This window comes from Chloroflexus islandicus, assembly GCF_001650695.1.
GTDB lineage: Bacteria > Chloroflexota > Chloroflexia > Chloroflexales > Chloroflexaceae > Chloroflexus > Chloroflexus islandicus.
Map to the genome: position 1 here is coordinate 1 of NZ_LWQS01000044.1, position 57,671 is coordinate 57,671.

Annotated in this window: 45 protein-coding genes, 3 tRNA genes and 1 pseudogene (1 of these 49 running past the window's edge); 26 read left to right on the forward strand and 23 right to left on the reverse strand. The window is 61.3% G+C overall.

The annotated features are described in order from the left end of the window. From A6A03_RS20605 to A6A03_RS07340, 3 genes and pseudogenes are all read left to right on the forward strand, one after another. Positions 1–1,596 (forward strand): annotated as a pseudogene (locus A6A03_RS20605) (hypothetical protein); the annotation flags it as partial. After that, positions 1,596–2,243: a hypothetical protein gene (locus tag A6A03_RS07335; RefSeq protein ID WP_066785676.1), complete on the forward strand. Its 648-nt coding sequence runs from the start codon at positions 1,596–1,598 to the stop codon at positions 2,241–2,243. The pseudogene A6A03_RS20605 and the gene A6A03_RS07335, both read left to right, overlap by 1 nt. 19 nt (positions 2,244–2,262) lie before the next feature. After that, positions 2,263–4,356: a glutamate mutase L gene (locus A6A03_RS07340; RefSeq protein WP_082908938.1), complete on the forward strand. Its 2,094-nt coding sequence runs from the start codon at positions 2,263–2,265 to the stop codon at positions 4,354–4,356. A gap of 338 nt (positions 4,357–4,694) precedes the next feature. Here the strand turns inward: A6A03_RS07340 and A6A03_RS07345 are convergent, their stop codons facing one another. From A6A03_RS07345 to A6A03_RS07375, 7 genes are all read right to left on the reverse strand, one after another. Next, positions 4,695–5,726, reverse strand: coding sequence for a 2-oxoacid:ferredoxin oxidoreductase subunit beta (locus A6A03_RS07345; protein ID WP_066785678.1), 1,032 nt, complete (start codon positions 5,724–5,726; stop codon positions 4,695–4,697). A gap of 13 nt (positions 5,727–5,739) precedes the next feature. After that, complete coding sequence (locus A6A03_RS07350) at positions 5,740–7,563, reverse strand: 2-oxoacid:acceptor oxidoreductase subunit alpha (RefSeq protein ID WP_066785679.1); 1,824 nt, start codon at positions 7,561–7,563, stop codon at positions 5,740–5,742. A 130-nt stretch (positions 7,564–7,693) separates the two neighbouring features. Further along, a complete protein-coding gene (locus A6A03_RS07355) occupies positions 7,694–8,437 on the reverse strand; it encodes a peptidylprolyl isomerase (protein WP_066785681.1) in 744 nt (247 codons plus the stop codon). Positions 8,438–9,434: 997 nt separating this feature from the next. Then, the gene (locus tag A6A03_RS07360) at positions 9,435–10,334 is read right to left on the reverse strand and encodes an apurinic/apyrimidinic endonuclease family protein (RefSeq protein WP_066785690.1); all 900 of its coding nucleotides are present in this window, start codon (positions 10,332–10,334) and stop codon (positions 9,435–9,437) included. Positions 10,335–11,047: 713 nt separating this feature from the next. Further along, positions 11,048–12,271: a tetratricopeptide repeat protein gene (locus A6A03_RS07365; RefSeq protein ID WP_066785693.1), complete on the reverse strand. Its 1,224-nt coding sequence runs from the start codon at positions 12,269–12,271 to the stop codon at positions 11,048–11,050. A gap of 66 nt (positions 12,272–12,337) precedes the next feature. After that, entirely contained in the window at positions 12,338–13,090 is a 753-nt protein-coding gene (gene rph / locus A6A03_RS07370) for a ribonuclease PH (RefSeq protein ID WP_066785696.1), read from the reverse strand. 70 nt (positions 13,091–13,160) lie between these two features. Further along, positions 13,161–13,760 (reverse strand): DNA-3-methyladenine glycosylase family protein, encoded by a 600-nt coding sequence (locus A6A03_RS07375; RefSeq protein ID WP_066785699.1) that lies wholly within the window; start codon positions 13,758–13,760, stop codon positions 13,161–13,163. A gap of 503 nt (positions 13,761–14,263) precedes the next feature. Here A6A03_RS07375 and selB point away from each other — a divergent pair. Both selB and A6A03_RS07385 read left to right on the forward strand, forming a co-directional pair. After that, on the forward strand, positions 14,264–16,111 hold the full coding sequence (selB, locus tag A6A03_RS07380; RefSeq protein WP_066785702.1) for a selenocysteine-specific translation elongation factor: 1,848 nt from the start codon (positions 14,264–14,266) through the stop codon (positions 16,109–16,111). 107 nt (positions 16,112–16,218) lie between these two features. Next, entirely contained in the window at positions 16,219–17,403 is a 1,185-nt protein-coding gene (locus tag A6A03_RS07385; protein ID WP_066785705.1) for a zinc-dependent metalloprotease, read from the forward strand. Positions 17,404–17,459: 56 nt separating this feature from the next. Here the strand turns inward: A6A03_RS07385 and ligA are convergent, their stop codons facing one another. Beyond that, a complete protein-coding gene (gene ligA / locus A6A03_RS07390) occupies positions 17,460–19,505 on the reverse strand; it encodes an NAD-dependent DNA ligase LigA (protein ID WP_066785708.1) in 2,046 nt (681 codons plus the stop codon). Positions 19,506–20,008: 503 nt separating this feature from the next. Between ligA and A6A03_RS07395 the strand changes: the two genes are divergently transcribed. From A6A03_RS07395 to erpA, 3 genes are all read left to right on the forward strand, one after another. Continuing rightward, entirely contained in the window at positions 20,009–20,221 is a 213-nt protein-coding gene (locus A6A03_RS07395; protein WP_066785712.1) for a cytochrome c oxidase subunit II, read from the forward strand. A gap of 72 nt (positions 20,222–20,293) precedes the next feature. Next, positions 20,294–22,057 carry a heme o synthase gene (locus A6A03_RS07400; protein ID WP_066785715.1) on the forward strand — a complete coding sequence of 588 codons (1,764 nt, stop codon included), beginning with the start codon at positions 20,294–20,296 and terminating at the stop codon, positions 22,055–22,057. Positions 22,058–22,171: 114 nt separating this feature from the next. After that, entirely contained in the window at positions 22,172–22,618 is a 447-nt protein-coding gene (erpA, locus tag A6A03_RS07405; RefSeq protein ID WP_066785717.1) for an iron-sulfur cluster insertion protein ErpA, read from the forward strand. Between the two features lie 185 nt (positions 22,619–22,803). On the opposite strand, the gene A6A03_RS07410 is transcribed toward erpA, so the two are convergent. Continuing rightward, positions 22,804–23,436 (reverse strand): FmdE family protein, encoded by a 633-nt coding sequence (locus A6A03_RS07410; RefSeq protein WP_066785720.1) that lies wholly within the window; start codon positions 23,434–23,436, stop codon positions 22,804–22,806. A 152-nt stretch (positions 23,437–23,588) separates the two neighbouring features. Here A6A03_RS07410 and A6A03_RS07415 point away from each other — a divergent pair, with 152 nt between their 5' ends. Beyond that, positions 23,589–24,545, forward strand: a complete 957-nt coding sequence (locus A6A03_RS07415) for a bile acid:sodium symporter (RefSeq protein WP_066785722.1) — start codon at positions 23,589–23,591, stop codon at positions 24,543–24,545. Positions 24,546–24,682: 137 nt separating this feature from the next. Here the strand turns inward: A6A03_RS07415 and A6A03_RS07420 are convergent, their stop codons facing one another. From A6A03_RS07420 to A6A03_RS07440, 5 genes are all read right to left on the reverse strand, one after another. Next, a complete protein-coding gene (locus A6A03_RS07420) occupies positions 24,683–25,333 on the reverse strand; it encodes a DUF4276 family protein (RefSeq protein ID WP_066785725.1) in 651 nt (216 codons plus the stop codon). Then, positions 25,330–26,802 (reverse strand): AAA family ATPase, encoded by a 1,473-nt coding sequence (locus A6A03_RS07425; protein WP_066785727.1) that lies wholly within the window; start codon positions 26,800–26,802, stop codon positions 25,330–25,332. The genes A6A03_RS07420 and A6A03_RS07425 overlap by 4 nt, the downstream gene beginning before the upstream one ends. 659 nt (positions 26,803–27,461) lie before the next feature. Beyond that, on the reverse strand, positions 27,462–28,763 hold the full coding sequence (gene arsJ, locus A6A03_RS07430) for an organoarsenical effux MFS transporter ArsJ (RefSeq protein ID WP_066785733.1): 1,302 nt from the start codon (positions 28,761–28,763) through the stop codon (positions 27,462–27,464). Next, positions 28,760–29,767 (reverse strand): ArsJ-associated glyceraldehyde-3-phosphate dehydrogenase, encoded by a 1,008-nt coding sequence (locus A6A03_RS07435; RefSeq protein WP_066785735.1) that lies wholly within the window; start codon positions 29,765–29,767, stop codon positions 28,760–28,762. The genes arsJ and A6A03_RS07435 overlap by 4 nt, the downstream gene beginning before the upstream one ends. A gap of 240 nt (positions 29,768–30,007) precedes the next feature. Continuing rightward, positions 30,008–30,307: a nucleotidyltransferase family protein gene (locus tag A6A03_RS07440; protein ID WP_066785738.1), complete on the reverse strand. Its 300-nt coding sequence runs from the start codon at positions 30,305–30,307 to the stop codon at positions 30,008–30,010. Between the two features lie 166 nt (positions 30,308–30,473). On the opposite strand from A6A03_RS07440, the gene minC reads away from it, so the two are divergent. From minC to A6A03_RS07470, 6 genes are all read left to right on the forward strand, one after another. After that, positions 30,474–31,136 (forward strand): septum site-determining protein MinC, encoded by a 663-nt coding sequence (gene minC, locus A6A03_RS07445; protein ID WP_245668885.1) that lies wholly within the window; start codon positions 30,474–30,476, stop codon positions 31,134–31,136. 9 nt (positions 31,137–31,145) lie between these two features. Then, on the forward strand, positions 31,146–31,946 hold the full coding sequence (gene minD, locus A6A03_RS07450; RefSeq protein ID WP_066785744.1) for a septum site-determining protein MinD: 801 nt from the start codon (positions 31,146–31,148) through the stop codon (positions 31,944–31,946). A gap of 15 nt (positions 31,947–31,961) precedes the next feature. After that, positions 31,962–32,237 carry a cell division topological specificity factor MinE gene (gene minE, locus A6A03_RS07455; protein WP_066785746.1) on the forward strand — a complete coding sequence of 92 codons (276 nt, stop codon included), beginning with the start codon at positions 31,962–31,964 and terminating at the stop codon, positions 32,235–32,237. Between the two features lie 127 nt (positions 32,238–32,364). Then, a complete protein-coding gene (locus A6A03_RS07460; RefSeq protein ID WP_066785747.1) occupies positions 32,365–33,525 on the forward strand; it encodes an AI-2E family transporter in 1,161 nt (386 codons plus the stop codon). Positions 33,526–33,529: 4 nt separating this feature from the next. After that, entirely contained in the window at positions 33,530–34,936 is a 1,407-nt protein-coding gene (era, locus tag A6A03_RS07465) for a GTPase Era (RefSeq protein WP_066785750.1), read from the forward strand. Positions 34,937–35,421: 485 nt separating this feature from the next. Next, a complete protein-coding gene (locus tag A6A03_RS07470; RefSeq protein ID WP_066785829.1) occupies positions 35,422–36,915 on the forward strand; it encodes a serine/threonine-protein kinase in 1,494 nt (497 codons plus the stop codon). A 63-nt stretch (positions 36,916–36,978) separates the two neighbouring features. On the opposite strand, the gene acs is transcribed toward A6A03_RS07470, so the two are convergent. The 4 genes from acs to A6A03_RS07490 all read right to left on the reverse strand — a co-directional run bounded on the left by acs (position 36,979) and on the right by A6A03_RS07490 (position 43,309). Beyond that, entirely contained in the window at positions 36,979–38,913 is a 1,935-nt protein-coding gene (gene acs / locus A6A03_RS07475) for an acetate--CoA ligase (RefSeq protein WP_066785755.1), read from the reverse strand. Positions 38,914–39,131: 218 nt separating this feature from the next. Further along, positions 39,132–41,030, reverse strand: a complete 1,899-nt coding sequence (prpE, locus tag A6A03_RS07480) for a propionate--CoA ligase (RefSeq protein ID WP_066785758.1) — start codon at positions 41,028–41,030, stop codon at positions 39,132–39,134. Between the two features lie 258 nt (positions 41,031–41,288). Continuing rightward, complete coding sequence (locus A6A03_RS07485; protein WP_066785762.1) at positions 41,289–42,092, reverse strand: universal stress protein; 804 nt, start codon at positions 42,090–42,092, stop codon at positions 41,289–41,291. 56 nt (positions 42,093–42,148) lie between these two features. Next, positions 42,149–43,309, reverse strand: coding sequence for a hypothetical protein (locus A6A03_RS07490; RefSeq protein ID WP_172812289.1), 1,161 nt, complete (start codon positions 43,307–43,309; stop codon positions 42,149–42,151). A 97-nt stretch (positions 43,310–43,406) separates the two neighbouring features. Here A6A03_RS07490 and A6A03_RS07495 point away from each other — a divergent pair, with 97 nt between their 5' ends. Beyond that, entirely contained in the window at positions 43,407–43,895 is a 489-nt protein-coding gene (locus A6A03_RS07495; protein ID WP_066785764.1) for an MOSC domain-containing protein, read from the forward strand. Positions 43,896–43,957: 62 nt separating this feature from the next. On the opposite strand, the gene A6A03_RS07500 is transcribed toward A6A03_RS07495, so the two are convergent. Beyond that, on the reverse strand, positions 43,958–44,830 hold the full coding sequence (locus tag A6A03_RS07500) for a universal stress protein (protein ID WP_066785768.1): 873 nt from the start codon (positions 44,828–44,830) through the stop codon (positions 43,958–43,960). A gap of 25 nt (positions 44,831–44,855) precedes the next feature. Next, positions 44,856–45,332, reverse strand: a complete 477-nt coding sequence (locus A6A03_RS07505) for a Cif family virulence factor (protein ID WP_066785774.1) — start codon at positions 45,330–45,332, stop codon at positions 44,856–44,858. Positions 45,333–45,523: 191 nt separating this feature from the next. On the opposite strand from A6A03_RS07505, the gene A6A03_RS07510 reads away from it, so the two are divergent. The 7 genes from A6A03_RS07510 to A6A03_RS07540 all read left to right on the forward strand — a co-directional run bounded on the left by A6A03_RS07510 (position 45,524) and on the right by A6A03_RS07540 (position 53,745). After that, positions 45,524–46,777 carry a glucose-1-phosphate adenylyltransferase gene (locus tag A6A03_RS07510; protein WP_066785778.1) on the forward strand — a complete coding sequence of 418 codons (1,254 nt, stop codon included), beginning with the start codon at positions 45,524–45,526 and terminating at the stop codon, positions 46,775–46,777. Between the two features lie 41 nt (positions 46,778–46,818). Next, a complete protein-coding gene (locus tag A6A03_RS07515; protein WP_066785781.1) occupies positions 46,819–48,060 on the forward strand; it encodes a glucose-1-phosphate adenylyltransferase family protein in 1,242 nt (413 codons plus the stop codon). A 531-nt stretch (positions 48,061–48,591) separates the two neighbouring features. Beyond that, positions 48,592–49,779, forward strand: a complete 1,188-nt coding sequence (locus tag A6A03_RS07520) for a class I SAM-dependent rRNA methyltransferase (RefSeq protein ID WP_066785784.1) — start codon at positions 48,592–48,594, stop codon at positions 49,777–49,779. A 41-nt stretch (positions 49,780–49,820) separates the two neighbouring features. Continuing rightward, the gene (locus A6A03_RS07525) at positions 49,821–51,029 is read left to right on the forward strand and encodes a glycosyltransferase family 4 protein (protein WP_066785787.1); all 1,209 of its coding nucleotides are present in this window, start codon (positions 49,821–49,823) and stop codon (positions 51,027–51,029) included. A gap of 42 nt (positions 51,030–51,071) precedes the next feature. After that, a complete protein-coding gene (aroC, locus tag A6A03_RS07530; RefSeq protein WP_066785789.1) occupies positions 51,072–52,166 on the forward strand; it encodes a chorismate synthase in 1,095 nt (364 codons plus the stop codon). Then, positions 52,159–52,761 (forward strand): hypothetical protein, encoded by a 603-nt coding sequence (locus tag A6A03_RS07535; protein ID WP_066785792.1) that lies wholly within the window; start codon positions 52,159–52,161, stop codon positions 52,759–52,761. The genes aroC and A6A03_RS07535 overlap by 8 nt, the downstream gene beginning before the upstream one ends. Positions 52,762–52,776: 15 nt before the next feature. Beyond that, the gene (locus A6A03_RS07540) at positions 52,777–53,745 is read left to right on the forward strand and encodes a prephenate dehydrogenase (RefSeq protein WP_066785795.1); all 969 of its coding nucleotides are present in this window, start codon (positions 52,777–52,779) and stop codon (positions 53,743–53,745) included. A gap of 198 nt (positions 53,746–53,943) precedes the next feature. Here the strand turns inward: A6A03_RS07540 and A6A03_RS07545 are convergent, their stop codons facing one another. Both A6A03_RS07545 and A6A03_RS07550 read right to left on the reverse strand, forming a co-directional pair. After that, a complete protein-coding gene (locus tag A6A03_RS07545; RefSeq protein WP_066785799.1) occupies positions 53,944–54,207 on the reverse strand; it encodes a hypothetical protein in 264 nt (87 codons plus the stop codon). Further along, positions 54,204–55,826, reverse strand: a complete 1,623-nt coding sequence (locus tag A6A03_RS07550) for a hypothetical protein (RefSeq protein ID WP_066785802.1) — start codon at positions 55,824–55,826, stop codon at positions 54,204–54,206. The genes A6A03_RS07545 and A6A03_RS07550 overlap by 4 nt, the downstream gene beginning before the upstream one ends. 297 nt (positions 55,827–56,123) lie before the next feature. Between A6A03_RS07550 and A6A03_RS07555 the strand changes: the two genes are divergently transcribed. The 3 genes from A6A03_RS07555 to A6A03_RS07565 all read left to right on the forward strand — a co-directional run bounded on the left by A6A03_RS07555 (position 56,124) and on the right by A6A03_RS07565 (position 56,388). Continuing rightward, positions 56,124–56,213: transfer RNA gene (locus A6A03_RS07555), tRNA-Leu, on the forward strand. 8 nt (positions 56,214–56,221) lie between these two features. Then, positions 56,222–56,296 (forward strand) — tRNA-Val (locus A6A03_RS07560). Between the two features lie 16 nt (positions 56,297–56,312). After that, positions 56,313–56,388, forward strand: a tRNA-Phe gene (locus A6A03_RS07565). A gap of 685 nt (positions 56,389–57,073) precedes the next feature. Here the strand turns inward: A6A03_RS07565 and A6A03_RS07570 are convergent. Next, on the reverse strand, positions 57,074–57,671 hold the 3' portion of the coding sequence (locus tag A6A03_RS07570; RefSeq protein WP_066785804.1) for a CPBP family intramembrane glutamic endopeptidase. 98 nt of this gene lie beyond the right edge of the window; only the last 598 of its 696 coding nucleotides appear in the window; its start codon lies off the right edge, out of view — the gene reads right to left on this strand; the stop codon is at positions 57,074–57,076.

The window sequence follows — 57,671 nt, forward strand, 5'->3', positions numbered from 1 at the left end:
GACGTGCCGGGATGGTTACGAGCGGAGGAGCCAGCGGCGGCGAGCGACGTGCCGGCGTGGTTGCAAGCCGAGGAGCCCGCCGCAGCGAGCGACGTGCCAGCGTGGTTGCAAGCCGAGGAGCCCGCCGCAGCGAGCGACGTGCCGGCGTGGTTGCAAGCCGAGGAGCCCGCCGCAGCGAGCGACGTGCCGGCGTGGTTGCAGGCGGAAGAGCCAGCGGCGGCGAGCGAGGTGCCGGGATGGTTGCGGGCGGACGAGCCCGCCGGGCCAAGCGACGTGCCGGCGTGGTTGCAAGACGCCTCAGCAGGTCACATTGAAACCCCTGACTGGTTGACCGTAGAAGCGTCATCAGATGCGATGCCGTGGCTGCAAGCCGAATTAGCGGGCTTGCCGGCAGCCGCTGAACCTCCGCCGACGACAAGCTCAACGAGTGACGAATTCTTTAGCGGTGCAGAACTACCGCCATGGTTGCGCGCCTCTCCTGAACGAGTGGTTGAAACGTCCGCCTCTCCTTCCATCACGTGGTTGGAGCGTTTGCGCAATCGTGAAGCGGACGTTGAAGAGGAGACAGTTGCAGCTCCAGAGATTGCGGTCATTAAGCCACCCTTGCCGGCTCCTGCGTCACGCACGGCTGATCAGGTTGCAGCGATGGCCTTACTCGAACGGCTGATCCAGTCGCCATTGCCAATGCCGGCGCCGGTGGAACAACCGGCTGTTGTACGCCGCCGGTTGCCGTCGATAGAGCAGGTGCTCGCATTGGCACTGCTGATCGTCGTTCTGGCGGGCACGTTATTGCCGAATCTGATGGGGCCGTTGGTGCAACAGGCGCAACCCTCGCCAGCAGCGATTGCGCTCAGTGAACGGTTAGCTGCTTTGGGCAGCGATGATGTTGTATTAGTCGCGTATGAATGGGGTGCGCAGCGGGTGGCTGAATTACGCCCGCTTGAGCAGGCGTTGCTCGATCAATTAATCGTTGATCGCACCAAGTTGATCATCGTCAGTACCGATCTGCAAGGGTCGTTGCTCTCGTTCGATCTGATCGGCCCGCTCCGCGCGGCTGGGTATAACAACGAAAATGGCGTCACCTTCGGCGGGCGCGATTACGTGTTACTGGGATACCGTCCGGGTGGCGAGTTGGCGTTGCGTAGCATGGCGATCGATCTGCGCGCGCAGTTGCGCCGTGATTATACCGGTCAAGATGCGACTGCTGGGTTGCTGGCAACCCGACCTGATGGTTCGCCGCGCGTGCAAACGCTGGCCGATCTGGCGTTGATCGTCGTGATGGCCGATCAGGTGCAAGATGTGCAAGCTTGGATGGAGCAGATCCATAGCGCAGCGCCAGAAGTGCCGATTGCCTTCTTGTTGCCGCAAGAGGTTTACCCGCAAGTCTTGCCATATCTGCGCTTGCCAAACGTCTATGCGGTGGCCGGCCAGCGTGGTGCGAGTGATCTGCTAGCTGCTGGCGTCGCCGATGAAGCGGCAACCACGATGCTCGCAGTGCAGACATGGGCGACGATTGCGTTTGTCGTCGTGCTAGCGTTGGGCGGTCTCGTTGTGGTTATTGGCCGGTTACGGCCCGCAGCGCGAGGGAAAGCTTGATGGATGTTGCGATGACGCTGATTCCGGTGTTGCTGACCCTCTTGGTCTTTAGCCGTTTAGTGGGTGATACACCGGCGTTTCGTTTTGTCCAGTATCTCTTTGTTGGCGTGGCGCTAGGCTATGCGGTAGTGGTTATCTACCATCAGGTGCTGCGTCCGGCGGTGATCGATGTGCTGGCAGTGAGCGGCCAGCCGGTATTGGCGACGTTGCGTTTGATCCCGTTTGTGTTGGCGGCGTTGTTGCTCACCCGCGTCAGCGGCCAACAGACCGCTTCGTGGCTGGCAAATATCCCGCTGGCGCTGGTGTTTGGCGTTGGCGCCGCGTTGGTGGTCGGCGGCGCGTTGATCGGGACGATTCTGCCGCAAGTGCTCGATGCCACCCGCCAAGATATGTCCTCTCCGGCTGCTGTGCTGGGTAGCGTGGTGTTATTGATCGGATCGATCGTAACGCTGCTCTCGTTTACGCTGACCCGTTCGCCTGATCCCAACCGCCAGCGCTGGATTGAGAGCGCGGCGCGGGTGGGGCGATGGGTGCTGTTGCTGGCCTTTGGCTTCTTTTTAGCCGGCAGTGTCAGTTCGTACCTCGCCGCGTTGAACGAACGGTTGCTGTTTATTGTGGAATGGGTGCGGGCCGTGTTGGGTGCATAGGCCGTAAAGGATAACGAGCATGGTTGAGGTTGTGCGCGCGGTGCTGGTGGTGGAAATTGGCAGCGTCACCACGCGCGTGTCGCTGATCGATCTCGTTGATGGCGAGAGCCGGTTGATTGGTCAGGCCGAGACGCTTACCAGCCGCGAGTTGCCGTATCACAATATCTTTTTTGCTGTGCAAGAAGCGACGGCGCAGTTGGCTGATCTTACCAGCCGCCAGTTGCTGCGCGATGGCCGCTTGCTGATTCCGCAAACCAGCGCCGGCGATGGGATCGATGCGGTGGTGGTGATGGCATCAGCATTAGAACCGTTGCGGGTGGTCGTGACGGCAGTTGCCTCTGATGTCTCGGCCCGCAGCGCCTTGCACGCCGTGCGTGGCGTGCCAAGCGTCACGTTAGCCGTCTTGACGCTCGATGATACGCTGGGCCGTCCGCCAGTGTCTGATGACCAATCGTGGATCGAACGCCAACTCGAAACGCTACTGCCACTCGTGCCCGATGTGATTGTCGTGACCGGCGGGGTTGAGGGTGGCGCTGTTGAAGCGATGAGCCGGCTAGCCCATCTGGTCAACCTCAAACTCTTGTTTAACGAAACCGTTCGCGAACCGTTGCCTACTGTCATCTATGCCGGTAATACCGCGGCGCAAGCGCAGGTGCAGATGGCGTTGCGTGAACGCAATGCCGATGTATTGGCCGTGGCCAATGTGCGCCCGGCGCTTGACCGCGAAGCGCTATCGCCGTTGCGGCAGGCGTTGCTGGCCCGGTATGCGCGCCAATTAGCCGATTTGCCCGGCCTCAACCAGTTCGATCGTGACCATCTCACGCTCTGCACGGTAGTTGAGGCGCAGTATGCAATGACCCGGTTTCTGGCCGAGCGGCGGCAACAACCGGTCTTGGCCGTTGACGTGGGGGCAACGGTGACTACTTTGATGGCGGCCGCACCCGGTGAGATCTATGCAGCGATCCACGGCGTTCGTGGTACGGCCTATGGTGTTGCCAATCTGCTGAACGAAGTCGGGCCAGCCGCAATAAGCCGCTGGTTGCCGTTTGCAATTGATGAATCAGAGCTGGTGGAACGGCTGCTCAACCGGGTGTTGCGCCCGCAGACAATGCCAGCGACGCGCGAGGAATGTTATCTCGATCTGGCGCTTACCCGTGAGGCGTTGGCGCTGGGGATGGCTGACCTGCGCGATGAAGCGCCTGACCTTGAGTATAGCCGGTTATTTGCCAGCGGTGGGCCGTTTGTTCATGCTCCGCATCCCGGTATGGCGTTGCTGGCTTTGCTCGATGGCTTGCAACCCGGCAACGATCTACCCGGCTTGCTGTTGCATGTGCATCTTGATACGCTCAGCCTGTTGGCAGTGTGCGGCGCATTGGCTGCCATCAGCGCCGAGGCTGCCCTGTCGGTGTGTGACCATGATCTGCTGGCGAATACGCCGCTGGCCACGTGTATTGTGTTGCAAGGCGGCAGCCGGCTCGGTGAGCCGGTGGCTGAGGTGGAGCTGATTACGGTTGGCGGCGGTAGCGAGACGGTACAGGTACGTTACGGTGAGATAGTGCGCCTGCCGCTATCACCGGGCCGCTACGCGCAGGTGAAGGTGAAGCCGGTGGCCGGAGTGCGGGTTGGCCGCGATGCTCCCGGTGAGCCGGTCGAGAGTGATCCGGCTGAGGTGCCGGGCAGCCTGCTCGGACTGATCATCGATGCGCGCGGGCGTCCGCTCGTGTTGCCTGACAATGGCGCCGAGCGGCGCCGGTTGCTGTGGTCGTGGCTGCGCGTGCTTGGCGCCGAACGCAGCGATAGCCCCTATCCTGAACCGGAAGCGGTGTTGCCGCCGGCGCCTGCGGTGCCTGAGGCGACCCCGCCGCCGGCAGCGGCGAAGCCGCGACAAGGGTGGTTTGGGCGCAAGAAGGCTGCTGGGCCGGAGACCGAAGCGACCCCACCGCCGGCAGCGGCGAAGCCGCGGCAAGGGTGGTTTGGGCGCAAGAAGGCTGCTGGGCCGGAGGCAGAAGCAGCGCCGCCGGCAGCGGCGAAGCCGCGGCAAGGGTGGTTTGGGCGCAAGAAAACGTCTGGCTCAGAGGTTGAAGAATCGCCGCCAGCGTTGCCAAAGCCGTAAGGGCGGGTTGGAAACCCGCCCTCACCGCATCTTCAAGGGCGGACAGAACATCTGATCCAGAACCCGGCCCTGAAGGGCCGGGCTATCCTTACGAAGCCCGCTGCGCGGGCTGATAGCCCTCACTCTTGCCCCCGCTCCAGCAACGCGGGAGAGGGACGTGCAGAGCTGCACACTAAGATATCGCACAGCGGTCAACGGTTGTGCTCGGCCAAATGTTCTGTCCGTCCCTCAACACCGCATGACGGGCAGGTTTCCGATCTGCTCCCGTCGCATCATGAGCGGGTTGCTAAACCGCTCCCACCGCATCATAGGCGAGTTAGCAATCCGCTCCTGCCCTCCTACTCGCCCGCCAGCTCGGCCATCACCGCCGCAAACGCTGCCCGGCTGGGGCGCAAACGTTCCTCTGGCAATGCCGCGATAGGTGTCCGCCCAATACCGAGCGTCTCGGCCAGCGTGGGCCGGCGCTCGTTCAGGTAGATCAATCCAGTCACAAACTCGTTGGCCGCGCGCGCCTCTTCGAGCAGCGCCAGCGCCGCCATCCGGTCGGTAGGATCGTGATCGCGGTGCAGCTTGCGCAGCCGGATCACCGGCCCATCGTGCAGTTGCACATCGCGCGCTTCACCCGGTTCGTAATCGATCGTTACCTCTTCGTAGTGCGGAATGAAGCTAATGTCGTGGATCGGCGATTCGTGAGTTTTGCCGTAGGTGTAGCTCTTGGTCGAGCGGTCGTGGTTGTTGAAGGTGACACATGGGCTAATCACATCGATCACCGCCGCGCCGTGGAAGTTGAAGGCGGCTTTAATCAGCTCGCGCACCTGCTTGGCATCGCCGGCAAACGAGCGGGCCACGAAGCCGCAGCCGGCCAAGATCGCTTCGGCGCATACGTCAATCGGCGGCAAGTGATTGACGCCAGCATGCTTCAGCTCTTGCCCCTCGTCGGCGGTGGCCGAAAATTGGCCTTTGGTCAGGCCATACACCCCGTTGTTTTCGACAATATAGACTATTGGCACATTCCGCCGCAGCAAGTGAATAAACTGGCCGAGACCGATGCTGGCGGTGTCACCGTCGCCGCTGACCGCCAGCGGGCGCAGAGTATGGTTGGCAAGATGCGCGCCGGTTGTAACCGAGGGCATCCGTCCGTGCAGCGAATTGAAGCCGTGCGAGCGGCCAAGGAAGTACGCCGCCGACTTGCTCGAACAGCCGATGCCGCTCATACGGATGACGGTATGGGGTTGTAACGAGAGTTCAAACGCGGCGGCGATGATCTGGCTGGCGACCGAGTCATGGCCGCAACCGGCGCAGAGGGTCGAAGGCGCGCCGCGGTAGTCGTTTTTGGTCAAGCCAATCGCATTCACAGGTGCTTGGGTCATCGTTGTCCCTCGTTTACTTGCTCGTCACCAGCGCCAGCTCACGCATCTGTTCCAACACCGCTAGCACCTGATCGCGCACAAACGGCGCAGTGAGCGGCAAGCCATCGCACCACGCCACCGAACCGAGCCGGGTGGCGTAGGCTGGGCAATGGAGCTGGAGCAACTGGCGCAATTGGCCATCGTGATTCTGCTCGATCACCACGCAGTATTGGTGGCGGGCGATAAAATCGGTCACTTCCGGGCCAAGCGGCAACGCGCGCACCCGCATGCTGCTGGTGGCAATCCCGGCGGCGGCCAGCAGGTCGCGCGCTTCAGCAATTGCCGGCGCGGTCGAGCCAAACCCGATCAAGCCCACGGTCGCCTGCGGATGGAGATCAACCACCGGGCGCGGTACCATGCGGCGGGCCGTTTCGTGCTTGCGCCAGAGCCGGGCCATATTGCGCTGCCAATCGTCGGGCCGCTCGCTATAGACGTTGCGTTCGTTGTGGCCGGTGCCGCGGCTGAGTGTCGCCGCCAACGGGTGCGGGTTGCCGGGCAGCGTGCGGTAGCCGATGCCGTCGCCGTCAACATCGGCAAAGCGGGCATACGAGGTGAGTTTAGCCAAGTCTTCGGCACTGAGCACCTTGCCGCGTTGCAGCGGTTGCTCTGGGTAGGTGAAGGGCCGGCTCATCCAGATATTCATCCCCAGATCAAGATCGCTCAGCACAAAGACCGGCGTTTGCAGATATTCGGCTAGATCGAAGGCCAGTTGGGCATCGCTGTAGCACTCTTCCATTGTGCCCGGCAGCAAGACAACGTGGCGCGTGTCGCCGTGGCCCAGATAGTAGACCGAGAGCAAATCACTCTGGGCAGTACGGGTCGGCAGGCCGGTCGAAGGGCCAACCCGCTGCACATCCCAAATCACTGCTGGCGTCTCGGCGAAGAAGCCGAGCCCGGCGAACTCGGTCATCAGCGAGATACCCGGCCCAGAGGTCGCGGTCATCGCCCGCGCACCGGCCCAGCCGGCCCCGATCACGATCCCCAGCGCGGCGATCTCGTCTTCGGCTTGGACAACGGCGCAGGTCGCGCCATCGTCAGCCGGACGCAGGCGGGGGAGATAGCTCTCAAGCGACTCAATCAAGCTGCTAGAGGGGGTGATCGGGTACCACGCCACCACGCCGACGCCGCCGGTAATCGCGCCAATCGCAGCGGCGGTATTGCCGTCGATCAGCATCATGCCGGTCGTGGCCTGCATCCGGGCCACCCGGAACCGGTGATGGGCCGGCGAGGGGTTGTTAGCGGCCCACGCCTGCGCGGCCCGGATCACAGCCAGATTCAGCTCAACTGCCGATGATTTGCCGCGGAACTGGTGTTGCACGGCTTTGACCAAAGCGGCATCCTCGATTTCCAACAACGCTGCCAACGCGCCGACGTAGACCATATTGGCGGCATAGGGACGCAGACGTTGGCCTACTCCCACCTGATCGAGGATCTGGCGCACAGGGAGCGCAAGCGGGATGATGTCAGCGCGCTGTGGTTGCCATGGCCCATCAGCCGGGTAGAGACAGATCCCGCCCGCTGGTAACTGGGAGAGGTCTTCATTGGCCGTGCGCGGGTTAAACGCCACCAAAATTGGCGTCTCGGCGGGGCGAGCGGTATAGCCGGCTTGGCTCACCCGCAGCGTATACCACGTCGGTTCACCTTGGATGTTGGAAGGAAAGAGGTTCTTGCCAGAGACGGGAATGCCCATCTGGAAGATGGCCCGCATCAGCACCATATTCGCCGTCTGGCTGCCGGAACCGTTCACCGTAGCGGCAGTGATGGCGAACTCGTTGACGATCGGTTGGGGGGATTGCATAGCCTCCTCGCAGCGCAAGCTCGACATTGAGCGATAGACCCTATTATACGCGGGAGAAGCGGGTTGTGGCAAGGAGCGACGTTGCTTGGCAACGCCGCTCCGGTAGAGGCGTGATGATGGTTGCGTTTCGCTATGACTCGGTAATCGTAATCCCCAGAATCGTCTCACCCGGCCTCGTCAGATCGGCAGGGTTGCTCGGATCGCGCAACGGAATACCGTCAACGATCTCTTGGCCCTGAATCACGCGGCCAAAGATCGTGTACTGCTCGTTGAGCCACGGGGCCGGCGCAGTGGTGATGAAGAATTGCGAGCCAGCGCTGTTGGGATCCGACGAGCGGGCCATAGCGACGATGCCGGGTTGGTCGAAGAGAATTTTATCGGTGAATTCAGCCGGGATTGAGTAGCCGGGGCCACCGGTGCCGTCGCCGCTCGGATCGCCGCCTTGGGCCATAAAGTTCGGCAGCACGCGATGCCATGTCAACCCGTTGTAGAAATTCTGGCGAGCAAGGAAAACGAAATTATTGACCGTCTGCGGGGCGATATCGGGCAACAACTCGATCACAATCTCGCCGCGGGGCGTGTAGATGGTCGCTGTGTACTTCTTGGCCGGATCGATCGTCATCGGCGGTGGGCTGCTGTACTGGTAGGTGGTGGCCGTCGGCATGATCGGCATCGTGCTCGTCGCTGGCGTTGGCGCCGTGGTCGGTGCTGCGACGGTGGGGAGCGGCGGTGTGGTTGGCGCGGGTGCGGCAGCCGGCGGTGCAGCGCGGCTGATTAACAAACCGGCGACCAACCCAAGAATGACTAACAGAATCGCGATGGCCACAATGCCGGCCAGCGGGTTTGCAGCGGAAGATGGACGTTGTGAGCTCACGGTACACCTCAATGCAATCTGAATCTGCCGCAGGCATTATACCGGCGAGCGGGCAGGCGTGACAAGTGCCGTAATCGCTTGCGGCAAGACTTCTATGTCCGTCGCAAGGGCAAAGTGGACAAAGACGATCAACGCAAAGGCGCGAAGGGGGCAAAGGCGCAGAGTGATTAGGAAAGGTGATCTTCCTCGGCGACCTCGGCGGTATTATGCCCCCACCCCAACCCTCCCCCGCTGGGGGAGGGAGCCGGATCGCCTTTCCCCAGCGGGGGCGCAAACGGACGTCTATCTCAGACGCAAAGGGGGCAAAGACGCAGAGGAAGATCAACGCAAAGGCGTGAAGGACGCTAAGGGGCGCAGAGGATGATCAACGCAAAGGCGCGAAGGGGGCAAAGGCGCAGAGTGATTAGGAAAGGTGATCTTCCTCGGCGACCTCGGCGGTATTATGCCCCCACCCCAACCCTCCCCCGCTGGGGGAGGGAGCCGGATCGCCTTTCCCCAGCGGGGGCGCAAACGGACGTCTATCTCAGGTGCAAAGGGGGCAAAGACGCAGAGGAAGATCAACGCAAAGGCGCGAAGGACGCTAAGGGACGCAGAGGGGGCAAAGGGGTGGAAAGCAAGTGGAGGGAGGATCCTCCTTCGCCCCATGCCCTATTCCCCACTCCCCCTCTCCCGCCGCGTTGAGGGGCGGACAGAATGATTGCTTGCAACGGTTGATCGCTGTGTGATGCCTCAAAGGCCGGTTCTGCGCGCCCCTCTCCTACTGGCACGGGAGAGAGGTTGGGGGTAAGGGCCAGTAGCCCGCGCAGCGGGCTTCGTAACCCTAGCCCGGCCCTTTAGGGCGGGTTCTGGACGGATGTGCTGTCCGCCTGTGAACCCGCCGTGAGGTGGGAGAGGGGGCTGGGGGGTGAGGGCCATCAGCCCGCTGCGCTGGTTTGGTAATGGTTCTCTTCTGGATTGTCCACCTCTCAACTCCGCTGGGTCGTGAGCAGAAAGACGTTCACCCCACCCGCTCGGCCCAATCCGGCGCGGCGTGCATGAGGTCGTGGCGCAAGCGCAGCAACGCCAGATCGCCGGCTTTGGCTTCGAGCATCAGATCGAATGGCGGCAAGCCACGGCTGGCCGCGAGCAGATCGATGGCATCGCGGGCCACGATAAAATCGGCATGCTGGCCGGATCGAGGCGGCAGCACCCGCGTCGTGCCGTTGCGTCCCGGCAAGAGATGGGCTTCGCTGCGTTGGCTGCTCAGATGCACTTCGGGACGCACATTGCGCGGCCAGGTGGCGAGGCAAAGCCCCAATGCGACCGGCAAGCTCCACTGGTCAGGGTTGTGCAACTGGAAGTGGAGGTAGTCAAACACGATGGGCGCGCCGGTGCGGGTAGCGAGCCCAAGTAAGGCGCGTAACGAGGGGCCAGCGGTGGTGTGTTCAATGGCGGTGCGCCGGCGGGCATTAGCCGAAAGGGCCGGCCAACGGCGGGCAAAGCGTTCGAGGGCAGCATCATCGCCGGCGCCGGTATGGATCACGAGGGTGTGGTTCGTTGCGTTGGGTTGATCGAGTACCGCCAAGAGCTGCGCCGCGCCTTCGATCATTGCGATGACCTCGGCAGCCGTGGCGTCATCGGGATGGCTGAGGCTCAGCGCCGGATCAAGGTGGACGCCGAGTCGCAGATTGAGCGCCGCGATCCGGTGACCGAGCAGCTCGATCTGCGCATGGCAATCGACCAGATCGGCGGGGGTGATGTGGCGCGGCAGGGCAAACCGGTAGAACCGGATGGCATGGCGTGCGAGGTAGCCGATCACATCGCTCAGGTGTGTGAGCGCGATGCTGAGGTGGGGCGGCGAACCGCCGGCAAGGCCGGGTTGGTGGACGGTACGGACAGCAAAGCCAAGCCGGATCATAGGTGTGCTGGTTCAATACACGGTGACGCTGCCGGCGGCAGTGGTCGTGATAGGCGTCATGTCGCGGCATTTCGCCGCGTCATGGCGACCCCGCACTGCTCTGATCGTGATCTCTTGCACCAGTGACGCTGCCGGCGGCGGTAGCCGTGATGCGTGTCATGTCGCGATATTTCGTCTTGTCATAAGGAACATGATGCCGCTATCAACGTGCGCTCTCACACCGATGACGAAGCCTGCTGCGGTGGCCGTGATGTGCAGCATACCGTGACATTTCGCCTCGTCATAACGAACCCGATGCCGCTACCAGCGTGATCTGTCGCACCGGTGACGAAGCCTGCTGCAGTGGCCGTGATATGCGTCATATCGCAACATTTCGCCTCGTTAGGGCGAACCCCACGCCGCTATGATTGCGACACATCGGCAAGCGGTTATGATGTGTCAGCCTGTGGGCATGCTCTAGCGAAGGCGTGATGTGCCCGTAGTAATCCCCTCTACCTTCAGAAATCATCTTTAAATTATGGGCTGCTCTTCTCTGCCCAGCCATGCGTGCGCATTCCATCGGATACCTGAGTAAAAGTATAGATCATTTGTTCTATAATGTCAAGGGCGGTTTGACGGGGTTGTGTGGGGGCTAACCCAGCTTGGCGGTGGATGCCAGAGGTTTGTTGTGCTGAGCTGGCCGTCGAACCCTGCGCCGAGCGCGTTCTTGCCGCCTACAACAAGCCATTGATCGCCAACCGGCGGTGGTGGCGGGTGTAATAACGGATTTGGCGCGGCAGGTTGTCTTCGCCCGGTAGCGATTGCACGTGGTGTACCAGCCGTCCGGCAATCTGCTGAATCAGGGTGGTCTGCTCTGATGGCGGCAGGCGGGATAGTTCAGTTTCCCACGGCACGGTGCATTTGCCTTCCACCACCACGCCAACGATTTCAGGCAACAATTTGCTCTGCCGTGTCCAGTTGAGCGCGAGGCAGAAGCCGGGGCCGGGGGCGGGCAGCCGTTCGCGGGTGATGGTGAAGAGATCAGCGGAATGGCCCACTGCAATCGCAATCAGAATCGGTGCGGTTGTTTCGGGCAGATGGTGGAGGTTGAGCAGCGGAATGTCGAGCAAGGCAGCCAGCGCCGCGGCGAGCGGTTTGCTGGTGATGTCGGGTGCGGTGACGCCTCCCAAACGCCAGTTACTGCTCCGGGCTAAGGCAATGAAACGGTACAGGGTGCGGGCAACATCGTGCTCACTCAGGTGATGATCGGCCAACGGCGCAATCGTGATCCCGTCGTCGGTTGCCGAACCAAGGCAAATGACTCCCTCTTGCACGTAGAGGTCATCTTTGAGACCGGTAGTCGCATGAAACTCGCGCCGCCGTTCGATGCTCTGCAAACTGGCCAGCAATTCAAACTGGGCGTCGGACGCCGGAGCGAGCGCCAACGCTTGTTGCCACGCTTGTTGCGCTTCATCATAGCGCTGCAATTGAAACAGACAGCGGCCCAGCAGGTGGAAGACGGCCCAATCGTCGTAGTAACGTTGGCGTGGCGTTTCGAGCAGGGCCAGTGCTGTCGCGTACTCGCCGCGCGCCGCATGAATGTAAGCCAGTTCGAGTTGGGCGGCGGCGTCGCCGGGGTCAAGTTCGAGGCAGCGGCGAAATTCGCGCTCGGCTTCGTCGTAGCGTTCAAGCTCGATCAAGACGTAGCCGAGGTTGAAATGGGCAAAATAGTCGTCAGCCAGATTGGCGACAGCGGCAAATTCTTCGGCGGCTTTTGCCAGTAAGCCTTGCTGCTGGTAGTGGAACGCCAGCGCATTGTGCGCATCACGCAGGTTCGGGTCGGCGGCAATTGCCATACGAAAATGATCAACTGCCGCCAATGGGCGCTGGGTGCGCTCAAAAGCCAATCCGTAGCGTAAGTGGCGACGACTGGCGACGCGCTTGGTCTCGTCGGTCATCCTGAGCCTCCTCGCCCGTTGTGGCGGGCGACTGTTGCGAGCCATCACGTCGCAGGCAACATGCAGTTACGGTTCTGAGTTGCGGCTCACAGTATTGTTGGGCAAAACGCTGGCCAGTGCCGCGGCTTGAGCGGCGAGAATCTGGCGGATACCGCGTTCGGCCAGATCAAGGAGCGCATCGAGTTGGCTACGACTAGCCGGTGCGCCTTCCGCAGTGGCCTGCACTTCGATAAATGCGCCCTCGGCATTCATCACGATATTGCAGTCGAGGTCGGCTTGGCTATCTTCCTCATAACACAGATCGAGCAGCATCACGTTTTGGAAGATGCCGGCGCTGACCGCAGCCACTGGGGTGAGGGCTGGCATGCTCTCGACGGCGCCGCTGCGTGCGAGATACTCAACCGCGAGCGCCAGCGCCACGTAGCCGCCGCTGATCGATGCGGTGCGGGTGCCGCCGTCGGCTTGCAAGACATCGCAGTCAATCGTGATGGTGCGTTCGCCGAGGGCGCTGAGATCGACCGCTGCCCGTAACGAGCGCCCAATTAAGCGTTGTATCTCTTGGGTGCGCCCGCTAGGGCCGTTGCGTTCGCGGCGGGTGCGCTGCAACGTCGCTCGGGGCAGCATGGCGTACTCAGCCGTAACCCAACCGCTCTGCTGGCCGCGCATCCACGCCGGCACACCGTCTTCGATCGTAGCCGTGCAGAGCACGCGGGTGTTGCCATACGCAATCAGCGCCGATCCTTCCGCATACGGGGCGGCGCCAACCTCAATTGAGATGGGGCGCAGTTGATCTGGCGCCCGGCCATCGCTTCGCATCATACGCAACCGTTTCACTCCTTCTTATTCAGCATCATACCATACGCAACTACATCATACAACGGGCAATTGCTTAACTTTGCCGGATAACGCGCCGGGTTTGCCAGAGATACCAGCAGGCGACGCTGCGGTACGGTCGCCAGCGTTCACCAAGCGCAAGCAGCTCACGGGATGATGGTAGCCGCGGCAACGCATAGACTAACCGCGCGGCGTCGCGCAGGCCAAGATCGGCGGCGGGCAGTACGTCAAGCCGTCCGAGCGCAAACATCAAGTAGATTTCCGCTGTCCACCGGCCAATCCCTTTCACTGCCGTCAGTTGGCTAATAATCGTCTCATCATCGAGCATCGGAAAGCGGGCGAGTTCAAGGTGCCCGCTCGCAATCCGCCCGGCAAGGTCGCGCAGATAGGCGCTCTTTTGCGCCGAGAGACCGGCGGCGCGCAAGGTGCTTTCTTCAGCGGCAAGGATGGCTGCCGGGGTGAGTTCGCCAAGCGCCGTTTCCAGCCGGTTGCGGATGGCGCGGGCGGCGGCGAGCGAGATTTGCTGGCTGATGATGGCGTAGGCCAGCGTCACGAAGCCGTGCGGCTGCACTTGGAGCGCAAACGGCCCGATCTGTTCGATCCACGGTGCGAGCTGCGGATCAGCGGTGCAGAGATGTTGGCGCGCGTGTTCCATAACGGTGGTGTTTTTAGGCCCTCACCCCAAATTCTAGCACAGCCGCCCCCTTTGCGCCCTCGGCGTGCTTTGAGCCTTTGCGTTAAACGTCTTTGCGTCCTCTGCGTGCTTTGCGCCTTTGCGTTTGACCCCTTTGCGGCTTTGCCCGCTTTGCGGCTTGGCAGTGTACTTTCACCCCAGTAAGTACGGCATTGCTGTCGCGGCACGCAGCAGCGCCTCGCTCCCGCACCAGCGGGTTGAGGGGCGGACAGAGCGTTTGATCGAGTACAACTATCGATCGCTATGCGATGCCGTAAAGACCCGTGCTGCGCTCCTTATCACCCCTCCCCCAGCGGGGGAGGGGCAAGGGGTGGGGGCATCGGCTCCCGCACCGCGGGAGAGGGGCAGGGGGTGAGGGTGAAACGCAACGGCAAAGGTTACGCTCTCGGCCTGCCGCTCGCGTGATTTTCACCGTACAATATGATCAGCGCCATGGTCATCGATCTTGCGAGGATGGATCGCCAATGTTTGTTATCGGCACTGCCGGCCACGTCGATCACGGCAAATCAACCTTGGTCAAGGCCTTGACGGGCATCGACCCCGATCGGCTGGTGGAAGAGCAGCAGCGTGAAATGACGATCGATCTGGGGTTTGCGTGGCTCACTTTGCCGAGCGGGCGGGAAGTGAGTCTGATCGATGTGCCCGGCCATGAACGGTTTATCAAGAATATGCTGGCCGGCGTCGGCGGGATCGACGCGGTGTTGTTGGTGATCGCCGCCGACGAGGCGGTGATGCCGCAGACCCGCGAGCATCTGGCGATTATCGACCTGCTTGGCATCCGTCACGGGATCGTTGTCTTAAGTAAGGTCGATCTGGTTGATGCCGAGTGGTTGGCGCTGGTGCGCGATGAGGTGCGGGCAACCTTAGCTGAAAGCGTGCTGGCAACCGCGCCGGTGGTACCGGTCTCGGCCCGCACCGGCGCCGGGTTGGCCGAGTTGGCGCAAACGCTGGATCGTCTGCTTGACACACTACCGCCGCGCAATCGGGCCAATGGCGCACCGCGCTTGGCGATTGACCGCAGTTTTGCGGTGGCTGGCTTTGGCACCGTAGTGACGGGCGTGCTGCGTGACGGCCCGCTGAGCATTGGCCAAGAGGTTGAAATTGTGCCGCAAGGGTTGCGAGCGCGGATTCGCGGCCTCCAGAGCCACCAGCGTCCGATCGAACAGGCGCTGCCCGGCACGCGGGTGGCGGTGAATCTGGCCGGCGTTCACTACCGCGACGTTGGCCGCGGCGATGTGCTGGCCGTGCCGGGGACATTGACCCCAACCACGTTGCTCGATGCGCAGGTGCGGGTGGTGCGGGATGCGCCGCCGCTGCGCCACAATATGGCGCTCGATCTCTTTATCGGTAGTAGTGAAGCGCCGGGCCGGTTGGCGTTGCTGGCCGCCGACGAGCTGGCCCCCGGCGAGGCGGGATGGGCGCAGATCCGGCTGGCGAAACCGGTGGCGGCAGTTGCCGGCGATCGCTTCATCTTGCGCATTCCGTCACCGAGCCAGACGGTAGCCGGTGGGGTTGTGGTCGATCCGCATCCGCCGCGCCATCGCCGGTTTCGCGCGGATGTGATTGCGGCGCTGGCCCTCCGCATGCAGGGTAGTCCTGCCGAGCGCATCGGGCAGGCGCTGGCCGATGGCCGGCCCCGTCTCCGGGCCGAGGTGATGGCCGCTGCCGGCGTGACCGAGACTGAAGCGGCGGCGGCCTTGCCGCCGTTGCTGGCGAACGGGCAGATCATCGCGCTCGGCAATGACGGGTTGATCAGCGCCGCTGGCTGGGAGGCGCTGCGCGCAACATTACGCGCGACACTGGCGTCATACCACCAACGGTTTCCGCTCCGGCGCGGGATGCCGCGCGAAGAGGCGCGACAGCGGCTGCAAGCGCCGGCCCGGCTCTGGCCGGCGATACTGGCGACGGCGCTGGCTGAGGAATGGATCAAGGCTGACGAGACCACGGTGCGGTTGGCCGATGTTACGCCGCAACCCACCGCCGGGCAACGGCGGCAACTCGATCAGCAACTGGCGGCGATGGCCCGTACCCCGTATGCACCGCCAACCCCTGATCTCGATGGCGAGCTGCTGGCGTGGGCGCTTGACCAAGGGTTGCTGGTGAAGATTGCGCCCGATCTCTACCTGTTGCCTGCCGCTTACAGCGAGATGGTGGCGTGGGTGCGGGCCGCGATCGAGACGCAAGGCAGCCTCACCGTCGCCCAACTGCGCGACCATTTCGGCATCTCGCGCCGCTATGCCGTTGCCCTGCTTGAACATCTCGACGAACGGCGGATCACTCGCCGCCGAGGTGATGAGCGGGTGTTGGCGTAGGAAATGGGGCAGTTGTCTATGGAACAGTGGACAAATGCCCATGAAGCGTGATAGACTCTGAGGAGTTATCCCAACTCATTGCAGCATCCATTGGAAAGGAGCTGGCATTGGCAAGCAATCAAAACGATTTCCGCCGGTTTGGCGCTGCCCTCTTGTTAGGCATGGCCGCCGGTTTAGCGGCGCGCTACTATTTCGAGGCGCGCGCGCGCAACGATAATCGGGTGCAGACCGGCCTGATCGACTGGGAACAGGCCCGCCAAGCGGCGTTGCGTATCTCGCAATGGGAACAGGCGCCGGTTGATAATCGCGCCTTTCGCCGCGAACAGTATGCGCGTATGGTGGCAATCAGCGAGCCGCTGATCGCGGATTATCTCGGCGTGCGCTTGCCTGAACCGGTCAGCCGCATCTTCGTCTTCGACCGGCGCGAATGGCTGGAAGCGAATATCATCTCGTTTAGCCAGCTCTTCCGCCCGATCGAAGAGATGTACGAGAAGAACGGCGGCGGGCGCGGCGCGCTGGGCATGATCATGAATGATGTGAGCAGCAAGCTGCTCGGCGTGCAGATTGGCGGCTTGTTGGGCTACTTAGCCCAGCGCGTGCTCGGCCAGTACGATCTGAGCCTGCTCTCGGCGGAAGCGACTGGTGGCGCGCTCTATTTTGTCGAGCCGAATATTGCCCGCGTGCAGCAGCAACTCGGTCTCAGCGACGAGGATTTCCGGCTCTGGATCACGTTGCACGAAATGACCCATGCCTTCGAGTTCGAGGCGTATCCGTGGGTGCGCAGCTACTTCCGCGAACTGCTCGAACAGAATTTTGCCCTTATCAGCGGGCAAATGCTGAGCAGCGGCAACAGTCTGGTCGATATGCTCACGCGGCTGCTGCAAGGGATCGGCAGCGGCCAGCACTGGATCGAGACGGTGCTGACGCCTGAGCAGCGGGCGGTCTTTGACCGGATTCAGGCCCTGATGTCGATTATCGAGGGTTACGGCAACCACGTGATGAACGCGGTTGGGCGCCGGCTTTTGCCCAGCTTTAGCCAGATCGAACACCAGATCGGCCAACGCCAGCGCCAGCGCACCCTGCTTGATCAGATGGTCTTCCGCCTCACCGGGCTCGATCTCAAACTGGCGCAATACCAGCAAGGCGAAGCTTTCGTCAACGCCATCGTCGCCGCTCGCGGCATTGGTTTCGCCAGCCGGGTGTGGGAGCGGCCAGAGAATCTGCCGACCCTCGACGAGATCCGCAATCCGGCCCAGTGGATGATCCGGATGGATCGGCAAGGCGGGTGGTAGAGGCGTAGTAGTAGTAGAGTGTAAGGGCGGGTTTCAAACCCGCCCTAACATTAGCATCATCTCTCTCCAATCAACGCCAGCAACCCGGCCTCATCGAGCACCGGGATGCCGAGCTGCTGCGCTTTGGCCAGCTTGCTGCCGGCATTAGCTCCCGCGACCACATAGCTCGTCTTTTTGCTTACGCTATCGGTCACTTTACCGCCATGGGAAATAATCAACTCGCTGGCCTGCTCGCGGGTCAGCGAAGGGAGGGTGCCGGTGAGCACAAACGTCTTGCCGGCGAGCGCATCGCTCTGGCGTTCGCGTTGGGTTCCGCCATCCATCTGTACCCCAGCGGCGCGCAACTTCTCGATCAAGGCTCGATTCTCTGGCCGGGCAAAGAAATCGACAATACTCGCCGCCACCACTGGGCCAATGCCGGGAATCTGCTCAAGTTCCTCTTGGCGTGCATTCATGATCGCATCGAGTGAGCCAAGCGCGTTCACCAAGGCTTGCGCGGCCACCGTGCCCACATAGCGAATCCCCAACCCGACAATCAGCCGGTCGAGCGGGCGGTGGCGGGCGGCGTCAATGGCGGCGAGCAGATTAGCGATCCGCTTAGGGCCAAAACCTTCCAGCCCTTCAAGCTGTTCCGGCTTGAGGTAAAACAGATCGGCCACATCGCGCACCAGACCGAGCTGCACAAAGAGTTCGGCCTGCTTTTCGCCCATCCCTACAATATCGAGCGCCCCCCGGCTGACGAAATGTTCCACCCGGCGCACCAGTTGGGCTGGGCAGATGCTGAAGTTATTGCAGCGCCACGCCGCCTCGCCGGGTTCGCGTTCGAGCGGCGAGCCGCAGGCTGGGCAATGGGTCGGGAATTGCCAAGGCCGTTCGCTGCCATCGCGACGGGCAACCACCGGCCCGACCACATACGGGATCACATCGCCGGCCCGCTTCACAATCACGTAATCGCCAATGCGAATATCGCGCTGAGCGATATAATCGGCGTTGTGCAAACTCGCGTTGCGCACCGTCACCCCGCCGATCTGCACCGGTTCTAATTCAGCATTCGGCGTCACCACGCCGGTGCGGCCCACATTGACGGTAATATCGAGCAAGCGCGTCATCGCCTCGCGGGCCGGGAACTTTAACGCAATAGCCCAGCGCGGATCGCGCCCAACCACGCCGAGTTCGTTCTGTTGGGCAACATCATCGATCTTAATCACCATCCCGTCGGCTTCGTAAGGCAACGTATCGCGCCGGGCCATCCATTCTTCACAATAGGCCAGCACCTCGGCAAAATCAGTAAACCGGCGCACGTCTTGATTGACCGGAAAACCGAGCGCGCGCAGGTAGCGCAGCGTCTGCCACTGGCTAGTCAGCGTCACCCCCTCGACCGGGCCAACGCCATAGGCAAAAAAGCGGAGCGGGCGGGCGGCGGTGATCGAGGGATCCTTCTGGCGAAGCGAACCGGCGGCAGCGTTGCGCGGGTTGGCGAAAATCCGCTCGCCAGCGGCAGCGAGCCGGTTATTCAGGGCCTCGAAATCGGCGGTGCGTATGTAAATCTCGCCGCGCACCTCGATCAGGGCCGGCAACTCCGCTGGTAGATCAGGATCGTGTATGCCATCGAGCGGGTGCAGTGTCAGCGGAATGCTGCCGATCGTGCGCAGATTAGCGGTGACATCCTCGCCAACCTCGCCATCGCCGCGAGTGGCGCCTTGCACAAAACGGCCATCGCGATAGGTCAGCGCAATCGCCAAGCCATCGATCTTGGGCTCGACCACATACGCGATCGTGGCATCGTTGCCGAGCAACCGCAGCACCCGGTCGCGCCATGCCAGCAAGTCAGCGGTAGTAAAGGCATTGCCAAGCGATAACATCGGCTGGGGATGTTGCACTTTGGCGAACTGGCTGGCCGGCGTGCCACTCACGCGCTGCGTCGGCGAATCGGGCGTGATCAGTTCAGGATGGGCCGCTTCGAGCGCGCGCAATTCGGCCATCAGCGCATCGTACTCGGCATCGCTCACAATCGGATCATCGAGGACGTAATAGTGGTAATCGTAGCGGCGAATCAACGCGCGCAGCTCAGCAATGCGCTGCGCTACATCTGGTTGGCTCATCGGCAGCTCCATGGTCATAAGAGAAATCCGCCAAAGGTACTACTCAAAACACGGGAAAGGTAGTACCGTTGGGGGGTTGCGGGAAGGTAAAAGAACGGTTACAATACAAGTACCCCCCCCCACACGAGACCCACTGGCAGTTGCCAGGGGGTTTCGTGTTTCTGGCGATTGCATCATGCGAACATCCGTGCATTATTCTAACACAACTTGGCCGGGTTCGGTGCGAGCAGCGCGTATCCGCGCGCAATGAACCGAATCTCCATGCTTCCTGTCCTCTCTGCTGTCATATCACCTTACATCAGTGTGCAGCCCGTTGTCATGCTGTAACGCCGGGCTACCAGACTGATAGTTAACAGATCTCAACCAAGAAAACCGCATCACAGCGCCCTAAAACCCGTTTCGGTGTCGAAACGTTCATTGTTGGGATGGCAGGCGCATGGTATAATTCCGCCAGTGTCATTCTCGTGAAAGAATCCACGAAATATCATTGGTTGAGGATTACAATGTTCGCATGGTTCATCTTCTGGGTAACAGCAATCATTGCAGTCGGCGGGCAAATTCCCCTGATCGTGGCAGCATGGCGCTTGTATCGCCAACCTTCGGCAGCGCCGGCCAATGTGCCGCGCAGCGATGGCCGGGCCGATCTCGGCTGGACGCTGGTAACGGCGGTGGGGACGCTCGCGTTGTTCGTGGCGGCGTATGCGGCGTTGCCGTAGCGTGCATTTCAACAAAGCAAAACGGAATCATCCCTTGCAGTATTCTCTGATGTGAGCAGAGCGAGGATTAGTATGGCGGCTCGTCATCTCGCGCGAATCTTGTTAATTGGATTACTCCTAACCTTGGCGACAATCATTTCCGGCGCGCTGGTCACGATTTCGGCCAGCGCAACGGCCTGCCCGTCATGGCCGTTGTGCCTTGACGCCCTCAACGGCGAGGCGAATCCGCTGGTGTGGATTTCGCTCGGCCACCGCTTCATTGTCGCACTTGCGTTGCTGGCGGTGATTAGCAGTGCGTGGATGGTGTGGCGCGCACCGGAAACGAAGGGCGCGCCGCGGTGGACGGCGTTGGGCGCAGTGGCGCTCTTCTTGTTGCAGGCGCTGGCCGGCGCGCTGCTGGTCTGGGGCATGCCGGCGATGGTGGCCGATGTCTGGCATCTTACCGGCGCGCTGCTGGCATTCGGCGCGCAGACGCTCACTTTCTTGCTGGTGGTTGTGCCGGCCCAGCCGGCGACGGAGCGGCTGGCCGGAAGGGCGGCGCAAACCCAACGCCGGTTGCGCGGACTAGCGTCGTGGGGTGCGGCGGCGGCTGGCGTAGCAGCGTTGGCAATTGGCGCGCGCAGCGTGGCGCCAGAGATTGAGATGGCGGTGGCGTTGCCGGCCAATAGCGTGGGCGCGTTGGGCTTTGCGGCGGCGCTGACCGGGTGGATGGCGGTTGAAGCGCGCCGGCGGCTGCAGCCGGCTGCCCAAACCTCGGCGGCGGCACTGGCCTTGCCGCGCTATAGCCCGCTCTTGCCGGCGCTGGCCCTCGTGGCGCTGGCCGGTTTGTTCCTGCCTGCTGGCGGCCATCTGCTCAGCCTGACCGCAGCGGCGCTGCTCTGGGCCGGTGCGCTGGCGGCAATTGTCGTGTTGCAGCGCGCGCCGCTGACCTTCACGACCACCACTGATGTTGCTCGTCCCACCCCGAAATGGCGCGAGGTGGTGGCCGATTACATCAGCCTGACCAAGCCCAAGGTGATCTCGCTGTTGCTGGTGACGACGCTGACCACGATGTTTATCACCGAGGCCGGACTGCCATCGTGGTGGCTGGTGCTGTGGACGATGATCGGCGGTTATTTGGCGGCAGGCGGGGCCGGTGCGATCAACTGCGCCTTCGATAGCGACATCGACGTGAATATGGGCCGCACCAGCCGCCGGCCAGTGCCGAGCGGGCGGATCTCAGCGCGGGCCGCATTCATCTTCGGCGCCATTCTCAGCGTGTTGTCGCTCATCGTGCTCTGGGTCTTTGCGACGCCGTTAGCCGCTTTCTTTGCCTTCCTCGGCATCATCTACTACGCCTACTTCTACACCAGCGTGCTCAAGCGCAGCACGTGGCAGAATATCATCATCGGCGGAGGGGCCGGCGCCATTCCGCCTCTCGTGGGTTGGACGGCGGTGACCGGTTCGGTGAGCCTGATGGCGGTGGTGTTGTTTGCGATCATCTTCTACTGGACGCCGCCGCACTTTTGGGCTTTGGCGCTGGTGAAGCAGAAGGATTACGCTCGCGCCGGGGTGCCGATGTTGCCGGTGGTGGCCGGCGAGGCTGAAACGCGCTGGCAGATTTTGGTCTATTCGGCGATTATGCTGGCGGTGTCGCTGCTGCCGGTGGCGATCGGCGCCATGAGCTGGATCTACCTCGCTGGGGCGCTGCTGTTCGGTCTGCGCTTTATGCGCGATGCGTGGGCAGTGTGGAAGGTGGGCGATCAGGCGGCGATTTGGGGCTTGTACAAGTATTCGCTGCTCTATCTGGCGCTGCTGTTCGCAGTGATGGTGGCTGACCGGTTGATCCTTGGGTAAGGAACCGGTTTACGAAAGCTGCGGCTAGCAATTTGCGCCGACATGGTGTATACTTCATCTATCGAAGGAGAAGGCCGCTCTGGCGGCTGCGTAGTACGGTCAAGGAGTTCGTCCATGACGATGATTGGTGTCAATCAGATTGGTGTGCAATCGGCCACCCCGCAACCGCTGTTGATGATCAGCGAAGCGGCTTCCACTCGCCTGCTCAAGATGATGCAGGAAAAACAACTTGAGGGTTATGCCCTGCGCGTGTTCGTCGCCGGTGGCGGCTGTTCGGGCCTCCAGTACGGCATGACCTTCGATGATGAAGTGCGCGAGGGTGACAACGAGTTCTACGCCGGCGACCTGCGCGTGCTGGTCGATCCGATTAGCGCCAACTATTTGATGGGTGCGTCGATCGATTTTGTCGATACGCTGATGGGTGGCGGCTTCAAGATTGATAACCCGAACGCGGTGTCGTCGTGCGGTTGCGGCCATTCGTTCCGCGCCCGCGATACCGATTACAGCGAGGATGACGACGACGCGCCGGTTGGCGGCGGCTGCGGCACCTGCGGGTATTGATGCCATCCGTTCCATGTAGAGCCGCACGGCCGTGCGGCTTTACCAATGACTCGCGAGGTGATGTGTGATGTTGGCCCGTTACGCATGCCTTCGCGGGTTTTGCTGTGGAGCCGCACGGCCGTGCGGCTCTACATATTGATCGCCCGCGCAGGTGCGGCATCATGGAGCCGCACAGCCGTGCGGCTTTACGTGTTATCGGCGGTGTAATATCGATCGCCTGCGCAGGTGCGGCATACCGTTTGCCCGTCACGCATGACCTCGCGGGCATTGATGATCTCTTCGCCACAACGATCGCATACGGTGCGGATGCCGTTGCGGCTAATGATTGCCTTCAGGTCAACGGTCAAGGTGACGGGTTGGGCCACGAGCAGATCGGTCACCGGCATCAGTTGGTAGGCGATCAGATAGGAATGCCAGCGGCTGCGCGCGTCGGGTGCGTACCGCCGCGCCCGTTCGCGTGAGTCGGGCCGGGGGGCGATCCGGATCGCCCGTCCGGTCTGGCTGTCAACGAACGTGGCCGCGACTTTGCCTTCATCAACGAGGCGCATCGTGCGCCGGCCTAGCCAGCACCCCGTTGCGACACTGACCCCGTCGGCAAAACAGCCATCTGTCTCAACAAAGACGTACAGCCGTTTGTTGGTTTGCGGCAGCGCCAAGCCCAACAACTCGCCGGCGTACATGCCCATCCGTGCCCCCAACACCTGCCGCGGGCAGAGGTGGCGGTGCATCGCCGATGAACGCTGCAACAATTCGCCCAACGGATCGGGGGCGATCAGCCATTGCAGTGAAGCGGTGTCAAACTGCTCGTTAACCGTCACGATTGTCCTCCGTCCCTCACCCCTCCCTTTCCCCCCATTGGCGAAGAGAGAGTCGCTGCCGTGGGTGAGGTGTGTTATCCGGTTGCGTTGTTTTGTAATATGAGTGTTATGATAGCAGATACAGGCTGGCTCTTCTATACCAAATCATCATCATGGCTATCACTCCGCTCGAACGCTACCAAGCCCTGATCTACCTGATCGCGATCGCTGCCGGTCTGGTGGTTGGCCAGCAATGGCCGACGATCGGGCCAATCGCCGACCAAGTCCTCTGGCCGTTGCTGGCGCTGCTGCTCACCGTCACCTTCCTCCAGATTCCGCTGCTGCATCTGCGCGAAGCGTTGGTTGACCGCCAACTAGTGACGCTGTTATTTATCGGTAATTTCGTGGTGATTCCAGTGGTGGTCTGGCTCTTGCTGCACTGGCTGCCGCCGGAAGCGGCGCTGCGGCTAGGGGTGGCGCTGGTGTTGCTGGTTCCCTGTACCGATTGGTTCATCGCCTTTTGCCATCTCGGCGGCGGCGATACGGCGCGGGCCTTGGCGGTGACGCCGCTGTTGCTGATCGTCCAAGGCGCGTTGTTGCCGCTCTACCTCTGGCTGATGCTCGACGCGGCGACGCTCGATCTGGTGGCCGGTTTGAATCTCTGGCCGGCGCTGCTGATTATTTTTGTCCCGCTGGTGGTGGCGCTGCTCGGCGAGCGTTGGCTCGAAGCGCGGCCCGAACGGCAGGTTTGGCGGCAACGCAGCGCCGCGCTGACCGTGCCGCTGTTGGCGCTGGTGGTCGGCGCGATTGCGACCGCGCAGGCGCCGGCAGCGTTAGCGGCACTGGCCGTCTTGCCGGTGGTGACGCCGGTGTTTTTCGCCTTTCTGCTGTTCGCGGCGGCGCTGGCCCGCCTGCTGGCCGGGTTGGGCCGCTTGCCGGCGCGGCGCGGTAGGGTGTTGCTGTTTAGTTTCAGCACCCGCAACTCGTTTGTGGTGCTGCCGCTGGCGCTTAGCTTGCCGCCGGGGTGGGAGGCGACGGCGCTGGTGATTGTGGTGCAGGCGCTGGTCGAGCTGATCGGCATGGCGGTGATGGTGTGGGCCGGGCCGCGCTGGGTGATGCGCGCAGGGTGAGGGGGGCTACCATGCGGACTGCCGCCGAGGACGCCGAGGACGCAGGGGGGAGTTCTTACCGCCAAGGACGCAGAGGGCGCAGGGGGAATTTCTTACCGCAGAGGACGCAGGGGTAGGTCAGTCATCAGAATGGCTTTCTAACCTTGTGCTGCTTTTCCCCACCCCGCTGCTGTCACCGCTTGCTGAACATCTCGCTCGAGCGCTTGAAAGGCCGGCAATCTGCGTAATGGCGAGAAGTCATCGATCAATTCAGCTACGCGCTGTACGCGCTCGTGTACTGGGAACTGGGCGAGACGGCGGCCATGTAATCCGCTGGCTTGTTTAAGACAATCGTGCAAGATCTGTTTTGGGTCGGGTATGTCTTCAAGCGTAGACAGTTGCGGTAGCTGCAGCCGTGCGCGTGATTGCCGATTGCCGGCTGCCTGCTTAATGGCGGCTTCATCGAATAGCAGCCACGCCTCGGTCATTCGTACCGGTACCACACAAATTTCTTTTGGCGTTCGTAGATCTGGAGGTATACGCGCTAGTGCGCGCTGGATCTCGTCGATGCGTCGTTGGCGTGGTTCGCGTTCGGCATCACGGTGAATGAAGAGTATGTCGCAAGGATAAAGCGCTAGCGCCTTCTGCAACCGATCGGCCAGCGAGGGGTGGCGTGGCAGTCTCACCCGGCTGAGATCGGCCCATTGCGGTTGCACTTCGGTAACGCCATGGTTGCCGAGAAGCCATGTAAGAATCGGAATCAACGCGGCATCTGAACTGCCATCGCTGACGAGCGTAACTCTGATCATGTTGCTTCAAATAGTGGCAGGTAAGGTTGCAAATCCGAACGCTCGGTTATGCGTACACGGCGCACCGTGGGATGGCTCGCATCGCTAGCGGGCGTTACGCTGATCGGGTTGAGATAGGCGAGCAAGTCGCCACGCACTACTGGTTCTATTGTTGGATTGGCCTCGTTGCGCCATGTATCTGGCAGTCCGCGAAATTGGGCAATGCGAGTCACTACGCCATTGTGCGATCGATTGTACAGCGCAGCGACCAGCAGCTCATCATCGTACATCTGGCTAACAACAACCGGCGAATGGGTGTTGATGATTACTTGGCGGAGCGGATTGTCGATGCCCGCTTCGTAATGAGGATCAACGGCTATATCGCGCAGCAACCGCAACATCGCCGGGATGCGCGCAGGATGAATGCCGTTTTCCGGCTCTTCGAGGCAAATTAGGCCGGTTTCGCGCGGATCGAGCGCGAGGACGGCAAGCGCCAAAAAGCGCAGCGTGCCATCGGAAAGGGCGCGTGCTGGCAGGGTTGTACCGCTGTGATCGGTCACTTCTAAGGTCAACAATTGGCGCTGCTCGTCGCGATCGATCCGGATCGATCGCACGTGCTCAACCAATTCAGACAATCGGTTGGCTAGCTCATCAAGGATTGCTTCACCGGAATGAGTGCTCGGAGGTGGGGCATATGCCAAGTAGTTCAGCGTAGCCGGAATATGCGCACCGTTCATGCTGAGCCGCGCTGGAGCGGTGATTTCGTCAGGCCGGCGTAATGCAGATGGTTCGAGTTGGAGGAGGCGCCATGACTGCATTTCGCGGCGGGCGAGCAGCGTCGTTGGGCTTTCGGTTGCATTCGCCGATGAAAGAACCGTGCGGGGCAGGGTTTCCGCCAGATATTCGCGTGGTCTTCCGGCAGCGCCTTCCTGATGCAATTTGATCAGCCGTTTACCATCTTTTTCCTGCGTTGAAATAAACTGCCCTGTGCGCCGGCCTTTAACAACCGAACGTCGCCATGCCGGTGAGTGGGGGAAATGCAGATGTTTGGCTGCATCACCAATGTTAATGTGGGATAATTCCTCGGCTAGAATTTCGAGCCCTTCGATGGCAGTACGGCTCTCCGATCGCCGGTAGCCAAGGACTAATCGGTAACGTAGAAAGGTGATCGATGCTCTTGCCGGTTGGCCGAGGTCGTCAGTGCCTTCAGGCGGGATGATCATTTCCGCCTCAAAGGTCATCTGCTCGGCGAAACGGTTGCCAGCGCGGTGAAAAAGGTGGCGTACATCGGTGGCTCGACCGCCTTCTGCACGCACAGCCATTGCGGCATCAAGCAACGTGTGGTCAGCCAGTTTGCTCAGAAACTGGATCGCGTCAAACAGGTTCGACTTGCCGGCACCGTTAGCCCCAGCGATACAGGTAAAGGGGCCAAACGACACATCAACATCGACGAGATTTTTGAACCCCGATACTTTAAGGCGTGTAAGCATCGGTATACTTCCGTTGTGAGACCTTGCCGTGATGACTTTCATTGTAGCACGAGAGATGCTACCGTGTTGGAATGACACTCCGCCCTTGGCAGCGACGAGGTGTCGCAAGGGGGCAAGGGTGGGATAACCTCTCTGCGCCCTCTTGAGGGGCGGACAGCACGCATGAGCGCAGATGTGGTTGATAGCTTTGAGATGCTCTGTTTCGCCCTCACCCCCAGCCCCTCTCCCACTAGCGCGGGAGAGGGGAGTATAGAGCCGGACTTTGAGGCATCGCACAGCGATCAACGGTTGTGCTCGGTCACATATTCTGTCCGTCCCTCAACACTGGCGCGGGAGAGGGGAGCGCAGCGCCGGGCTTTGAGGCATCGTACAGCGATCAACGGTTGCACTCGGTCAAATGTTTTGTCCGTCCCTCAACTTCGCTCTCCGCACCCTCTGCGGTAAAAAACCTCTGCGTTCTTGGAGATCAGCCCATTCGCACTGTCGAACACGCGGAGGACGCACAGGCAGGTAAAACCCTCGGCGCCCTCCGCGGTAACAAACCTCTGCGTCCTCTTGGCGGGGAGCCGCACGGCCGTGCGGCTCTACAGCGCCCTCCGCGCTCTCTGCGGTAAAAAACCTTCGTCTTCTGCGGTAAACAAACCTCTGCGGTCAGCAGGCTACTCTCCCGCGACTTTCCACGCGCCAGTCACGACCCGCGCCGGCGCCGGCAGCCGGATCGAGAGCAACCCGGCCAGCACGACGAACACCGCCGATGCCCAAAGGCAGGCGATCAGGCCGTCGTAGCGGCCAAGCTGCATCCCCCATTGGTAGAGCGCGCCTGATAAGACGGTGCCGGCGAGCCGGCCCAGCGCATTAGCCATGTAGTAAAAGCCAACGTTCATCGCGACTTTGGCGTCATCAGCGTAGGCGAGAATGAGGTAGCTATGCACCGCCGAGTTGAGCGCAAACACAACGCCAAAGGCGAGCAGGCCGCCGGCCACCGCGAGCGTGGGGGCAAGTCCGGCGCTCAGCGCCAGCGCGATGCCTGCCGGAAAGGCAGCCAGCGCAAAGGCCAGCCACATCGCGGTGCGTCCGTCAGGCGCGCGCGCCCCCGCCACTCGCCGCCGGATGAGCGCCGGAGTGGCGGCTTGCACAAAACCATAGCCGATCGTCCACGCGGCCATAAAGCCGCCGGCCAGCCAGAAATCCCAGCCGAGCACGGTGATGAAAAAGACCGGCAAGCCAACCACAAACCAGACATCACGCGCACCAAAGAGGAAGATGCGCGCCGCGGCCAGCAGGTTCACCGCCCGGTTGGGTGAAAACATCTGCTTAAACTTCGCCTTCTTATCGGCAGTTCCCAGATCACCGCTGATCGCGCTGACCGCACCGATCAGCGCCGCCAGCACCAGCGCCGCCAGAATCAGCAGCGCCGTCTGAAAGCCGAGCAGGCTGAGCAGCAGCGCACCCACAAAGAAGCCCAACCCCTTCATCGCGTTCTTCGATCCGGTCAGCACACTCACCCAACGGTAGAGCTGGCCTTCGCCCTCGCCCGCCACCAGTTTCACCGCGCTCTTCGACGACATCTTGGTCAGGTCCTTGGCGATGCCCGACAACGCTTGCGCCGCCATCACGTAAGGCACGACCAGCAACGACGGCGGCGCGAAGGCCAGCATGCTTAGCGCGACCAACTGGGTGGCCAAACCGAGAAAGAGCGTCGTCTTCAGGCCGAAGCGCGCGCCGAGGTAGCCGCCAAACAGATTGGTGATCACGCCAAAGATTTCGTAGAACAGAAAGAGCGATGCGACCGCAAACGGCGAATAGCCAAGCTGGGCAAAATAGAACAGCACCAGCATCCGGATCGCGCCGTCGGTGAGGGTATCGGCCCAGTAGGCCGCTGTCACCAACAGATAATTGCGCCGGTCAGCGCGCCGCTGTTCGGCGGTGACGGCCACGCTCGCAGATTGGACTGGTTTCATAGCGCCATTGCCACCTTTCGCGCTAGTTCCACATACCGGTTCGCGTAGCCCCACTCATTGTCGTACCACGCATAAATCTTCACCTGCGTGCCATCAGTCACCATCGTACACAGCGAATCGACAATCGCCGAATGGGGATCGGTGACAAAATCGATCGACACCAGCGGGCGCGTCTCGTAGGCCAAAATGCCCTTCAGCGGGCCTTCGGCGGCGGCGCGCAGCAAGCCATTCACTTCGGCGACAGTGGTAGGCCGCGCCATCTCAAACACACAATCGGTCAGTGAAGCGTTGAGCAACGGCACGCGCACGGCCTGCCCATCAAGCTTGCCCTGCAATTCAGGGAAAATCAGCCCAATCGCCGTAGCCGAACCGGTCGTCGTCGGTACCAGCGATAAGCTCGATGCCCGCGCCCGCCGTAAATCTTTGTGCGGCTGGTCATGCACGCTCTGGGTATTGGTCGAGCTATGGATCGTGGTGATCATACCGTGGCGGATGCCGATCCCCTCGTGGATCACCTTCACGATTGGCGCCAAACAATTGGTTGTACACGAAGCCGCCGTCAACAGATGGTGGCGGGCCGGATCGTACCAATGATCGTTCACGCCCATCACAATATTCAGCGCCTCACCCTTCACCGGCGCTGCCACAATCACCTTCTTGACGCCAGCGGCGAAATAGGCCGCCAACTGCTCAGGGGTGCGAAACTTCCCCGTCGCTTCGAGCACAATCTCGACCCCGGCGGCGGCCCACGGCACTGCGCCGGGGTCTTTGATCTGGCTATAGCCGACCGGTTTGCCGTCAATCACCAACTGCGCGCCCTCACCATGCGCCTCGTGCGGCCAACGCCCATGCACCGAGTCAAAGGTGAGCAAATGCGCCGCTACCGCCGCATCACCGCCGATCTCATTGATATGGGCAAACTCCAATTCCGGCCACCCCCACGCCGCCCGCAATGCCAACCGCCCGATCCGGCCAAACCCGTTGATCCCAACCCGCACCGCCATAGCACCCTCCTGATTTATATCAATCGCCATTGATATTATACTCGATGCGAAGCGAAAAAGGAACCCTGCCGGGTAGTGCGAGGGGAAGGTGGCGCTATTGATCCAACGGTGCAGTTTTTGCCTCAGTACAATGTGCTTACACCCAAGCACACCCGCTGCGATCTGCTGCGTGCAGGGGGAAGTATGCAGTTTAAGGTATGGGAGATTGCTTCGCCGCCGATATTGGCTCGCAATGACTGCTTACCCTGCATAGATAACCTGCTCTTCGCGCAGGATCGTCTCACGCAGCAACGACTTCACACCACTGCGCGGCACGAGATCAACAGGTCTGCCGATCAGGCCTGCCAATTCGCGTGCCATCTGGCTGAGGGTAAGGAAGCCTACCGCTGCATCCGGCTCGAATTCGACCAGCAGATCGATATCGCTATCTGGCCAGAAATCTGCGCGGAGCGCCGAGCCAAAGAGCGACAGCCAGCGTACCTGATTGCGGCGACAGAAAGCAGCGAGTTCGGTTTGGGGAAACGTTATCTGGTTCAGCATCATCATTGCCTGTTATGGAAGATTGTCCGCTTATAGTAGCATTATCCATGACCACTCCTTTCCTCTCTGCGCTCTGTAAGCAAAATCCCCGCCAAAGAGCGCGACAACACGCGCTAGCTATGCTATAATTTCTCACAATCATACGTTCTATATTGGTAGTATGGCCATGAGCGACTTGATCACGATAAAAGGCAGCCGCGACGGGCTACGGCTTCGTTTAGACGCCAACGCTGCATGGCCGGAATTGCTCAGCCGGCTGGATCATCATCTAGGCGAACGGCGCGGCTTTTTTCACGGCGCCAGCTTGGTGATCGATCTGGGTGAGCGTGAGGTGTCGCCGGCGCAGCTCGATGAGATGTTAGCGCTCATTCGCCAGCATGGGGTGCAGGCCACCGCGATCGATTCGTCAGAGCGGGCTACGCGGGCGGCGGCGCGAGCGGTGGGGTTGGCGGCGCGCCCGTTGCCGCGCTACCCCGAACCGATGCCAACGGTTGAGGCCGAAGCGCTGATGGTCATGCGCACGTTGCGTTCGGGGCAGGTGCTGCGCCATACCGGCCATATTACCTTGATTGGCGATGTCAATCCGGGGGCCGAAGTGATTGCCGGCGGGAGCGTGGTCGTTTGGGGCCGGTTGCGCGGCTTGGTGCATGCCGGCGCGCTCGGTGATCAGAGCGCCATTATCTGCGCGCTCGAATTGACGCCGACCCAGTTACGGATTGCCGATCTGATTGCGCGCGCGCCTGATCGCGATAAGGTGAGCCGTCCAGAGTTTGCGCGGGTGGTGGCCGGCGAGATCGTGGTTGATGGATGGGAATCGTTCAAGCGTTAGCGGGGTGCTATGGGGCGAGTCATTACCGTCACTTCGGGCAAAGGGGGCGTTGGCAAGACGACGACCACTGCAAATCTAGGCACGGCGCTGGCGATGCGCGGGGCGCGCGTCGCGGTGGTAGATGCCGATATTGGCCTGCGAAACCTTGACGTAGTGATGGGGCTCGAAAACCGCATCGTCTACGATCTGGTGGATGTGGTCGAGGGCCGGGCACGGTTGCGGCAGGCGTTGATTAAAGATAAGCGGTTGCCTGAGTTGTGCCTGTTGCCCGCCGCGCAGACGCGGGATAAAGACGCGGTGAACGCGCAGCAGATGATCGATCTGACCAACCAACTGCGCCATGATTTTGATTTTGTACTGATCGATAGCCCGGCGGGGATCGAGTCCGGTTTTCGCAATGCGATCGCCGGCGCCGATGAGGTGATTATCGTCACCACGCCTGAAGTGTCGGCGGTGCGCGATGCCGACCGGATTGTCGGGCTGGTGGAAGCGGCTGAGAAAGGCCCGCCTTCATTGGTGATTAACCGGATCAAGCCGCGCCTCGTCAGCCGGGGCGAGATGTTGTCGGTGGAAGATGTGCTGGAATTGTTGGCCATCTCGCTGCTCGGCATCGTTCCTGAAGACGAGACGATTGTGATTGCGACCAACCGCGGCGAGGCGGCGGTCTACGATACCAATTCGCTCGCTGGGCGTGCCTATATCAATATCGCCCAACGCTTAGCCGGCGAAGATGTGCCGGTGATGGCGATCCCTGATCAGCAGGGGATGCTTGAACGGCTGCTCGGCTTGTTCGGGCGGCGGCGGACATAGCGGAAAGGAGAGCCTGTGTCGTTTCTGAACGGCCTTTTCGGTCGAAAACGCGACTCGAGCGCCGAACTGGCCAAGCAACGGCTGTTGACGGTGCTGATCGACGACCGCTATAAATTAACGCCTGAAATGATGGCGCAGATGAAAGCCGATCTGGCGGAAGTGTTGAAGCGCTATTTGCCGGCGATCGATGCCGAACAGATCGAGGTGACGCTCAGCCGGGGCGAAGCTCACGATCTGCTCAAGGCCGATGTGCCGCTCCGCCGCGCGCCCGATAGCCATCCAAACCGCTAGGCGTCGTTCGCTGTTACCGTTATAATGAAGGGCGACGAATCACAGCATCTGTGATTCGTTCGCCCGTTTCATGTCGTAGGCGGGTGCTGCTATATCCGTGCAGTGTTGCATCGTCTAGGAAATCGCCATGGATGCCGAATCTCGCCCAATCCGGTTTTCGTACCAAGCGAAATGGATCAGCAGCGCCATCGTGGTGGCGCTGGCAATGTTGTTGTTGATGGGAGTAACCCATATTTTGCCGCCGTTTATCGGCGCGATTATTACCGCGTATTTGTTTAATCCGCTGATTGGCTGGTTGCATCGCCGCACCCGGATTGGGCGCGCAATCTGGATTGTTGTGCTGTATATTGTGGCCGGGTTTGCGCTCTACAGCCTGTTTACCGCGCTGTGGCCGCGCATTGTGCAGCAGAGCCGCGATTTGGCCGCGAATGCGCCGGCGATTGTTCGTGAGTTGACGATTTTCTTTGAGCAGAATCAGTCGGTGAACGTTGGTGATTTTGTGATTAGCCTCGCTCCGCTTGAGGCGCAAGTGATTAGTTTAGTGCGCGATGTGGCCGGTTGGTTGAGCGGCAATGTGCCCAAGATTGTCTTTTCGGCCCTCGAAAGTGTGATTTATCTGTTGGTGTATTTGATTATTACGTTTTATTTGTTGTTGCAAGCGCCGCAATTGAAAGCATGGGCGCGCAATTTGATTCCGGCGCCGTACCGGCGCGAGATTGGCCACCTCGGCTATCAGATCGATCGGGTGTTCAGCGCCTATATTCGCGGCCAATTGATTTTGATCGTGATTATGTCGGTGCTGCTCTACATCCCGCTCTCGATTTTGCAGGTGCCGTATGCGCTGGTGATTGCGGTCGCTTCGGGTGTGCTCGAAATTTTGCCGATTATCGGGCCGTGGTCGGCGGCTGGGATTGCCATGACGGTGGCGCTCTTCCAGCCGGTGACGCCGTTTGGCCTCTCGAATGTGGCGCTGGCGGTGTTGCTTGGTATCATCTATTTCGTCTTGCGCCAGATCGAAGACCATTTCATCATTCCCAATGTCATGGGGCCGCTGGTGCGCCTGCATCCGGGAGTGGTGATTTTTGCCATTTTGGCTGGCGGCGCGCTGGCCGGTGCGTTTGGTCTGTTTATCTCGATCCCGATTGCGGCTGTGATCCGGATTTTGCTCAGTTATATCTACCGGAAGTTGACCGATCAGCCCGAACCGCCATGTGACGCCGATCATCCGCTGGTAACGGCCCAACCCGAACCGGCGACCGGCGAAGTGGCGCTCGGTTCACAAGGATGACGCGATGAAGTATTGTTCGCTTGATAACGACGCCGGCACGCTCTACTTCTACTTTCTCGATCTGGAAGCGGGACAGGTGGCGGGGATGATGGAATACCCCGCTCACCTGCTGCTCGATGCGCAGGGGGCAATCTTCGGCTGCCGGATCGATCTTGACGATGAGGTTATTCTCAGCCAGCTTGAGCTGGCGCTGGACGGGCCGTACAATTGGCTCGATGGCCAATACGGCCACCTCTATATCCGCATGGCCGATGAAGAGCCGGCTGAGGTGGTAGATCTGGACGAAACGGCGGTGCTCGATCTCGACGCCGGTGATCTGGTGGTCGGCGTCGAGCTGATGTTGCCTGAGGAATGGCGCACGCCGGAACGCTTGGCCCGGCTGGCCCCGCTGTTGGTGCCGTTCGACGATGAGCCGGTGGCTGGCGAAGGGCCGGTGGTGTTTGGGCCGCCGGCGATAGTGGATGAGGCTGCAGCCGAGGAAGCCGTCCCGCCGGAGCTGGCTGCCATCCCGCCTGAGCAGTGGCGTTCCGGCTTCGTTGCGCTAGTCGGTAAGCCGAATGTCGGTAAGAGCACCCTGCTCAATGCGTTGCTGGGGGAAAAAGTCGCGATAGTCTCACCCCGTCCGCAAACGACGCGAGTGCCGGTGCGCGGCATCCTCACCCGGCCGGGTGAGCAGATTATCTTCATCGACACGCCCGGCATTCACGAGCCGGATCACCGGCTGGGCAAGCTGATGGTCGAATTGGCCGAGCGCACCTTGCCCAATGCCGATGTGATCTGCTTTATGGTTGACATCAGCCAGCCGCCGAGCAAGCTCGACCGTATGATTGCGCAGCAGGTGCAGCGCGCGCGCGGGCATAAGCTGCTGGTGCTCAACAAAGTCGACCAGAAGCCGCGCCAACCCGGCGCTGATTATTTGCCTGCTTACCGCGAACTGGGTGAGTGGGACATGGAGATTGCGATCTCGGCTTACCGCCGGCTGGGGTTGGCTGCGTTGCTGAGCGAGATTAGCGCGCGCTTACCAGCAGGCCCGCCGCTCTACCCGCTCGACCAGATCACCGACCAAAACGAGCAGCAACTGGCCGCCGAGTTTGTGCGCGAAAAGGCGCTCTTCTACCTGCAACAAGAGGTGCCGCACGCGATCGCGATTGAGGTCGAGGAGTGGATCGAGAAGGAGACGGCTACCTATATCCGCATGACGATTAATGTCGAAAAAGAGAGCCAAAAGGGCATCCTGATCGGCGCCGGTGGTGGTATGCTGAAGAAGATTGGCAGCGCTGCCCGTTCCTCGATTGAGCGGATGCTGGGCCGGCCCGTCTTTCTCGATTTGTGGGTCAAGGTGCGCCCGAACTGGCGCGATGATCCGTCGGCGTTAGGATGGTTGGGGTATCGAGCGAAGAATTTTCTGTAGTTGGGTGCAACCGAGAGTGGGTGTCTTGACGAGTGTTCGTTGCCGGCGCACGCAAGTGTGGCTTGGCTCATCGCCTGCGAAGGTATGCTACGATAAGCGTGAGTACGGTTGGACACGTTGCGCTGATTGGCTGTGCGTTGGCGGCAGCGAATCCTATGAGATATGGAGTGTGGCAGTTTGACTGCCGCACTCCACAATGGCCTATCGGAGATGAAAGGCGGCAGTGTGACTGCCACACTCCACAAGCGCCTATGAGAGATGGCATGCGGCAATTGACTGCCGCACTGCAAAAAAGAGGCTATCTCGCCCTCGCGTAGTGATGCTCACTTGGTCGCCGCACGCTGCAATGATGCGGGATCAGCACACCATGCAACTTTGCCGCCGGCAATTGCGTATGATCGGTTAGATTGGCGAAAGATTGTACCGCAAGGCACACTGCACCCATGGCAACCCGCCGCTCGCCCGCTGCTACAACCCGGAGTGATATGGCTGAGGTGACTGAAATCCTCTGCCCAATCTGCCATAAGCCCAACCTGCGGCGGGCCCGGTTTTGCCAGCACTGCGGCCACGATGTGGTGCTGAACAACGATCAGCCTACCGATCATCGCCGCTATGTGATTACCCGGATCATCAAGCGCGGCGGGCAGGGGGCAGTCTACGAGGGCATCGATCAAGACGGCAACGTCTATGCGATCAAAGAGATGCTCGACCGCTTCGCCGACCCCAACGAGCGGGCCGAAGCAGTGGCCCGGTTTAATGCCGAGGCGGAGTTGTTGCAGCAGTTGCGCCACCCGCGCATTCCCCGCGTCTACAGCCACTTCACCGATGAGGGCCGCCACTATCTGACGATGGATTTCATTCGCGGCGAGGATCTTGAACAGATCATCGAGCGCGAAGGTCGCATCGACGAGCAGCGGGTATTGCGCTGGGCCGATGAGATTTGCGACGTGTTGGGCTATCTGCACGGCAAAGGGCTGATCTACCGCGATATGAAGCCCTCGAACGTGATGATCGAGCCGAGCGGCGATGTCAAGTTGATCGACTTCGGGATTGCCAAGGTGTTTAAGCCCACCGAACGCGGCACGCAGATCGGCACGCCGGGGTACGCGCCGCCTGAGCAGTATCAGGGGTTGGCGACGCCGCAGTCGGACATTTATGCCTTGGCGGCGACGTTGCACCACCTGCTGACCGGGCGCGATCCGACCAAAGAGATGCCGTTTTCGTTTCCGCCGGCCCGCGCGCTGGTGCCGGGGATCTCTGAGCGCACCAGCGCCGCGCTGGAAAAGGCGTTGCAAAAAGTAGCCAACGATCGCTTCACCACAATGGCGGAGTTTCGAGCAGCGTTGATCCCGCGCGCGCAGCCGCAACCGGCCCAAGTGCGGGTGGCCCCGCCAGCGGCAGCGCCTGCGCCGGCGCGACCAGCCGCGCCGGCGCCACCGCCAGCGACACGACCGGCAACGCCAGCGCCACCGCCAGCGACGCGACCGGTTACGCCACCCGCACCGCCGCCTACACGACCGGCAACGCCGCCGCCAGCGATACCGTCAATGCCGGTTGCTTCCCCCAAGCCGGTTCACCGCCCGATTGGGCAGATGATCGCGGCGCTCTTCTTGCTGGGGTTGATTGCGCTTACCTTGTTGAGCGCGTATGTGGTGGCAACCCGGCCAGCTTGGGCCGAGCCGTTCATTGCGCCGATCCTCGACGGCGGCAGCCAGCCGGCGCCGTTGACCGGCCAACTGCAAACGATTGAATATGATCTTGAAGTGACCGTCCCGGCGGGGAGTGATGAGCAAGCGGTGCGCGAGGCGTTCCGGCAAGCGTATCGCGAACAGGTGCAACGCGAGTACGGTGTGAATGCGCAGATTAATCCAAACGCACCGATCAGCTACGTTGGCCAACCGCTACAAGTGGGTGAAGCGAACGGGCAAGTCACGTACCGGGCGCGGTTGACGGGGCGGGTGTGGGTGCCGGGGCCGTAACGGTTGGGGTGACGTATGATGGCGGGGGCGGCGTATGCGCCGCCCCCGCTACGTTTCCGGTGTTTATTCCTCGAGGGTTGACACGTCGCCTTCGGGCAGGCCCAACGCGCGCGCCTTCAGCACGCGGCGCATAATCTTGCCCGACCGCGTCTTGGGCAGCGAGGTCACGAAGGTGATCGAGTCGGGGCGGGCAATCGGGCCAAGCTCGTGGCCGACATGCGCGCGCAGCTTCTCTTCCAGCTCGTGGCTCGGCTCGTGGCCGGCGCGCAGGATCACGAAGGCGTGGATCGCGTTGCCCTTCACCTCGTGCGGTAAGCCGATCGCCGCCGCCTCGGCCACGGCCGGGTGGCTGACCAGCGCGCTCTCGACCTCGGCGGTGCCCAGCCGGTAGCCCGACACCTTGATCACGTCGTCGAGGCGGCCAATCACCCAGATGTAGCCATCTTTGTCTTTGCGCGCGCTATCGCCAGCGGCGTAGTACGGCGGCACCTTCTGCCAGTAACCCTCCACATAGCGCTGCGGATCGTTCAACACCGTGCGCATCATGCCCGGCCACGGATTCTTAATCACCAACAGACCGTCCTCATCGGGGGCGCAGGGGGTGCCATCTTCATGCACCACATCAACATCAATCCCGAGGAACGGGCGGGTGGCCGAACCGGGCTTGAGCGGCACCGCCGGAGTCGGCGTAATCATAAAGTGGCCGGTCTCGGTCTGCCACCACGTATCCATAATTGGGCAGCGGCTCCCGCCAATCTTCTCGTAGAACCACTTCCACGCTTCGGGGTTAATCGGCTCGCCGACCGAACCGAGCAAGCGCAGTGTGCTGAGGTCGTGGCGCGAGGGCCAGAGGTCGCCAAAGCGCATCAGACCACGGATTGCGGTGGGGGCAGTGTAGAGGATGGTAATGCCGTGCTTGGCAACCATGCTCCACCAGCGATCGGGGTAGGGATAGTTGGGAGCGCCCTCGTACATAAACGAGGTAGCGCCATTGATCAGCGGCGCGTAGACGATAAACGAGTGGCCGGTGATCCAACCGGGGTCGGCGGCGCACCAGTAGCGATCTTCGTCTTTGATATCAAAGACGTACTTCAGTGCTGTATAAGTGCCGACCATATAGCCGCCGTGGGTATGCACCACACCCTTGGGCTTGCCGGTCGTGCCCGAGGTGTAGAGGATAAACAGCATATCCTCGGCATCCATCTGTTCGGTGGGGCAATAGCCGTTGGCGATCGGCAGCCCAAGCAGATCGTGCATCCAGAAGTCGCGGCCCTGTTCCATCGGCGCGCCGTGGTTGGTGTGGCGGAAGACAAGACAGGTCTGCACGGTGGGAGTGCGCGACAGCGCCTCGTTGACGATCTTCTTCAGCTCGACCACCTTGCCGCGCATATAGCCGCCGTCGGCGGTGATCAGCACCTTGCTCTTGGCGTCGGCCAAGCGGTCGGCGAGGGCCGCTTCCGAAAAGCCGCCGTAAACCACGCTGTGGGCCGCGCCGATCTTGGCGCAGGCCAGCATGCTGAACATCAGCTCAGGGATGCGGGGCATATAAATGGTGACAATATCGCCCTTCTTCACCCCCATGCTCTTCAGCACGTTGGCAATCCGCGACACTTCGTAGTTAAGCTGGTAATAGGAATAGGTGCGCTGGCTGCCATCTTCGCCTTCCCAAATCAGCGCCAGCTTATTCTTGCGCCATGTCTTGAGGTGACGGTCGATCGCGTTGTGAACAATATTGGTCTTGGCGCCAACAAACCACTTGTAGAAGGGCTTGTTGCTATCGTCAAGCACCTTCTCCCACGGCTGGAACCACTCCAGTTGGTTGGCCATATCGGCCCAGAACTCCTCGCGGTTCGCGATCGTCCACTGGTACAGCTCGTCGTAAGAGCTGAAGCCCTTGCTGCGGGCATAGGCCATCACGTTCGATTGCTCAACCAGCGCCGGATCGGGATAGTACATCTCGCTGGTGTCGGGCAGCGCCACATCGCGGGTCTCGGTCATGAGTCGAACCTCCTTGTTGCGTGTCTGCGCGGCAATGCGTTATCACAGCGGATACAACGATTATAGGCGGGGCCGCGCCGGCATGTCAAACCAATGCTATGTGGATATTTTCACGATAGCGAACAATTGTGAGCAGAGATTAAAGATCCGGTAAAGTTTTGCACAACCATCGTGCAGGCGCGCCACGCAACGCGATGCTGGGTGGCGCGCCGGAGCGACTAGAGATCGCCGCGCAGCATTTCGATCGCCTCGCGCACCATATCGACGGTGGCGTCGTCTTCGATTGTGCTCAGGTCGCCGATATTGTCGCCTTGGTACACGGCCCGGATAACGCGGCGCATAATCTTGCCCGACCGCGTCTTAGGCAGCATACTGACGAAGTGGACGGCTTTCGGCGTCGCGATTGGGCCGATCCGCTCGCGCACCAATTGCCGGATCTCGTTGGCGATGTCGTCTTGCATTTGCGGCGTGATGTGCTGCTTGAGCACCGCGACGACCAGCACATCTTCACCCTTCAGCTCATCGCGCACGCCGATCACACTCGCCTCAGCCACGGCTGGGTGGGCCGAGACCACCTCTTCGATCTCGCGGGTGCCGAGGCGGTGACCACTCACGTTGAGCACCTCATCGGCGCGGCCCAGCATGAACAGGTAGCCGTCCTCGTCTTCGATGGCGTAGTCGCCGGTCATATAGAGCAGCTTGTCTTTGAAATAGCCCCAATAGCCCTTCACAAACCGCTCATCGTCGTTCCACAAGGTGAGCAGGGTGCCGGGAGGCAACGGGCCGTGTTCGACGAGGAACCCCTTCTCGCCGGGTGGCACCCGGTTGCCGTCCGCGTCAACCACTTCGAGGCGATGGCCGAAGGCCGGCTTGGTCGGCGAACCGGGTTTAATCGGCAGCAGCTCGACGCCGACCGGGTTGGTCACCATCGGCCAGCCGCTTTCGGTCTGCCAGTAGTGGTCGATCACCGGTACACCGAGGGCTTGCGTTGCCCACTCGTAGGTCGGCGCATCGAGCGGTTCACCGGCGGCGTACAGAATCTTGAGCGAGCTAATGTCGGCGTCGCGCATCCACTGCTCGGGGAACTTGCGCAGCGCGCGCAGCGCCGTCGGCGCGGTGAAGACGTGGGTGACGCCGTACTTCTCGATCACCCGCCACCAGATGCCGGGATCGGGGTGATCAGGGCGGCCTTCGTAGACCACGGTGGGCACGCCTTTGAGCAACGGTGCGTAGACGATGTAGGAGTGGCCGACCACCCAACCGATGTCGCTCGTGCTCCAGAAGACATCGCCGTCGCCGCAGTTGTAGATGGTGCTCATGCTGGCGTAGAGCGCCACCATATAGCCGCCGGTATCGCGCACCACACCCTTGGGCTTGCCAGTGGTGCCAGAGGTGTACAGGATGTACGAAGGATCGGTGCTGGCCATGCGGGCCGGCTCAACGTACCGCTCGCCGCGCTTGGCGAGTTGCTCGTACCAATCGAGATCGCGTCCCTTCTTCAACTCGACCGGGATAATTCCGCGGTTGAGCACGAGCACATCACGCACGCTATCGACATTCGCTTCGTCGAGCGCCTTATCGACCACCTCTTTCAGCGGCACCGGCTGGCCCTTGCGCATCCCGGCATCGGCGGTGACGATCAACACCGGTTCGGCGTCATCGATGCGCGAAGCGAGCGATGTGACCGAGAAGCCGCCGAAGACCACCGAGTGGATGGCGCCAATGCGCACGCAGGCGAGCATCGCAAAGATCGCTTCGGGTACCATTGGCATGTAAATGATTACCCGATCGCCTTTACGCACGCCAAGGTTGTGGAACAGACCGGCCAGCCGGTTGACTTCGCGGTACAGCTCGAAGTAGGTGAGGGTGCGCGATTGTCCGGTCTCGGCGCTTTCCCAGATGATGGCGGCCTGCCCGCGCTTGCCGCCGAAGGCGTGGCGATCCACTGCGTTGTAGCAGAGATTCGTCTCGCCGCCGACAAACCAGCGCGTAAAGGGAGCGTTGCTGTTGTCGAGTACCTTATCCCATGGCTTATACCAGTGCAATTCAGCGGCGAATTCGGCCCAATATCCTTCGGGGTCTTCGATCGATCGGCGATAGACGGCTTCGTAGCCCACAGCGATCCTCCTCTGCGAGTGTACGCATCGTATGCGAGGGAGACAAATGGTTGCCTTATTATACCATCGCCGAGTCACAGACGGGTGACGCCAAAAACGTATTGGGTGCAATTGCTCATTGAGAAACCACAACGATGGTTGTTGGGGTGATACAACCTCTTAATAGTCTAGGAAATACCGTTGTTGTTTTTATGACCCTTTTCCCAACCCTACCCGCTGAGGTTCTCGTCCTTGCGCCGGGCAGTTTGATGCGATGGGTTAGATCACGAGCACCGGAATCGGGCAGCGATCGATCAAATCGCGAGTCACGTCTTGCAACGACAAGCGCTGGAGCAGGCCTAGCCAGCTTCCTGCCGGCGTAGTTGGCGCGAGGGAGGCCTGATGGCTGCCGATCACCAGCAGGTCGTACTGGTGGCATGCGGCCAGTATGGTCTCTTCAACCAGTCCATACACCACCTCTAAGCGCGCAGTCGCCCCTTGGTCGTTGATGGCGGCCACCAAGCGTTGTAAGGTGGCTGCTGTGGTTTCGTCGCGGGGCGGCGCTTCGGTGAACCCATCGAAATAGACCACTTCCTGCGACGTCACGTGCAGTACCGTCACCTCGGCTTGGCACGCGCGCGCCAATTGGCTGACCAGCGGCACGCAGCGTAGCGACTGCTCGCCGCCGGCGCTGGCGGCCACGATCCGGCGGATGGGCGTGACCCGGCCATACACACGCAAAAACGGGATGGGGAGCGAACCGAGCAGGCTGAACTCGAGTTGCCGCCGGCGCCAGCTCATGGGGGTGGTGTGGGCAGCGAAGGCCGGTACGAGCAGCAGATCAGGTCGCTCGTTGGCAATCGCAGTGAGGATGGCAGCGGCGAAGTTGTCACCCTGACACCAACGGCGCAACTGGATCGCTGGTGCGGGTTGGATCTGCGCGATAGCGTCATCGATCGTCGTTGCTTCGCTCACCGGCGCGATGAGGGTCAAGCGTTCAGCTAACGCGGTGATGAGCGGTGCGGCAAAGCTGAGCAGCTCGGCGCGCTGCAAGCTGGTTCCGGCGTAGAGCGCAAGGTGCATAGGCATTCTCTATCGTGGGAAGGCGGGAACGCGGCGCTTGGCGACTCCCTGCTTCCCTATCTCACAAACAACAGCAAGAGCGGTACGATCAACATGACTCCTAAAAAACCGATCAGGCGCGGCGTAGAGTTGACAATCCATTCTTGCAAGCCGAGCAACGCGCGCGCGAACGGGCGATAGAACAAGAGCAAGGCCAGCAGGGAAAAGAAGGCAACGCAGAGCATTTCAACCAGCACAATCGTAAATGCGGCGGCGCCGCCAACGATGAGTGCAGCGACTAGCGTATCAATAAAAGTGGTGATGTTTGCTCCCATAATGTAGGGCAACGCATTCTCGCGCCGGATGATGCCGCGCACCGTGAGCGGCACCAGCATTGACAGCGACACTGATACCGAGAGGGTGAACGAGGTGATGGCAGCGCCGAGCAGAAACATGGCCCATGGCCGGTAGAGCAATTGGCCAGCTTTGCCAAAGACCGTCTGCCCGCCGGGTATGTTGGGAATCGCGCGGTCGAGCAGGCTAAAGGCGCCGAGCAACGCTAGTGCGCCTACAATCAACAACGACCATTCCGGCAAGATGCTGGCCAAGATCGCCACGATTGGGTCAACCACCAGATCGATCACCGAGCTGAGCGGGCTCTCGGCACTGGCTGAAATGATTCCCACCCATTGCGAACTGAGCAGCCAGTACCCCAAAGCCAGCGCCGGCAGATAGATGGCTGCCGGCGTCAGCAGCGCCAGCACGCCAATCGAGACGCTGGCGGCGCGCCGGTGGCCGCGCAGATGGTACAGAAAGCCGACGAAGAGGACAATGAACGAAGCCCCCAGCCGCGAACCGGTGATCATCGTAAAGGTTTGCAGCCCGTCGATCGTGCCTGAAGCAAAAAACGCGACCGCGACCGCGGCCACCGGCGAACCGCTGAGAAAGATATAGGCGAGCAACCAGCCAAAGCCGAGCGCACTGGCAGTTGAAGAGATATCAAGCCATGCGATTAGCGTTCTGCCGTAGCCGGCAGCGCCGCGCTTGAGTAATTCGAGCGCCAGTACAAAGACCAATAACCCCATGAGGGCAAAGACGGCTCGTTGGGTTACGGCCCGCCAACGCGGTTGAGCCATGGCCGGATCGGCTTCGCGGAGTTCCAGCGGGCTGGCAGCCGTTGGCTCGGTGAGCGCGGTGGCGGTTGGCGGAGTTGGTTTACGAGGTGGCGAAGGTTCCATACAAGTGTTTCCTTAGCCGGCAAACGGTTGGCGTGGAATAGCGTTGGTAATCTGGTATGATAGCCGATAGTCATCTGTTTGAGAAGAGGTGAATGCCATGACATCAGCCAACGTGCAGGGTCGAGTCGTGCAGATTAACGTCAATCCCAACGGGGGCGTGCCCAAGCATCCGGTGCCTGCCGCCGAAATCACGATCGATGGCGTGCGCGGCGATCGCCAGCGTGATCGCGAGCACCATGGCGGCCCGCGGCGCGCCGTCTCGCTCTATTCCGCCGAGCGGATTGCGGCGCTGCAAGCCGAAGGCCATCCCATCGCGCCGGGCACAACCGGCGAAAATCTGACCATTAGCGGTCTCGATTGGGATCAACTGGCGATCGGTGACCGCTTGCTGATCGGTTCGTGGGTTGAACTCGAAATTACCGACTACACCACGCCATGCAACACGATCGCCGGTTCGTTTCAACGCGGCTGGTTCAGCCGGATCAGCCAGCGTCTCTACCCCGGCTGGAGCCGGCTCTATGCGCGGGTGATCAGCGAAGGCGAGGTGCGGGTGGGTGATCCGGTGATCCACCTGCGTGCCAGATGATACGGGGGGCATACGGCGTATGCCCCTACCGTATGCCCTTGCGGATACGTCGCAGCAGGCGCCTACGGGCGCACGGCCAACACTGGGATCGGGCTGGCGCGAATGACCTTGTCGGCGGTGCTGCCGACCATGATTCGTTGCCAACCACCTTGCCCGCGGGTCGCCAATGCAATCGCATCGACCTGCAACTCACGGCTGAGGGTGAGCAACGCGCGCGCCGGTTGTTCGGCAGCGCCAACCGCAATATCGGCAGGAACGCCTTGCGCTTCAAGCCGGTTGGCGATCTCTTGCAAATACGCCTCGATCTGCTGTTTCTGCTCGGCATCGCTCGGCTCATCACTGCGCCGGCGACGTGCCATTACCCGCGCTAGGATGAGCCGTGCTCCATCGAGCGATGCTAACGCTTGGGCATGCGGCAACACCTGCTCAGAGAGCGCAGAGCCATCGAGCGGCACGAGGATGCGGCGCAGTGGTTGGGCGGCTCGTTGGGCCGGTTCACCCGGTCGCATCAACCAGAGCGGCGTATGCGTCATCCGCAGGAGTGATTCGGCCACGCTGCCGAGCCAAAAGTGTTCAAACCCGCTCCAGCCATGGGTCGTCATCACGATCAGGTTGGCCTGAATCGCTTGGGCGTGCGCGGCTAAGGTCTCGGCGATCTCGCCTTCGAGCAGGGTCGTTACCGTATGAATGCCCTGCATCACCGGCGCGGCGGCAATCTGTTCGAGGTAAAACTGCTCGTGCTGGGTAGCCAGCGATTGCAATTCGGCATCAATGATCGGCAACGTCTCGATCACGATTGGCGTCAGGGAATTGGGGTAATGGACATGCACCAGATGCACGGTTGCATGCACCGCGCGCGCCAGCCGGGCAGCGGCGGCCAAGGCCTGCTCGCCAACCGGCGAGCCGTCAAGCGGAACGAGAATGGTACGAAACATGGCGCGCCTCCTTATGCCGGTAATCTTAGCGAAAATCGATCCGGATCAATCGCCATTGGTCGTTCTCTTTTTGCAATCGGGCCGAAAACGCTTGGGTCGAACCATCAGCGTAGTTCAACTGGCCGGCAATCTCAGCGGTTGTGCCTTCGACATCGCTCTTGATATTGAAACTTCTGAGTGAAACGCTGCTGACTTCGCGGAAGAGTTGGCGGTTGCCAAACAACCGTTCCAAATCGTTACGTGAAACGACGCTCTGCGCGGAGTCGGCGAAGAGGGCGAGCGCCGCATCGGTATCGTTGCGCCTGCCGGTCTCCATAAACTGCGTGATCACCTGCTCGATCGCCTGCGTTTCTCCCATCACCCCAGTGAAGAGGCGCCAGCCGCCGAAGACAAACAGGCCGCAACAGAGCGTGATGGTGAGCACGATGATCGCCACGCCGATCAATACCCAACGTTTCCATCCGGTCGATTGCGGTTGGGTGGGGGAGGGATAGACCGTCATGCCAGACTCCTGCATCCACGCGATCGTTAATTGTATGATAGCAAACCGCTGGCAGCCGTCTAGAGCATGTTCACGAATTGTTAGGCGGCAATTCACAACCTATCATCGGCAATCAGTGCGCGTTGCGCGATTGCCCGCTTGGGTTTACAATCGATAGCGCAGCCGGATCTTAGCAATGTTACGGGAGGCGTATGCGCATTGTAGCGATGATTATGGCAGGCGGCGAAGGCACGCGCCTCAGTGTGCTCTCAGAAAAGCGCGCGAAACCATCAGTGCCCTTCGCCGGTAAGTTTCGCATTATCGATTTTACCCTCTCGAATTGCGTCAATTCCGGCATTTTTGATGTTGCAGTATTGACGCAATACCGGCCCCATTCGCTCAATGAACATATCGGGATTGGCAAGCCGTGGGATCTTGACCGGGCGCGGGGCGGCGTACGGTTGCTGCAACCCTACCAAGGCCGGCGCGATGAGTCGTGGTATCGGGGCACGGCTGATGCGATCTACCAAAATCTGAATTACATCCAAGAACGCCGCGCCGATCTGGTGCTGATCCTTTCCGGTGATCATATCTACAAGATGAACTACAACGACATCATCGACACCCATCTGCGCAAGCGCGCTGATTTGACGGTGGCGGTGATGGAGGTGCCGATCGAAGAAACCGATCGGTTCGGGATTATGACGACCGATGAACACGATCGGGTGATCGAGTTCACCGAGAAGCCGAAGGCGCGCGATAAGGGCAATCTGGCTTCGATGGGGATCTACGTCTTCAATGCCGATATCTTGATCCGGCGGCTGTCGGAAGGCGGCCCGGAGAAGCCGCGGATCGATTTCGGCAAAGATGTTATTCCGGCGATGGTTGCCGAGGATCGCGTCTTTGCCCACCGGTTCACGGGCTATTGGGTTGATGTCGGCACCATCCAATCGTATTGGGAAACGAGCATGCAACTGCTCGACCCCTCGCTCGAATTCGATCTGTTCGACCCGAATTGGCTTATCCGCACGCGCAGCGAAGAGCGCCCGCCGGCCAAGATTGGGCCGCAGGCGCGGGTGACGCAGTCGATCATCTGCAACGGCTGCACCATTCGCGGTACGGTGGTGCATTCGGTGCTGTCGCCGGGAGTGTATGTCTCGCCGGGGGCGATTGTGCGCGATAGCGTGGTGATGAACGATACGTGGATCGGCCCCGGCGCGGTGCTTGATCGGGTGATCGTTGATAAGAAGGTGGTGGTCGGCGCCGGCGCCCGCCTCGGTTTTGGCGATGATCTGACCGTGCCGAACCGCAAGCAGCCCGATAAGATTAACACGGGGATTACGGTGGTCGGCAAAGCGGCCCACATTCCGGCCGGCATTACGATCGGGCGCAATGTGGTGATCAATGCTGACCGTGACGCCGAGGATTTTCCGGCCGGTGATGTGCCTTCCGGCGAGACGATTTGATGTGCGGGCAGCGCACGCTATGCCCATACAGGGGAGTTGGTATGTTGCGTACGTTGGTGATGATATTGGCTGGCGGTGACTCACCGGCGTTGAGTGTGCTGACCGCGGAACGCACTGAGGCGGCGGTGCCGTTTGGCGGGAAGTACCGGATTATCGATTTCGCGCTCTCGAATTGTGTCAATTCGGGATTGTACAATGTGGCGGTGCTCACCCAGTATCGCCCACGCTCGCTGCACGCGCACCTCGGCGTTGGCCGTCCGTGGGATCTCGACCGCGCGCAGGGTGGCTTGCGCCTGCTCCATCCCTCGCCAACGCCCGACGGGGGTGGCTGGCAGCGCGGCACGGCTGATGCGGTGCGCTACAATCTCGATGTGGTTGAGGATCAGCCGGTTGATGCCGTGCTGTTGTTGGCCGGCGATCACATTTATAAAATGGATTATCGCCCGCTGCTCGAATGGCATGAAGAACGCGCGGCCGATCTGACCATGGCGGTGCGCAGCGTGAGCCCGCACGACGCTCATCGCTATGGGATCGTCTCGGTCGGCAGCGATGGCCGGGTTGATCGGTTTGTCGAAAAGCCGCGCCGGGCCGACTCGAATCTGGCCTCGATGGGGATTTACGTCTTTCGCAAGCAATATTTGATCGACTTGCTTCGCTCGACCGATGCGGTCGATTTTGGCCGCCATCTGCTGCCCAAGATCGTCACGAGTGCTCGCGCCTTTGCCTACAATTTCCAAGGCTACTGGGCCGATGTCGGCACGGTGCAGGCCTATTACGAGGCCAATCTGGCCCTGTTGGCCGAAACGCCGGCGCTCGATCTGTACGATCCGGAGTGGGTTATCCATACCGTCAGTTCTGACCGGCCGGGAGCTGAGATTGGCGAACAGGCGCGGGTTGAGAATAGCTTGCTGAGCGATGGCTGCCGGGTATATGGCACCGTGATCGGGTCGGTGTTGTCGCCGGGGGTGGTGGTGGCGCCGGGGGCCGTGGTGCGCGATTCGGTGGTGCTCGGCGATGCGGTGATCGAGGCGGGTGCTGTCCTCGACCGTTGTATCGTCGATGAAGGGGTGCGGATCGACGCGGGGGCGCGGGTTGGCGATGGTGATGATAATACGCCCAACGCCGAAGCTCCAGAGCGGCTCAATACCGGGCTGACGATTGTTGGCCTGAAAGCGCATATTCCTGCCGGTGTGCGGATTGGGCGGAATGTGGCGATCCGGCCACGCACGCAGCCGGCTGCCTTCCCTGCCGATGGCTGCGTGCCGAGCGGGGCGACGATTTAGCTCTGAAAAAGCGGCGTATTGTCATTGCGAGGGGGCGTAGCCCCCGAAGCAATCCCCCGCTTTAGCGAGAGCGAACGCACAGCGGGGCGCTCCCGTGCTCGGGGGAGATTGCTTCGCTGCGCTCGCAATGACAACCGGAGAACCCCTGTCATTGCGAGGGCGCGGAGCGCCCGAAGCAATCCCCCGCTTGAGCGGGAAGCATGGCTGAGCGGGGCGCTCCCGCTGTCGAGGGAGATTGCTTCGCTTCGCTCGCAATGACAAGCGGGGAGCCACTGTCATTGCGAGGGCGCGGAGCGCCCGAAGCAATCTCCCGCTTGAGCGGGAAGCATGGCTGAGGGGGTCGCTCCCGCTGTCGAGGGAGATTGCTTCGCCGCTCGGGTCAGCGCATCGCGCTGCCCCGAGCGGCTCGCAATGACAAGCGGTGAGGGGGAGATTGCTTCGCTTCGCTCGCAATGATAGAAGGGGAATGAACCGAACGTCGCCCTTCCCACCTTGTATAAAAGTGACTTGGTATCTTTACACTGGTTCTTTATGCCATCACTTGCCGACATCACGATTGATCCCGCTATTCGCACCCGGCTGCAACAAGGCCATCCGTGGGTCTACCGCAACCATCTGATCGGAGCGGAACGGTTGCGTTCCGGGCAGTGGGTGCGCGCCCGCTGCGGCGGGTTGACCGTCTATGGTCTGTACGACGAACAAAGCCCGATCGGGTTGCGGATCTTTAGCCGGAATGGCCCACCCGATCAGGCGTGGTTCCGCGAACGGGTTTGGGAGGCATGGGAGTTGCGCGCGCCGCTCCGCGATAGCGGGCAGACGACCGCTTACCGTTGGATCTACGGCGAGGGCGATGGCCTGCCCGGGATCGTGGTTGATCGCTACGGCGATTACGCCGTTATCCAGACCTACGCCGAAAGTGTGCAGACCTTGGCGCCAGCCATTGCTGCGGCCCTGCGCGCTGTCGATCCCGACCTGCGCGGCGTGGTGCAGCGTCCCCGCCTTCACGACGACAATGAGAGCGAAGCGCAGCCGGTGTTGTTGTGGGGCGAAGCGCCGCCGCGCGATTTGGTGGTGCAAGAGCATGGTCTCTTCTTTCAGGTTGATATGCTCTATGGCCAAAAGACCGGCCTCTTTCTCGATCAACGCGAGAACCGGCGCACCGTCGAGGGGTTGGTGGCCGGCGCGAGCGTGCTCAACTGTTTTGCCTACACTGGCGGATTTTCACTCTATGCACTGCGAGGCGATGCGGCTGAGGTGGTGAGTTGCGATGTGGGACGTGGGTTAGCCGAAGCGACCACTGCCAATATCGCGCTCAACCGGCTGCCGGCGGAACGCCACCGATTCGAGACGGAAGATTGTTTTGCGTTGCTCGATCGGTACGCTAAAGACGGGCGCACCTTCGACGTGGTGATTCTCGATCCGCCGAGTTTTGCCCGCGCGCGGACGAGCCAGCACGCGGCGTTGCGGGCCTACGTGCGCCTCAATGCGCTCGGTATGCGCTGCGTCACCCCCGGCGGCTTGCTAGTGAGCGCTAGTTGCACGGCCCAGATCGGCCCCGAACAGTTTCGCGCCTTGCTCGGCGACGCGGCAGCGCAAGCGCACCGCCGCCTGCAAATGATTCACGAGGCCGGCCAGCCGTTGGATCATCCGGTGCCGGCTGGTTTTCCCGAAGGGCGCTATTTGAAATTCATTGTTGCGCGCGTACAGGCGTTGGTGTAAGGCGCTGCCGGTTACGCCTCGGCTATGCTATAATTTCGACCATGCACATACTTCAGATTTCGTGGGAATACCCTCCTCATATTGTGGGCGGTTTGGGCCGGCATGTTGCCGATCTTGCGCCGGCGCTCATCGACCACGAAGTAACCGTCACCGTCATGACCCCGCAATTACGTGGCGGTGAGACGTTCGAGCGCCAGCACAACCTCACGATCTGCCGGGTTGCGATCCCGCCGTTCGATACCGATGATTTCCCTAGCTTTGTCCGTCACGCCGGCCGTCACCTTGAACACGCCGCGCATGCACTCTTTCCCGGCGGTAGACCCGATCTCATTCACGTCCACGATTGGTTAACGGCTGAAGTAGGGATTGCGCTCAAACACCATTGGCGGGTGCCGTTAATTGCGACTATTCACGCAACCGAGCGGGGGCGGGGCCGCGGTGATCTCAACGGCCATCAATCACAGCAGATTAACGATCTCGAGTGGCGGCTCACCTATGAAGCGTGGCGGGTGATTGTCTGTTCGCACTTTATGGCCCGCCAAATCCGTGAGTACTTTGCCACCCCGCCTGATAAGATCGATGTTATCTCGAATGGCGTCCACATTCCGCCGCAACCCTTCGCCACGCCGGCTGACTGGGTGGCGTTTCGGCGTCGCTTTGCCGCCGACAATGAGGCGCTGGTGATCTTTGTCGGGCGGTTAGTGTATGAAAAGGGCGTCCATATTCTGCTCGAAGCGTGGCCGCGGGTGGTAGCGGAACTGCCGGCCCGGCTGGTGATCGCCGGCGCTGGCAGTGCCTCCGATGACCTTAGGCTGCGCGCCGCCGAATTGGGGGTCTCGGTCGAGTTTCTCGGCTTTATTAGCGATGAAGATCGCAATCGTTTGTACGCCGTCGGTGATGTCGCCGTCTTTCCCTCGCTCTACGAGCCGTTTGGGATTGTGGCGCTCGAGGCGTTCGCCGCCGGCTGCCCGGTGATCGTTTCAGATGCCGGCGGCTTGGCCGAGGTGGTGCAACACGAGCTGAATGGGTTGGTGGTGCCGGCTGGCGATGCGGTGGCGCTTGCTAATGCGCTGTTAGCCAGCTTGCATGCCCCCGCCGAGTCGCGCCTGCGCGCTGCGCGGGGGGCGGCGCTGGCCCGCGCATATTACACGTGGAACCGGATTGCCGGCGAGGTCAAAGCGGTGTACGATCGGGTGTGGACGGAGTGGAAGGCTGGCGCGTGGGGCAAAGAGATCATGCGCCGGGCGTAAGGCAACGCAAAGGCGTTGCAGTGTATGTGGCGGAGTCGACAGATGCCCGGAAATAGTTTTGGTCATGTGTTTCGGTTAACGACATGGGGCGAGTCGCACGGCCCGGCGGTTGGTTGCACCGTTGACGGTTGCCCGGCCGGTTTGCCGCTCGATGTGGCTGATATTCAACGCGAACTCGATCGCCGCCGGGTTGGCCAGAGCCGGGTCAGCTCGCAGCGGCGCGAAGCCGATGAAGTGCAGATTCTGTCTGGCGTGTTCGAGGGCCGCACGACCGGTACGCCGATTACGATGGTGGTCTACAACACCGACGCGAAGTCGCACCATTACGAGAATATCAAAGACAGCTACCGGCCCGGTCACGCCGATTATACGTGGGACGTGAAATACGGTTTTCGCGATTGGCGCGGCGGCGGCCGTTCGTCGGCGCGCGAGACGATTGGGCGGGTGGCCGGCGGCGCGATTGCCCGGAAATTGCTGGCGACCGTAGGGGTGAAGATTGTCGGCTACACCCTGCAACTGGCCGATCTGCGCGCCGAGGTCTTCGATGAAGAGGAGATCGAGCGCAATATCATGCGCTGCCCTGATGCGCGGGTAGCGGCGTTGATGGTTGAGCGGGTCGATCAGGCTCGGCGCGAGCTCGACTCGCTGGGTGGGATCGTTGAAGTGCGGGCGCGCGGGGTGCCTCCCGGTCTCGGCGAGCCGGTCTTCGACAAGTTGCAAGCTGATATTGGCAAGGCGATGTTCTCAATCCCCGCGATCAAAGGCGTCGAAATCGGCGAAGGATTTGGCGTAGCAATGCTGCGCGGCTCGCAGAATAACGATCCGTTTATTCGCCGTGACGATGGCACGATCGGCACGGCTTCCAACCATCACGGCGGCATCCTCGGCGGCATCTCCACCGGTGAAGAGATTGTGGTGCGGCTGGCCGCCAAACCGCCGGCCAGCATTGCCCGCCCGCAACAGACGGTGGATCGCGACGGCAATCCGGTGACGATCGAAGTGCATGGCCGCCATGACCCGACCGTGTTGCCGCGGTTGGTGCCGGTGGCCGAAGCCATGCTGGCGCTGGTGCTGGCCGATCATCTGCTGCGCCAGCGCCTTGCCCGTGTGGCATGGCCGGAGCAGAGCAATGGCTGAACACGAGCCGGTTGAGTCGCCAACGCGCTGGTTGCCGGCGCTCGGTCTGCTGGCAGGGTTGAGTTGGGCGCTCGTGATAGGGATGGTCATCGGCGTCGATCTGGCGCGCGGGCCAAACTTGTTGTCGCCAATCCACTTGGTCTTCCACGCGCTGGCGCTCATTACCGGCATCCTGACCTTCTGGCCACTGGAAAAGTGGCTGGGTCTGGCTGGCCTCACGGTGGAAGGGACGCTCGGGGTCTGGTTATTGTTCACCGCCATCGCGATCATACCGGCCCCAACCGGCACCCTGCTCGACCCGCCGGATACGCCGGTCTATGCGTTGATGTTGTTTGCCGTCTTTCTCAGCGTGGCCGCGCTCGTGCGTCCGGTGATCGCGGTGCTGAGCCGGCGCTGGCTGGCGCTCAAGGCATGGGCGCGCGACAACCGGCGCGTGCGGCGCGAGTCGTATGAGGCTGGCATCTTGGTCGCGGCAGCGCTGGCCTTAGCCGCGCTCCGCACGCTCGATCCGATCAAGCTGATTGCATTGGCGGTGATAGTTGTGTTGGTTGAGATTATCTTGTTGTCGTTGATCGGCGTCGAACCGGCGGGTTAGGAGAAGAGGAAACCCATGATCCGGATTGCTATCATTGGTCTCGGCTTAATCGGCGCGTCGCTCGGCATGGCGCTGCGCAACGCCGACCCCAAAGAGTCGCCGCTCGGCGCGGTCGAGGTGATCGGGTTCGACCGCGAGCCGCGCGTGATCCGCGAGGCGCGGGGAAGGTTGGCGATCGACCGCGAAGCGCGCACGCTGGCCGAAGCGGTGCGGGAGGCGCAGATGGTGGTGGTGGCGACGCCGGTGCGTGCGATGCAAGAGGTATTTCGTGAATTGGCCACCCTCTTGCCCGCCGGGGTCGTGGTGACGGATGTCGCTAGTACCAAAGCGCAGGTTTGCCGGTGGGCCGCCGAACTCCTCCCGCGCACAGTAAGCTTTGTCGGCGGGCACCCCATGGCCGGGCGCGAGAAGTCAGGGCCGGCTGCCGCCGATCCCGATCTCTTTCGCGAGGCGATCTACTGCCTGACGGCGACCGGCGATACCGCGCCGCAGGCGATAGAAGCGGTTGAGGCGCTGGTGCGCGCGGTCGGTGCGAAACCGTACTACATTGACCCCGAAGAGCACGATGCGTATGTGGCCGGCATCTCGCACCTGCCGCTGCTGCTCTCGGTCGGCTTGGTGACGGCCACCGGCAACAGTCCGGCGTGGAAAGAGATGGCGCCGCTGGCTGCAACCGGATTCCGCGATGTCTCGCGCCTCGCCTCCGGCGATCCGCAGATGCAGCGTGACATCTTGCTCACCAACCCGCACGGCCTCACCCGCTGGATCGACGAGCTGATCCGCTTCCTCGTCACCGCGCGCGAACAGATCAATGCCGGCGATGCCGCGGCCATCGAGCAGATGCTGCACCAAGCCAAAGCCACCCGCGACGCATGGCTGGAGAGCAAACCGCACCTGCGCCCCGGCGAAGCCGATTTTACTGCCATGCCCACGGTCGAACGGCCCAGCCTGCTTGGCTTCCGCTTGCCGAAGCGGGAGAAGTGAGCGAGTTGGGATAGTTGCACGGTATTGCTGGTTGAGCAACGTTGCAAGACGGTAGCTACCTTCATCCGCCCTTGGCTATGTGCAGTCGCAGGCGGATGAAGGTGTGCTGATCCGTGTTAGCGAGATACGTTGGTTGATCGCGACACGTTACTCTTGTATTTCTTGAACTCTCCTCAGGTATCGCCAGCTAGATAGTGCTCATCGTGTCACCAACGGGATGTAGAGCATACTATCCGGTGAACCCCAAAACCCGCCGGACAACGTATAGCCGCCGCCACTGGCCACACCTGCGTCAGCTTGGCCGATAGTGCTGCCGAGAGTATAGCCGCCGCCGGCGCTGAAGGTAGCGCCGCCGCCATCCATCGTATACCACCCAATGCTGTACCCGCTCTGCGCGGCAACGACTCCGATCACCAAACTGATCAGAAGGGCCAACATCCCAAGTTGTATCCATCGCTTCATCGTTGATCCTCCGCCGGATACAGCGGCAATGGTGAATCGGGGGTTTGGTTACTGCTCAGAGAGAGAGGCAAGCCATACGCTTCTGGCGCAAGATACAAACCGCGTTCAGGCACTGGTTTGACCGCTTCCGCCGTCACCGGATGCGCGCGCAGATAGGGATCGTTGCGAGTGGCAGTGACTTCCCATGACACCTGTGCGCCGGCGACACCGCCAGCGATGCGGAACAGATTGCCGGTGATGGGCTGCGCTACGTGCAAATTGGGCATTGCTGCGCCGACCGGGGTGAGTTGGTAAAGAAACGGCTCAGCATTGATCGCGGCAAAGTAGTCGGGGAGCGTGACGATGGCGGCGCCGGCAGAGTCGAGGGTGACGATGCCATTATACACATTCTGAATGATCGGTCCTTCTTGGGCGAAGTGGTAGAGATACTTGTTGGCCGGATCGAGCGGATGATCGATGACAAATGTCTTCACGCCAGTAGCCTGCAAATTACCGATCACCCGCACGCCCTGCCCGCCCTCAAAATAGCCGGCATAGCCGTTGGGACTGGTAACCTCACCGCGAACGCCATAGGTTGCACCGCTGGTCGCGGTTGCTGTTCCCAAGACACCGGTGCCGCTTGAACTTGCCGTTGTACCGCGTACGCCATAGGTTGGACCGCTGGTCGCGGTTGCTGTTCCCAAGACACCGGTGCCGCCACCATAAGGATTCTCACCCCACACCCCAATTGAGAAACCAATCGTATTGGACAGTACCTTCCCATAGACGCCCACCCCGCGCACTGATGTGCCGTAGACACCAACTCCGCCAGAGGTGTGTTCGCCCCATACGCCGAAGCCAGCCGCACTGCTATTGCGATTAATGCCCCGCACACCGGTTGATAGGGCAGTGGCCGGTGTAGCTTCACCGAGCACACCGGCGGCATCTGTGCTAGCCGATCGCGTTACGCCATACACGCCAATTGCTGGGCCGCTCGTCGCCCAAGCCTCGCCGGTGACGCCGCTGCCGTTGCTGCTTGCGGTAAGGCCAAAGACCCCTACAGCGTCACCGCTGCTGGCGCTCGCAAATCCGGCGACGCCGCGACCGTTTGGACTGTCGCTGCGCCCATACATGCCATACGAAAGGCCGCTCGTAATGGTATTGTACGCGAATAGGCTGCTGTCGCCGCTGACGTCGCCTACGACCTGCGCCCCCGGTCGCAAGCTAAGCGCATAGGGCGCTGCGGTTAAGGGTTGTCGTGGGGTCAGGCTTGTGTACGAACCGCTGCCGGCAGGACAGCGTACAGCGACGTCGAGCCAGCGCGCTTGTCCGATAAAGGCATTGCTGCCGAAATCCAACGCCGGGATAGTAAACAACCCGCCGGTGACGGTTACGGCACTGACCGGCGTCGTTCCCAATGCGGTTCCCCCACTCGCGCTATCCCACAGCGTAAATTGAAAGTCACACACGCCTTGGACTGGTGCGCCATCTTTGCTCAGGCGACCTTGATAGGTAAATGCCGTGCCGGCATTTGCTGCCAGTATCGCCCCGCCGGAAACACCCGGTTGCGCTTGCGCGATAGTGACCGCCAACGCAGCTACCAGACCGATAATGATAATATTCGACCACTGCCGTTGCATACGCTCCTCACCTCAATTGAAATCCGAATGCTATGAAACCAACGCTTGACCGTCTCAACGGATGCGAGCCATGCTTTACCATTGCTTGTGTGGAACGTAAGCGAAACGGCAGGCTCGGCTCGATCATCCTTAGCCGGATAGCTGAGGGAGAGCTAGCGTATGCCATTGCGATTGATTCGTGACAAGCGCAGAGAAAGCACCTGTCATGATACTGACGCAACCCCGGCAGTGCAAGGATGTCGCTCGTCCTCATTTGACAAGTGGGCCATCATTTCGTATAATAACGGGGCGTTGAGCGCCCAGGTGGCGGAATTGGCAGACGCGCTAGGTTGAGGGCCTAGTGAGCTAACCACGCTCGTAAGGGTTCAAGTCCCTTCCTGGGCACCATACGTCGGGGGCGATTAGCTCAGCGGTAGAGCACCTCGCTTACACCGAGGGTGTCGGCGGTTCGAACCCGTCATCGCCCACCATTGTCAACGGTGGCGGGCCAAGATAGCTCAGTTGGTAGAGCATCGCACTGAAAATGCGAGGGTCGCCGGTTCAAGTCCGGCTCTTGGCACCACAATACGTAACACCCGCTCTGCATCGCAGAGCGGGTGTTGTGGTTTTGTAAGTCAACGTCACTATATGGCGTGCGGCAGTGCAACTGCCGCGGTATGGCGACGCACGGGCATCAGGAACGGTAGCGCCCCTACTATGGAGTGCGGCAGTGCAACTGCGTGTTGCGGCAGTTTAACTGCCGCATTCCATACAAGATGGCAGCACCTCTATATGGAGTGCGGTAGTACAACTGCCGCGCCTCGTCGGTAGTGGTTGGGCAGGGGCATTGGGTACGGCAGCGCCTCTATATGGAGTGCGGCAGTGCAACTGCCGCGCCTCGTCGGTAGTGGTTGGGCAGGGGCATTGGGTACGGCAGCGCCCCTATGATGGCGTGCGGCAGTGCAACTGCGTGTTGCGGCAGTTTAACTGCCGCATTCCATGCAAGATAGCAGCGCCCCTATGATGGCGTGCGGCAGTGCAACTGCCGCGGTATGGCGACGCACGAGCATCAGGAACGGCAGCGCCTCTATTATGGAGTGCGGCAGTATCACTGCCGCACTCGGTGCCTCTGCTGTTATCTTGCATTCGCAACTAGATATTGTGCCGTTTTCCACACCTCTCCACAAAATGTGGATAGGGATCGTTATCGGCAGGTTAAACAGCGGTGAAGGGAGTGCGAATACGGTTTGATCCCTCCTCCCTATCCATCATCCACGCGCCAGCGCCGGAATGATGAAGATATCGGCCACCATCGCCACAATGCTCAGGCCGTGCAACCACACTGCGGCCCAAACGTTGCGCGTGCGCAGCACCAGATAGCCGCCGATCACGCCAATCGGCAGCGCCATGCCCACCATCAGCCAGCGCTCGAACATCGGCACCGGCGCGACGAAGAGATGGTTGAGCGCGTAGAGCAAGGTGGTGATGGCAACTGTCAGATGCGAGTTGAAGCCGGCGTCGCGCAGGCCGAGCAGCAACACGCCGCGCCAGAGCAGTTCTTCGGCCAGCACCAGCACCGGGAAGAGGTAGAGCAACCCCATCCCGACCAGTATCGTCTCCATCGCCTCCATCGGTGCCCCGCCGCTGCGGTAGTAGAAGAAGGTGTTGACCCAGTCGAGCAGCATTAACGCCGCGCCGATCCCGCCACCCCAGATCGTGGCGGCACGCAGGTTGGCGCGCGTGACCCCAATCGAGGCCCAGCCGCCGGCGGCTCTTCCGAGCCAGATCGCGACCCCTAGCCCGCCTAACACATAGAGGAACAAGGCTGGCCATTCGGTGAACCCGCTCAGCCCGCCGATCAAGCCC

What these genes read in the sequence shown, in the direction of transcription:
- A6A03_RS07460 (WP_066785747.1), top strand. Translation starts at nt 32,365, where the DNA reads ATGGATGCCGAATCTCGCCCAATCCGGTTTTCGTACCAAGCGAAATGG.
- A6A03_RS07375 (WP_066785699.1), bottom strand. Translation starts at nt 13,760, where the DNA reads ATGGAACACGCGCGCCAACATCTCTGCACCGCTGATCCGCAGCTCGCA.
- acs (WP_066785755.1), bottom strand. Translation starts at nt 38,913, where the DNA reads ATGACCGAGACCCGCGATGTGGCGCTGCCCGACACCAGCGAGATGTAC.
- ligA (WP_066785708.1), bottom strand. Translation starts at nt 19,505, where the DNA reads ATGAGCCAACCAGATGTAGCGCAGCGCATTGCTGAGCTGCGCGCGTTG.
- erpA (WP_066785717.1), top strand. Translation starts at nt 22,172, where the DNA reads ATGACGATGATTGGTGTCAATCAGATTGGTGTGCAATCGGCCACCCCG.
- A6A03_RS07505 (WP_066785774.1), bottom strand. Translation starts at nt 45,332, where the DNA reads ATGACGGTCTATCCCTCCCCCACCCAACCGCAATCGACCGGATGGAAA.
- A6A03_RS07535 (WP_066785792.1), top strand. Translation starts at nt 52,159, where the DNA reads ATGGCTGAACACGAGCCGGTTGAGTCGCCAACGCGCTGGTTGCCGGCG.
- selB (WP_066785702.1), top strand. Translation starts at nt 14,264, where the DNA reads ATGTTTGTTATCGGCACTGCCGGCCACGTCGATCACGGCAAATCAACC.
- arsJ (WP_066785733.1), bottom strand. Translation starts at nt 28,763, where the DNA reads ATGAAACCAGTCCAATCTGCGAGCGTGGCCGTCACCGCCGAACAGCGG.
- A6A03_RS07415 (WP_066785722.1), top strand. Translation starts at nt 23,589, where the DNA reads ATGGCTATCACTCCGCTCGAACGCTACCAAGCCCTGATCTACCTGATC.
- A6A03_RS07510 (WP_066785778.1), top strand. Translation starts at nt 45,524, where the DNA reads ATGCGCATTGTAGCGATGATTATGGCAGGCGGCGAAGGCACGCGCCTC.
- A6A03_RS07345 (WP_066785678.1), bottom strand. Translation starts at nt 5,726, where the DNA reads ATGACCCAAGCACCTGTGAATGCGATTGGCTTGACCAAAAACGACTAC.
- A6A03_RS07550 (WP_066785802.1), bottom strand. Translation starts at nt 55,826, where the DNA reads ATGCAACGGCAGTGGTCGAATATTATCATTATCGGTCTGGTAGCTGCG.
- A6A03_RS07425 (WP_066785727.1), bottom strand. Translation starts at nt 26,802, where the DNA reads ATGCTTACACGCCTTAAAGTATCGGGGTTCAAAAATCTCGTCGATGTT.
- A6A03_RS07495 (WP_066785764.1), top strand. Translation starts at nt 43,407, where the DNA reads ATGACATCAGCCAACGTGCAGGGTCGAGTCGTGCAGATTAACGTCAAT.
- A6A03_RS07485 (WP_066785762.1), bottom strand. Translation starts at nt 42,092, where the DNA reads ATGCACCTTGCGCTCTACGCCGGAACCAGCTTGCAGCGCGCCGAGCTG.
- A6A03_RS07420 (WP_066785725.1), bottom strand. Translation starts at nt 25,333, where the DNA reads ATGATCAGAGTTACGCTCGTCAGCGATGGCAGTTCAGATGCCGCGTTG.
- rph (WP_066785696.1), bottom strand. Translation starts at nt 13,090, where the DNA reads ATGATGCGAAGCGATGGCCGGGCGCCAGATCAACTGCGCCCCATCTCA.
- A6A03_RS07490 (WP_172812289.1), bottom strand. Translation starts at nt 43,309, where the DNA reads ATGGAACCTTCGCCACCTCGTAAACCAACTCCGCCAACCGCCACCGCG.
- minD (WP_066785744.1), top strand. Translation starts at nt 31,146, where the DNA reads ATGGGGCGAGTCATTACCGTCACTTCGGGCAAAGGGGGCGTTGGCAAG.
- A6A03_RS07395 (WP_066785712.1), top strand. Translation starts at nt 20,009, where the DNA reads ATGTTCGCATGGTTCATCTTCTGGGTAACAGCAATCATTGCAGTCGGC.
- A6A03_RS07470 (WP_066785829.1), top strand. Translation starts at nt 35,422, where the DNA reads ATGGCTGAGGTGACTGAAATCCTCTGCCCAATCTGCCATAAGCCCAAC.
- minC (WP_245668885.1), top strand. Translation starts at nt 30,474, where the DNA reads ATGAGCGACTTGATCACGATAAAAGGCAGCCGCGACGGGCTACGGCTT.
- A6A03_RS07340 (WP_082908938.1), top strand. Translation starts at nt 2,263, where the DNA reads ATGGTTGAGGTTGTGCGCGCGGTGCTGGTGGTGGAAATTGGCAGCGTC.
- era (WP_066785750.1), top strand. Translation starts at nt 33,530, where the DNA reads ATGAAGTATTGTTCGCTTGATAACGACGCCGGCACGCTCTACTTCTAC.
- A6A03_RS07540 (WP_066785795.1), top strand. Translation starts at nt 52,777, where the DNA reads ATGATCCGGATTGCTATCATTGGTCTCGGCTTAATCGGCGCGTCGCTC.
- A6A03_RS07525 (WP_066785787.1), top strand. Translation starts at nt 49,821, where the DNA reads ATGCACATACTTCAGATTTCGTGGGAATACCCTCCTCATATTGTGGGC.
- aroC (WP_066785789.1), top strand. Translation starts at nt 51,072, where the DNA reads ATGCCCGGAAATAGTTTTGGTCATGTGTTTCGGTTAACGACATGGGGC.
- A6A03_RS07435 (WP_066785735.1), bottom strand. Translation starts at nt 29,767, where the DNA reads ATGGCGGTGCGGGTTGGGATCAACGGGTTTGGCCGGATCGGGCGGTTG.
- A6A03_RS07365 (WP_066785693.1), bottom strand. Translation starts at nt 12,271, where the DNA reads ATGACCGACGAGACCAAGCGCGTCGCCAGTCGTCGCCACTTACGCTAC.
- A6A03_RS07400 (WP_066785715.1), top strand. Translation starts at nt 20,294, where the DNA reads ATGGCGGCTCGTCATCTCGCGCGAATCTTGTTAATTGGATTACTCCTA.
- A6A03_RS07350 (WP_066785679.1), bottom strand. Translation starts at nt 7,563, where the DNA reads ATGCAATCCCCCCAACCGATCGTCAACGAGTTCGCCATCACTGCCGCT.
- A6A03_RS07335 (WP_066785676.1), top strand. Translation starts at nt 1,596, where the DNA reads ATGGATGTTGCGATGACGCTGATTCCGGTGTTGCTGACCCTCTTGGTC.
- A6A03_RS07440 (WP_066785738.1), bottom strand. Translation starts at nt 30,307, where the DNA reads ATGCTGAACCAGATAACGTTTCCCCAAACCGAACTCGCTGCTTTCTGT.
- A6A03_RS07360 (WP_066785690.1), bottom strand. Translation starts at nt 10,334, where the DNA reads ATGATCCGGCTTGGCTTTGCTGTCCGTACCGTCCACCAACCCGGCCTT.
- A6A03_RS07545 (WP_066785799.1), bottom strand. Translation starts at nt 54,207, where the DNA reads ATGAAGCGATGGATACAACTTGGGATGTTGGCCCTTCTGATCAGTTTG.
- A6A03_RS07520 (WP_066785784.1), top strand. Translation starts at nt 48,592, where the DNA reads ATGCCATCACTTGCCGACATCACGATTGATCCCGCTATTCGCACCCGG.
- A6A03_RS07515 (WP_066785781.1), top strand. Translation starts at nt 46,819, where the DNA reads ATGTTGCGTACGTTGGTGATGATATTGGCTGGCGGTGACTCACCGGCG.
- A6A03_RS07500 (WP_066785768.1), bottom strand. Translation starts at nt 44,830, where the DNA reads ATGTTTCGTACCATTCTCGTTCCGCTTGACGGCTCGCCGGTTGGCGAG.